This window comes from Aeromonas sp. R2-1 (genome assembly GCF_040908425.1).
Lineage (GTDB): Bacteria > Pseudomonadota > Gammaproteobacteria > Enterobacterales > Aeromonadaceae > Aeromonas > Aeromonas caviae.
In genome coordinates, this window is sequence record NZ_JBFODR010000054.1 from 21,693 (window position 1) to 74,413 (window position 52,721).

The following is a 52,721-nucleotide window of genomic DNA, read 5'->3' on the forward strand; positions in this document are numbered from 1 at the left end:
CAGTTTTTCACCTTTTCCTGCCTGGCCGCATCATGTTATGTGAGCGATAACAAACGTTTTACTTTCGAAATAAATCATAATGGCCCCTCACACAACAGACGCGGGCACGATCCCGGACACAGTGGACAGGAGTCGTTATGGGATGGAATCTGGGCACAATCAAGGGGCGCTATACCGCCGTTTTTCTGGGCTTCATGGCGCTGGTGTGCGCCCTGACGGTGATCGGCATCCAGATCTGGATCACCCCCGCCCTGCAAAAAGCGGGGGAGGAGAACGTGGCGCTGCGGGTCGGCGAGATAGCGACCGACATCCGTGACCAGCTCAACGGGGTGCAGACCCAGTCGCGCAGCATCACCCAGCTGGTGGCACAACTGCCGAGCGAGCAGATAGATGCCCAGCTCCCGGCCCTCATCGACCAGTACGGCAACGGCATGGTCTTCGGTGGCGGCATCTGGCCCCTGCCGGACAAGCGGGAGGCGGGACGCGCCAAGTTCAGCACCTTCTTCCACAGGGATGCGTCCAACGCCCTCATTCCCAACACCTACTGGAACTCGGCAGAGGCGCCCAACTATTTCGATCAGCCCTGGCACAAGGCCGGTCAGCAGGCGCCCCGTGGCGTCTGTGCCTGGGCCGCCGCCTACAAGGATGGCGCGAGCCAGCAGCCGAGAACCAACTGCGCCATGGGGATCTACCAGGATGGCGCCCTCTACGGGGTGTCGACCATAGACGTCACCCTGGGCTTCTTCAACGACCTGGTGGCCAAGAAAGAGCAGGAGATCGGCGGTCAGGTGATGATCATCGAGGCTGACGGCAAGATCCTGAGCCGCAACGCCCGTCTGACCGGGGATGTGGTGCTCGGCAACCTCTCCGCCCACGCTGACTATCCCTTCGCCCTCGCCATCAGCGGCCTGCTGGGCCAGGATGCGAGCAAGGGGCAGCTGCGCACCACCTTCCAGGATCAGGGTGAAGAACAGACCCTGCTGATGGAGGCCATCGAAGGGACCCCCTGGTTGCTGGCCGCCGCCCTGCCTACCCGCACCCTGACCCAGGACAGCCGGGATGTGCTCGCCACCCTGGCGAGCATCCAGCTCCCCCTGGCGGGGCTGCTGTTCGTGCTCATGGTGCTGGCCATCAGCCAGCTTGGCAGCCGCCTGCAGACCCTCAAGCTCAACATCGACGCCCTCAGCGCCGGCGACGCCGATCTGACCGCCCGCATCCAGGTCAAAGGGCATGACGAGCTGGACAACATCGCCCTGTCGGTCAACCGCTTCATCGCCTTCCTGCAACAGATGATGGTGCAGGTGACCGCCGCCACCGACCTCATCACCCGCGAGCTGGCCCAGCTCGATCAGCAGACCGGGCAGGCCAGGCGGATCCTGGGAGAACACGCCAGCGAAACCGATCAGGTCGTCACCGCCCTCAACGAACTCAGCTCCACCGCCGACAGCGTTGCCCGCCACGCCAACGACTCCGCCAGCTTCACCGAGGCCGCCAACGGTCAGGCGGCAAGCTCCCGCAAGGTGGTGGGATCGGCCTCCGCCAGCGTGGTGGCCCTCATCGACGAGGTGGATCTCGCCGCCGCCAAGGTGCTGGAGATGCAGGAAGATGCCCAGCAGATCGGCAGCGTGCTCGGGGTGATCGGCGGCATCGCCGCCCAGACCAACCTGCTGGCGCTCAACGCCGCCATCGAGGCGGCCCGGGCCGGTGAACAGGGCCGGGGCTTCGCGGTGGTGGCCGACGAGGTGCGCGCCCTCGCGGCACGCACCCAGAACAGCACCGCCGAAGTGGGCAGCATGTTGTCACGGCTCACCCAGGGGGTCGCCGAGGCCGTGCTCGCCATGGAGCAGACCAAGCGCAGCTGCCAGGCGGCGGCCGACACCACGGGGCAGGTCACCGGCGGCCTCGACACCATGGCCGACGCCGTGGTGCAGATCCACGATCTCAGCAGCCAGATCGCCACCGCTGCCGAGGAGCAGAGCCGGGTGACCGAGGAGATCAACCGCAACATGGTGAGCATTCGCGACATGCTGAACCTCCTGGTGGAGAACGGCGGCAACACGGAGCAGAGCGCCGCCACCCTGCTGGGGTCCAACCGCCAGTTGCTGGCTCTGGTACACCGCTTCAAGGTGTGAGCCTGAACACCAGACAGCAAAAAGGGGCCCTCGGGCCCCTTTTTCATTCACTTTTCCAGGACTCAGGCCTTGTTGGCCAGGTTCAGGGTCTTCACGGTCTCGCCTTCGAACTTGATGACCACGTTCTTCTGGGCCACTTCGGAGTCTTTCAGCAGGGACTTGGTGGTCTCGGCCAGCAGCGGGGAGGCCTTGTTCAGAGCGTCCAGGTCATAGGTCCACACTTCCAGACCGGCGTCGGTCTTGGTGCTGGCCGGGGCGCCCAGCTTGTCCTTGATGGCCTGCTTGTTGGAGCCGCCTTCCTTGATGTCCAGGGCCTTCTTGATCGCTTCGTTGGAAGCGGTGTCCATGGCGTTGCCAGCCATCTCTTTGGCGGTGCTGGTGACGCTGCTGGTCACGGTGTCGGTCAGGGAATCCATCAGGCCGGCGTGGGCAACCAGAGGCAGGGCGGTCAGGGCAATCAGCAAGGACTTTTTCATGAAGATACATCTCGCAAGAATGAAAAGAGCGCGCATGAAACCAGCGGGATGAATTGGAGTCAAGAAAATCCCTTGGTCAAGCCGTATTCGGGGGGGAACAGCCCCGTAGCGGCTCCGACCAGTGCCCTTGTCAGCCGCTGAGCTGGTCCTTGCCCGCCAGCTTGGCCCGGTAGAGCGCCCTGTCGACCCGTGCCATCAGGTGGGACACCTGCTCGTCGGGGTCGGACTCCACCAACCCGAAACTCAAGGTCACGGGCTCGATCCCCTTGACCCTGGCATGGCTCAGGCGCTGCCTCAGCTTCTCGGCCACCACCCGGGCGTCGGGCAACCGGGTATTGGGAAGCACCAGCATGAACTCGTCACCCCCCCAGCGGGCCAGCAGATCGATCTCGCGGATGCAGCCCCGAGTCAGCTGCACGATATCGATCAGAGTCTGGTCCCCCACCCCGTGGCCATGGCGATCATTGATCTGCTTGAAGTCGTCCACGTCCATGGCGATCACGGCAAAGGGCTCCTTGAAGCGCTTGGCGCGCTCATGCTCCAGCCGCACCGCCTGCTCCAGCCGATAGCGGCTGGCCGCGCCGGTCAGGGAGTCCGTCTCCGCCAAGCGGCGGTTTTCCTCCACCTGGAACTGCAATGCCTGGTTGAGCCGCTCCAGTTCGGCGGTACGCTGCGCCACCTGCTGCTCCAGGGTGCGGTTTTGCAGCTCCAGCCTGGCGTAGAGTTCCCGCTGGGCGTGGATGTTGCGGTGTGCCCCCACCATCCTGGCGACACTGCCGTCCGGGTTGCGTGCGACGATGCGGCCACAATCCGCCACCCAGAGGTAGTCACCGTTACGGCAACGGCAGCGGTATTCGGCCCGGTAGTCCGCCGCCCGCCCACTCAGGCAGGCATCGAAGCTCTCCATGACCTGCGCCAGATCGTCCGGGTGGATCAGGTTCTCCCAGGTGAAGACGGTGTTGTCGAGGGAGTGGGGCTCATACCCCAGCATCTGATACCAGCCGGGATAGCGATGGACATAGCCGGTGTTGGCATTCCAGTCCCAGAGACCGTCGCTCACGACCTCCAGCATGCCGCTCATCACGGCCTCGTCGAGGGCCGGTTGCCTTGTCATCTCATTGTCATGCAGCATGAAAACCTTCCTTGTTCTGCTACTCGGCGCCACGGATCCGCTTGTTGACCTGGCGGGAAAACCGGGCCTGCCGGTCGAGCCTTCAAGGGGGCGACTGGCCTCGACACCCCGTCATGACGGGTTATCGGCCAGGTTGCCCTCTTGTTGAACAACAGTAGCAGCCCGCACACTTTCGAGTCTTGCGCGCCGTCACGCTCCCTTCCGTTCTTCTGCCGGCCAGATTGCACCACGGCGGTGCACACCTTTGGCGCAGCCCTGCCCATATTGGGCAAGCCTCGCTGACCAGGGCTGCGATTAATAAGTAACTATATGAATAAAAAGAAAAATACTTTTCTGGCGCAATATTTGCCTTTATCTGGGTGAACCACAAGGATTGGGGATATTGCATGAAATTAATCACCGCCATCATCAAGCCGTTCAAACTCGACGACGTGCGCGAAGCCATCGCCAACCTCGGCGTCGAGGGGCTGACGGTTTCCGAGGTCAAGGGGTTTGGCCGCCAGAAGGGGCACACCGAGCTGTACCGGGGTGCCGAATACCAGGTGGATTTCCTGCCCAAGGTAAAGCTGGAGATCGCCACCCTGGCCGACAACGTCGAGCAGATCATCGAAGCCATCAGCAAGGCCGCCCACACCGGCAAGATAGGTGACGGCAAGATCTTCGTTTATGACCTGCAGGCCGCCGTGCGCATCCGCACCGGCGAGACCGACGCAGACGCCCTTTGATACGACTGGAACTGAGGAATACGACATGGAAGAGTTGATCACATCCGTCAGCGAGCTGCGCTATGCACTCGACACCTTCTACCTGCTGATCTCCGGCGTGCTGGTCATGTGGATGGCCGCCGGGTTCGCCATGCTCGAAGCCGGCCTGGTCCGCGCCAAGAACACCACCGAGATCCTGACCAAGAACATCCTGCTCTATGCCATCGCCTGCATCATGTTCCTGCTGGTCGGCTACAACATCATGTACGTGGACAACAGCGCCGGCGGCTGGCTGCCGAGCTTTGGCAGCCTGATGGGCAGCCAGGCGGACGACGCGGGCCACTCCCTGCACTCCGACTTCTTCTTCCAGGTGGTGTTCGTCGCCACCGCCACCTCCATCATCTCAGGTGCGGTGGCAGAGCGGATGAAGCTCTGGTCCTTCCTGCTGTTCTGCGTGGTGATGACCGGCTTCATCTACCCCGTGGAAGGCTACTGGAGCTGGGGTGGCGGCTTCCTGAAAGAGGCGGGCTTCTCCGACTTCGCAGGCTCCGGCATCGTCCACATGGCGGGCGCTGCCGCTGCCCTGGCCGCCGTGCTGCTGCTCGGCCCCCGTCGCGGCAAATATGGCAAGCAAGGGGAGATCTACCCCATCCCCGGCTCCAACCTGCCGCTCGCGACCCTGGGCACCCTGATCCTCTGGATGGGCTGGTTCGGCTTCAACGGTGGCTCCCAACTGGCGCTCTCCAGCGCCGCTGACGCCACCGCCATCGGCACCGTGTTCGTCAACACCAACGCCGCCGCGGCCGCCGGTGTGGTCGGCGCCCTGCTGGTCAGCAAGCTCACCTGGGGCAAGGCGGATCTCACCATGATCCTCAACGGCGCCCTCGGTGGTCTGGTCGCCATCACCGCCGACCCGGCCTCCCCCAGCCCGCTGTTCGCCAGCCTGATCGGCGCCCTGGCTGGTGCCCTGGTGGTCTACGCCATCGTCGCCTTCGATCGCCTGAAGATCGATGATCCGGTCGGTGCCATCTCGGTACACGGCGTCTGCGGCCTGTTCGGCCTGATGGTGGTGCCCTTCTCCAACACGAGCGCCACCTTCGGTGCCCAGTTGCTGGGTGCTGCCACCATCTTCGGCTGGGTCTTTGTCGTCTCCCTCGTGGTCTGGAGCCTGCTCAAGGCCACCATGGGCCTGCGGGTCAGCGAAGAGGAAGAGATGATGGGTGTAGATGTCCACGAGTGCGGCATCGATGCCTACCCCGAGTTCGTCAGCGTCAAATCCAGCATCTAAGCACGCCATCTGCTTGCGGGGCCCGGGGGACACCTCGGGCCCCGTTATTTTTGGCGGCTCGGCGCCCCTGAAGGCAGGAGGACGGTTCGAGTGATGCCACTCTGCCACGCAGCCGGTGAACCACCTGCTTTGCCCCCTCCCCTTTGCAAGGGGAGGGTCGGGATGTGCCGTACCGATTGATGGATGGGGCCATAACCCCCTCCCCGCCTCCCCCTTGGCAGGGGGAGGAGCAACCAAGCGGCCCCTGTCTGGACGAATCAAATAATCGAGGTAGCAGCTACGTAGGTTCGATTAGCGAAGCGTAATCGGACAGCGTATTTGCTCCCCTCTCCCGTTTATTAGAAAAGGAGGAGAAGGGCTGGGGATGAGGGGGCGGAAAAAAGAAAATACGCGGTAAACGTTGGGCTTCGCTACGCTCAGCCACAACCTACAAAATCGGTAGGTTGGTGCTGAACCTGCGAAACTCAACATACGAGATGATCAACAGTTAAATACTCAGGCCATGTCTCGACTCATCCGATAGTGGATTTTTTAAGGCTTCTTGGTATGCCGCCTCGCATTTTCGCCAGAACGCATAATGAGATGCACGCAGCTCCATTTCGACGTTTGCGTCAAAGTGAACCGAAAATATATATCGCACTGAGCCCAGGCTTATTGAACTTTGAAAGCTTGTGGGGATTTGTGTTTTTGAATCGAAATGAACAATAAGCCCTCCGTGCGCTGCGAATTTATACTCTCCGAGTTTATGGCGATATGCCTCATAGGTCGGGTCTGCATCAATTCTTAGAAAAATAATGTTTCGCCTAGACTGCCCTATGGCGAAATCGCAAGCTTCTAATGGACGGGGGCCACATGATTCAGCAACATGGCAACATAATAGTTTGGAAAAGTATCTAAATACATTGAAGTACTCCTCTGAGCCAGAGGTATATTGTGGCAAGCTGAATACTAACGAAGGATCACGACCCTCTGACAAAAATGAGAAGACCAAAGCATGAAACCGGTCGAATTCATGGTCAGCAGCTTGTGTACGAGTTCCATTACACAAGGAACACATCCGAGCAGAGAAGTGGAAGGCTCGGGACTTCGGGCCTTGTGCCAAACGAGGAATGCTTTCGCCATCGAATTTTCCGATAAACATAACATCCTTCCCGAAAATTTTTCGCAAAGCAGAAGCTTTTATTTTGTGCTCTCCAGTGAGAGATTTACCCGACCCGCACAGACAACAATTTTCTGCTTGGTACGGTTCAAAAAATTTCCCCATCAAAAGGCTCCAAAGATACTCGTAATTGGCGGATTATACTCTGTAGTGCAACACCTACTTTAAAATCAGGCCTCCTTGAGTTACTCGCAAAAGTTCACCTGAGGTTGTTTAAATACCAGACATATACGGGACCTTGAAGTTGAACCGCTTTTTGAAGGCTGAAAATACCGCCACCGTCACTAGGCTAAAATTACTGCTCTATGTATTATCCCGACCTCCCCGCCAATTTAGAATAATGTTCGGTCTTTTTCCATATCCCTCGAGTCATCAGGGCTCCCGCATCGGTGTTCAAATGCTGGTTAACTCCAAGTAGTCCATCGGTTTACCGAGCGGAGCATAGCCGTAGACCCGAAATACATTCCCGATCCGCTCTCCGGGCACCCGCACCTGTAGCAACACCTCCTGCACGGCTGAGGTCTGCTCAGGCGACGTGGTTTCTATTTCCAGCCACTCGATATGCTCGTAGCCACCCACTTTAAAGTGATAGAACCATTCCCCATCCCAATCAGATAGATACCGGCTGTGCAGGTCCCGCACACGCCACCTGGGAGAGAGAGCTCCCAGCGCATACATACCGAGCCGGATTTCTTCCCACCTAGTGGCATTCATCAATCGCACCAGTCCCATCATGCCCTCATCCAATCCAGATTCACTGACGCAGTCGCCACAGATATCCGTCATTCCTATGGCTGACTGGCGTGTGTATATGCCCTTTAATAAAAAGCGAGCAATCATTAGCAAGGCATTATCGGCTAGTAAAACCCCTCACCGCCGCCATCAATCACTCCCCCAACCTCTGTGCCAACCCCGAATACCGCTCGGTCTTTTTCCGTACCGCCTGAGCCAGCAGGGCACGATCGCCGTAGAGATCGAGGCGGGCCTTGGCGCGGGTGATGCCGGTGTAGACCAGCTCACGAGTCAGGAGCGGGCTGGGGCTGTCGGGCAGCACCAGCACGGTATGGGCAAACTCCGACCCCTGGGATTTGTGGATGGTCATGGCGTAGACCGTCTCATGGGGGGGCAACCGGCTGGGTAGCAGGGCCCGCAGGGTGCCGTCCGGCTGCTCGAACCACACCTTGAGGCGGCCGGAGTCATCGGGCAGGCAGAGCCCCATGTCGCCGTTGTAGAGGCCGACCCCGTGGTCGTTGCGCACCACCATCACCGGGCGGCCCGCATACCAGTCGCCGTCACGCTGGATCAGCCCTGCCTTGGCGAGGGCCAGTTCGAGCCGCTCGTTGAGCCCCGTCACCCCGAAGGGGCCGTCCCGCAGGGCGCAGAGGATCTGGAAGCCGTTGAACGCCTTGAACACCGCCGCCGGATCCTCGCCGGCCCGGGCCGCCTTGAGGTAGCTGCCATAACCGGCGACCCCCTGGGCAATCAGGGCGTTGTAGGCCTCCCCCGCCCAGGGGTGCAGGCGGATGTCGCCAAATCCTGCGCTCCAGACCGCCTCCACCGCCGCCCCGTCGCCGCTGTTGCAGGCCCGCGCCAACTGGCCGATGCCCGAATGCTGGTCAAAGCGCCAGCTCTTGGAGAGCAAACAGAGGCTGTCGCGCACGCTGGCCCCCGCTGGCGTGCCTTGCAGGCGATAACCGGTCTGGCGGGAGAGCCAATCCGCCTGCGCGGGGCTGATGCCCTGTTCGATAAAGCTGCAGATATCCCCGAGCACGGCCCCCGCCTCCACCGAGGCGAGCTGATCCTTGTCGCCGAGCAGGATGAGGCGGGCGTGGCGGGGCAGCGCATCCAGCAGGCGCGACATCATGGGCAGGTCCACCATGGAAGCCTCGTCCACCACCAGCAGGTCGAGGTGCAGCGGGTTGCCTCTGTGATGGCGGAACTGGCTGCGCCCGGGGATCACCCCGAGCAGCCGGTGCAGGGTGCCCGCCTCGGTGGGGATGGCCTGTACCCACTCGGGGGGCAGATCCAGGGCCTGCAGGGCAGCGCCGATACTCTCGGTCAGACGCGCCGCCGCCTTGCCAGTGGGGGCCACCAGCCGGATCGCCGGTGCCTTGCCCCCTTGCAGGCCGGTCTCCACCAGGATGGCGAGGAGCTTGGCCACCGTGGTGGTCTTGCCGGTGCCGGGGCCGCCGGAGATGACCGCGAAGGGGCGCGCCGCCGCCGTGGCCGCCGCCAGCTTCTGGCCGTTGCAGCAGAGCGCCTCGGGCACCAGGGTATCCAGCCGCTCCAGCTCGCTGGCCGCCTGGGCGCTCTTTAGCAGGGTCTCCACGGCGGGCCACTCCACCTCGTGGGGGAAGACCAGATCCAGGTACTTCTCCACAAAGTGGCGGACGGAGAAGTCCGGTGCGAGGCGGGCCTTGAGCAGGGCCCCGAACACCAGGCCGTAGTCGCGGGCAAAGAGGCGTGACAGGGCCGGGGCAATCTCCGGCCATTCGGCCCGTTCACTCAAGGCGCTAAGGTGGCGGGCCACCCCCAGCTCAAAGTCGTGGTAGCGGGTGAGGTAGAGGCGATCCCCCCAGAGTCGCAGGGGCCAGCGGGGGCTCTCCCCCTCCTCCTGTTCGCTCCCCACCAGGGGGCTGGCCGCAAAGAGGGCGGGCCAGCTCGCGGGATCCGCGAGATCCGCCAGCAGATCCCGGCTCTGATCCGGATCCAGCCCGAAGGGGCGCGAGGATCCCTGCCCGTCACCGCCCTGAGCAAGCATCGCCAGCGGCAGGCAGACATGGCCGCGCCCCAGCTCATGGCAGGCGAGCGCGGCCCCCAGCACCAGCTCGGGGCTGCCGCCAAGGTCGGCCACCAGCCTGGCAAATTGCAGGTCAAGCTGGCGGATGCGCCCCGCCAGCGCCAAGGCTTTCAGCCGCTCTATCATGGTTTCGCCCTTCATCTCGCCCCTCATGCCTCTGCCTTGTTCGATTTTTCTAAACGATGATCGTCAGACGTCACACCTTTACTAAACAACTCGTCCAGCCCCTGCACCAGTTCCCGGCTGGGCCGGGCATGGAAAATGCCCCCCTGGGGCATGCCGCGCAGGAAGAGATAGAAGACCCCGCCAAAATGCCGGTCGAAATCGTAGCCCGGCAGCCGCAAGGCGAGCAGCCGATGCAGGGCCAGCGAATAGAGCTGGTATTGCAGATCGTAGCGATGCTCGCGCATGGCCCGCTCCAGGGCCGGGCGGCCGTAATCGGCGGGGCTCATACCAAGGTGGTTCGATTTGTAGTCGAGCAGATACCAGCGCCCCTGCCACTCGAACACCAGGTCGATGAAGCCCTTGAGCATCCCCTGCACGGTGGCAAAACCGAGCGGCTTGCCGCCCCGCGACAGGGGGTCGTGCTGCTGGCAGAGTGCGGTGAGCGCCGGTGCCGTCACCCGCCCCATGGGCAGGAAGAACTCCAGCTCCACCTGTTTGCGCTCGGGGGCCAGATCCCGCAGCCGCACCGGATCCCCAAGGCCGGTCTCAAGGGGGGTATCCAGCACCGCCTCCACCTGCTGTTGCAGCACGGGGGCCCAGCCTTCGTCGAACCCCTCCTGGGTCAGTAGGGCGGCGATGTGCTGTGCCAGCGACTCGCCCTTCGCGTGCTCGAAGTCGATGGTCTCGAACAGGCTGTGGAGCAGGGTGCCGGGACGCGCCCCCTTGGGGAAGGTGAAGATGGAAGGGGCAGGCGCCTCCTCTTCCTGCACGGTGACGGCAGCCTCGGTGGCCACCTCGTCGTCGAAGCCGGGGTTGGCCAGCACCCCCTTGCCGTGGCCGTTGCCCTGGGCCGCGAGCCCGGAGTAGGAGCTGATCCACCAGTCCCGCTCAAGCTGCCCCTGGAACGCGCGCACGGTGGGCTCCCCCGGCTTCTCCGCTTCGGCGGGCAGCGGGGCCGGGCGGGTGAGCGAGGGCTCACCGACGGCCACCCCCGGCAGGGCCTGGGCCAGGTCGGTGAGGGCGGTCGCCAGTGTCCCGGCGTCCCCCTCCTCCCCCTTTTGCAGCAGGTAGCCGATGGCGGTGCGGTGCAGGTCGGTCTTCTCCGACTTGCCCGCCCCGGAGCGCACCGGCGCCAGCCCGAGCCAGGTGGCATAGACCCCCCGGGTCAGGGCCACGTAGAGCAGGCGCAAGTCTTCGGCGAGGCGCTCCTTGTCGGCCTCGGCCAGGGACTCCTCGGCGCCGGTGAGATCGAGCACGGTGCGATTGCCCGCCTCCCCCGTTTCGTGGAACAGGGGGGTGTCGGCGGCGCGGTGGCTGCAAATGAACGGCAGGAAGACCAGCGGGTACTCCAGCCCCTTGGATTTGTGGATGGTGACGATCTGCACCAGCTTGCGCTCGGACTCCAGGCGAAGTATCTGCTCCCCGTCCTGGCCGTTGGGCTGGCTCACCGCCTCCCCGAGCCAGCGCAGCAGGGCGTACTCCCCGTCCAGCTCGCCGCTCGCCTGTTGCAGCAGCTCGCCGAGATGGAGGAAGTTGGTCAGCCGCCGCTCCCCGTAGGGGCTCGCCAGCAGGGAGGCGGCGAGGTTGCGCCCGTGCATCAGGGCCCGCAGCATGGCCAGCACCCCGTGGCGATGCCAGACCGCGCGGTATCCCATGAACTCCTGCACCGCGCTCTCCCAGGCCCGCTCGTCCGAGGCCAGCGCGTCCAGGGCCCTGGCATCGAGATCGAACAGGCCGGTGGCGAGCGCCGCCCTAAGGCTTCGCTCATCGCTCGGGTTCTGGCAGGCATGCAGGATCAGCAGGATCTCCCGCGCCTCCACCTGGGCCAGCACGCTCTCGCGGTTCGACAGATAGACGGAGGCGATGGCAAGGCGCGCCAGCTCCTGCTGCACCAGCTTGCCCTCGGCGCCGGTGCGCACCAGCACGGCGATATCCCCGGCCCTGACCGGCTCGCTGCCGAGCATCGCCTTGCCCTCCCGGGCCAGCGTGAGCAGGCGATGGATCTCCGCCGCCGTGGCGCGGGCCATCCTGCTCTGGTACTCCCCCTTGTTGAAGGTGGGCTGACCGGTGAGCTGCCAGCAGTGCAGCACGGGGGCGCTCTGCCCCTCGATCAGCAGTGCCCGGCTCTTGCCCTGCGCCTCCACCGGCAGGAAGGGGATGTCCGCCTCGTAGATGAAGGGATCCTTCGCCCGCTCGAACAGGCCGTTGACCGCCGCCACCAGGGCGCGGCTTGAGCGCCAGTTGCGCCCCAGGGTGTAGTGGGCGCTCACATTTCGCCGCGCCTGGATGTAGGTGAAGATGTCCGCGCCACGAAAGCCGTAGATGGCCTGCTTGGGGTCGCCGATCATCAGGAGCGCCGTGTCCTGGTGACCGCCGTAAAGGCGATGGAAGATGCGGTACTGCTGGGGGTCGGTATCCTGGAATTCATCGATCATGGCGACCCGGTAGGTGGTGCGGATGCGCTCGCACAGCCGCTCCCCCAGGCCCGAGCCGAGCGCCCCGTCGAGATCCCGCAGCAGATCGTCGAAGGAGAGCTGATGGGCCTGGCGCTTGCTCTCCTGCATCCGGCTGCGCACCACCCTGGCCGCCCGCTGCAAGACGAGATCCCGGATGCCGGGTCGGCTCGCCAGCAGGGCGTCTATCTCGCCAAAGAGCGGCAGGGTGGGCACCGTTCCCCCCTTCTTGAGGTTCTCCTCCAGCGCCTGCTGGCCGAAGCGCTCCAGCTCCTTGGGGAGGACGTAGCCGCTGGTCTCGTCCTGCGCCCAGTCGCCAATCTTGGCAAGCCAGCCCTCATAGTTCTTGCCGGTGTAACGGCTGATCTGCCCCTCGGTCTGGCGGCGGATCTCGTCCGTCTGCGCCAGCCACCCGGCTTTCACCGCCCCGATGCGGGCCATGGCGACGCTGTGCCGCGCCGCCAGGGTCTCGTCCCCCGCCACCGGGCGGATCTCCAGCTCGTCGTTGTCGAGCCAGCTCCCCATCTCCCGCAGCAGGGCGGCGGGGCTCGGCCAGAGCCTTCGCACCGCCCGGGCCAGGGGCTGATCCACCGGATAGAACTCGGCGCGCCAGTAGTCACTCACCGCCTGCAGCCGGAGCCGGCTGTCGTCGGTCAAAAATTCGGTTTCAAAGAGGGCGCCCGACTCGAAAGCGTTCTGCCTGAGCATCCGCTGGCAGAAGCCGTGGATGGTGAAGACCGCCGCCTCGTCCATCTGCCGCTCGGCGGCCAGCAGGCGACGGGCCGCCAGGTCGTGATCCTCCACCTCCGCCAGCAGTTGGGCCAGCAGGGTGTCCGTGCTGTGGCCGCGCATAAAGGCGAGACGCGCCTCGTGGATGCGGGCGCGGATCCGCCCCCTCAGTTCGGCGGTGGCCGCCTCGGTAAAGGTCACCACCAGGATCTCGGTCACCGACAGGGGCCGCTCGTGGGCACAGGGCTGACCGGCGTCTCCCCCCTCCTCGCCTGCTTGTTCGATAACCGGGCCGTGGCCCAGCAAGAGGCGCAGATAGAGGCCCGCGATGGTATAGGTCTTGCCGGTCCCGGCGGAGGCCTCGATCAGCCGCTCGCCATAGAGGGGAAAACGCAGGGGATTAAGCGGGTTAGCCATTATTGCAACTCCTCCAGCGCCTGATGGAGCGGGGTCAGGTGTTCACGGGCCAGCCCCTGCAACTGGGCCAGCACCTCGTCATCGAGTTCCGGGAAGCAGCGGGCGACATAGACATCCTGCCCCTCTCCCGTCACCATGTAGCCGCCGTTGAAGCGGGCAAGTGCCGCCTTGTCGGCCTCCTCCGGCTTTGCCGGATCCTTCTCGATCGCCCTGAGCCACTCCCAGGCGGTGCTCGGGAAGAAGGGCAGCGGCCGCTTCATCCCCTGGGTCCAGAGGGCCACCAGGGCCGCCAACCTGGGCCGCGCCTCGTCCGCCGCAAGCCTTGGCAGCCGCAGACTCTGTTTGGCATCGAACAGCAGGGTGTCGCCGGGGGCGCTGCTCAATGAGAGGCAAAGGTGCTGGATCCAGGCCAGCAGCAGATCCTTGCCGTTGAAGCTGCCGGGTTTGACCACCAGCGCTCGTCCCTTCTGGGTGTCTATCCAGCCCTGAAGCTGCCCCTGGGCCAGGGCGATGTCGATCTCCACCGCCTGTTTGTCCCCCGTCCAGGGGCGCAGCCGCGCCGCCAGCTTGCCCATATCGCCGTCGATCTCCTCCAGCAGCAGGCTGCCGAACCACCCTTGCGGCAGCAGGCCGGAGAGTTGCAGCCGGTGGCGACGGGCCTCGCTCTCCCCCTCGGTCAGATGGGCATCCAGCAGCAGCGCCTTGAGCTGATAGTGCTGCAGGCCGTCCAGCTCGAAGGGCTCGCTGTCTTCGATGGTCGCCTCCTCCAGCTCGAACCACACCTTGAGGCGGCGGTTGAGGAAGTACCTGGCGGGCTGGCGATAGAAGCGCAGCAGCTCCGCCAGCTCCAGCCCCTGCTCCCTGCCCCACTCCGCGGGCAGGGGCAGATCGCCGCTCTGGAAGTTGGCGGCACCCCGCTCCGGGCTCAGGGCCGGCAGCCAGTCGGCGGCATAGGTGAAGAGACCGGAGCCGGGTTCGGGGTAAAAGTAGGCCGGGCTGTAGGGGGTGAGGGGGTGCGCCACGATCAGGTGTTCGAGCAGCCGCCGGCCCGAGGTGTCGTCGTCGAGATCTTCATCCCCCGCCAGCACGAAGCCCTGGCGCACATAGTCGATGAGCTCCGCCAGCAGCACGGAGGGCACCTTCTCGCTGTTGTCCTGGGCGCTGAACCCCTGATAGCTGATGTAGAGCCCCTGCTGGGCACTGAGGAGCGCCTCGAGGAAGAGGTAGCGGTCGTCATCCCGGCGGGATCGGTCCCCGCGCCGCGAGGCCACCGCCATCAGATCGAAGCCCATGGGAGGCAGGGTGCGCGGGTAGACGCCGTCGTTCATGCCGAGCAGGCAGACCTGGCGGAAGGGGATGGAGCGCATCGGCATCAGGGTGCAGAAATTGACCTGACCGGCGAGGAAGCGCTGGCTGGAGCGGGACTCCCCCAGCACGCTGCCGAGGTAGTCCTGCAACAGGTCGGCACTGATGGCCTGCTCGAAGCGGGCCTCGCCGAGCTGGGCCTGCCAGTCGGTGAGCTGGCTGCGGATGAGCTGGAGCTGGCGCTCTTCATCCTCGTCGGCGAGATAGAAGCGCTCCAGCAGCGCCAGCAGGCAGGCGTGCCACTCGGCCAGCGGCTGCGCCTGTTGCAGCCGGGGCAGAAACTCCGCCAGGGAGTCGACGAACCAGGCGAGCTTGCCGAGGATCAGCCCCTGCTGCCCCTCGATGTCCGCATAGGGCAGGATCCCCGCCACCGGCTCCCCGTCCCCCATGGCAAAGCCCAGCAGCATGCGCCTCAGGCCGAACAGCCAGCTGTTGCCGGACAGACGCGGCAGCGCGAAGCGCTCGGGATAGTCGTCATCCAGCCCCCAGCGGATGCCGGTCTCCTGCACCCAGCGCCGCAGCACGTTGAACTCGTCGTCGTCCAGCTCGAAGCGGCGCAGCACGGCGGGCACCTCCAGGATGGCGAGCAGCTCCCCCGCCCCGAAGCGGGCGTTCGGCAGCCTGAGCAGGGCGAGGAAACTTTGCAGCAGCGGGCTCTCCTGGCTCGCCGCCCGATCGGAGATCGCAAAGGGGATCTGGCCGCGGGCCCCGCCCCGCCCCTTGCCGCCCTCCTTGCCAAAGACGGCCTGGATGTAGGGGCCGTAGCTGTTGACGTCCGGCATCATCACCACCACGTCTTTGGGGGTGAGGGTGGGATCCTGCTCGAACAGGGCCAGCAGCCGGTCGTGCAGCACCTCGAGCTCCCGCATGGGGCCGTGGCAGGCGTGGATCTGCAAAGTGCCGTCATCCAGGCTGACAGGGCTCTTGTGGTGGCTGGCATCGAGACTGAACTCGCCGGCCCCCCGTTCCGCCAGCTCCAGCACGTCTTTCTGGATGGCCCGCAGCAAGTTGACCTTGCCCTCATCGTCGCGATCCTCGATGTCGACGAAGGCCTCGATCTGCGGCACCTCCAGCTCCATCAGCTGGTGCAGGTAGTCGCGCCCCAGCTTGCCCATGGAGGCGAGCAAGGGGTTGGCGGGACCCTGCAGGGTCTCGAGATCCGTGCCGGGCTTGAGCTTGTTTTCGAGGCGCGCCAGGGTCTTGCGATCGAGCAAGTCCCCCCAGTAGTAGCGGCAGGGGTTGGTCACAAAGAGGTGCACCTCCACCTCGGGGCGGCTGCCGAGGGCCAGCAGGGCCTCCACGTAGCGGGGCGGCAGGGCCGAGATGCCGAACACGAAGACCCGTTGCGGCAGCCTGCCCGGCAGATCCCGGGTGCGCTCCAGCTCGTGGATGAAGGCCTCGTAGAGGTTGGCGCGGTGGTAGCCGCTGGGGCTGAGGGCCAGGGTGCGGGCCACCAGCTCGCGCCAGAGCTCGGGCTGCCAATCCTGACCGCTCACCCCGGCCAGCTCCTGGCTCAATCCTTCCCCCTCTTCCCAGCGGGCGATCCAGTCCGGCCGGTAGACCAGATACTGGTCGAACAGATCCGCCACCTTCTGGCAGAGCTGCCAGAGCCGCACCTGCTCCGGCGCCGCCCCGTCACTGCCCCCCAGATAGGCCGCGAGGGGCGCAAAGGCGGGTCTGCCGAGCAGAGTGGGCAGAATGGTCATCAGGTGCCAGCTCATGGCCCCCTTGTTGTAGGGGCTCTGGCGGGGCACGTCCGCCAGCACCCGGGTAAACATCTCCCAGATGAAACTCGCGGGCAGGGGAAAGTCGATGTTGGCGGCGATGCCGAACGCCTTGGCCAGCTCCAGCTTGAGCCACTGGGCCATGCCGGGACTCTGCACCAGGATCTGCTCCCGCTCGAAGGGGTGGGAGAGCGGAGCCTGCCGGATGCGGCTCACCAGCAGCTCCTTGAGCAGATCCAGCTGATTGGAGTGGTAGAGGGTAAACATGGACGACTCCCGCCAATTTCATGAAGAGGGGGTGCGCGGGGGGACACTCTCTGGCATTCCCGTCACGGCACGCGAATCGGGATTGTCGGGGATCGGGGGATAAGATGCAAAAGGCACTTGTGGCCTCCGGACTGCGCGCCGTCACACCGATGACATCCCCGGGAAGCGGGCACAAAAAAGCCGGTGCAGGGCACCGGCCAAAAGGCGTTGGAAAACTTGAAACGTCAGGGTATTACCAGTGCTTGCCGAGGCGGGCATCCAGGCTGAAAGCCCCTGCACCGGCCGCCGCCAGGGCCAGGAAACCACCGGCCACGGAGACGTTCTTCATGAACATCAGCATCTGCATCTGCTCGGCAGGCTGATAGTGGAAGATGAAGGCGGCCATCAGGGTGAAACCGGCCAGCAGCACGGAGAGGCTGCGGGTAAACAGGCCCAGCATGATGGCAAGACCGCCACCCAGCTCCAGCAGGATCACCAGGGGCAGCATGAACCCGGGCACGCCCATGGCTTCCATGTAACCCTGGGTACCGGCGTAACCGCCGATCTTGCCCCAACCAGCCATCACGAACATCAGCGCCAGCAGTACACGACCCACCAGCAGTGCCACATCTTTCATCTTGTCCATCGTCATATTCCTTTGCTTACCATCATGGTATTTACAGTGTAAAAGCTAATTGTTAACTCATTCATTTCGCCAAGATTTTTCTATCAAGGCAGGTCAAACAGCAGGGCTTCACTCCCCCTGGAGGCGGTGAGCACCCAGCTCGACTCATCGCGGCTGAGCAGCCCGTCGCCGGGTCGGGCAGCCAGACCGTTGCCGGTCAGCTCCCCTGAAATCATGTGCAGGTAACCATGACGCCCTTGCAATGCCCACTCGAGGGTCTCCCCTTCTGCGAGCTGCAGACGCCACACTCTGGCCTGCTGGCGGATCCTGAAGGATCCCGCCTCGCCGTCCGGTGACGCCACCAGCGTCATCCCGGGCTTGTTTTCAATCTTCTTCTGCTGATAACCCGGGGTCGTGCCGTGTTCATTCGGCTCGATCCAGATTTGCAGCAGGGAGAGCGGCTCGGTCTGCGAGGGGTTGTACTCGCTGTGCCGGATACCGGACCCTGCGCTCATCAGCTGGAAATCCCCCGCCGGGATCTGCTCGGCGTGGCCGAGGCTGTCCTTGTGCTCTATGGTGCCTTGCAGCACGCAGGTGAGGATCTCCATGTTGGCGTGAGGGTGGGTCGCGAAACCGCCACCCGGCGCCACCCGATCCTGATTGATGACCCGCAGGGCAGAGTGTCCCATCCATTCCGGGTCATAGTAGTGACCGAAGGAGAAGCTGTGACGGGCATCCAGCCAGCCAAAGTTGGCCTTGCCCCGTGCTTCTGCGGCTCTCAATTTCATCATGGTGTGCTCCTCACTGACCAAGTTGGTTCATTAACGCTGGCGACCGTCACCCAGACCGAAGGGGATGCGGTAGCTGCTGCTTTCGTTGCCCAGGCTCACCGTCAGGTTGCCCTGGGTGCGGCTCGGGATGGCGACCTGCTGGGTGCCCATCAGGTTGGCGTGGACGGAAGCCAGCAGATCACCGGACTCGTCGCGCACCTCCAGCATGGGGTTGGCCTTGCCGTCCATCGCGGCGGTGGCGCTCCAGTTGACGAACAGCACGCCCGGGGCGGCATTGAAGTCAGCGGGAACGGCAGCCTGGGCGGCACCTGCGGTCATCAGGCCTGCAACGGCCAGCATCTTGATTACGTTTTTCATGTTCATTCACTCTCTTGGGTTTTATGTCATTGCCAAGGCCCCTTGGGCCCGAATCAATGCATCCATGCAAGAGATCATTCAAATACTATGTTGTTCTTTTGCTGACATCAGACATCGTGTTTGGGGATGTCTCAGCCCGGAACTACCTTTTATTTGGCTGCCAGGCGTTCCTGCCTAAGCGTTGATTGAATATTAAAGTGACTTCCCCTAACTTGTTAGCGAGATAATCTGGTAAACACATTCAAAAAAATTGAAGGTTGGATATGGCCAAGGAATCGAACAAGGAGCGGGCGCTGACCCTGGAGGCGATCCGGGTGCTGGACGCCATCGACCGTCGTGGCAGCTTCGCGGCGGCGGCCGACGAGCTGGGCAAGGTGCCTTCGGCGCTGAGCTACACGGTACAAAAGCTGGAAGACGAGCTGGACGCCATGCTGTTCGACCGCAGCGGCCACAGGACCAAGTTCACCCCGGCGGGCCGCATGCTGCTGGAGCGGGGCCGGGTGCTGCTGGAGGCGGCCGAGCACCTGGTGGGGGAGACCCGGGCCCTCTCCCGTGGCTGGGAGACCGACATCACCATCGCCGTCGATGCCTTGATGCCGGTACAGGCTCTCTACCCCCTGGTGGATCGGCTGGCCGAACAGACCGATACCCGGCTGAGGTTTCGCGCCGAGGTGCTGGCGGGCAGTTGGGAGTGCCTGGAGGATGGCCGCGCCGACCTGCTCATCTCCTCCCTCAATGCCGATATCGCCATGACCGGCATCAAGCACCAGGTGCTCAGGGAGGAGGTGATGCTCTACGTCGCCCATCCCGATCACCCCCTGCATCAGGAACCCGAGCCCCTGGCGGACGAGACCCTGCGCCGCTATCGCGCCATCGCGGTGGCCGACACGGCACTGCGCAAGCCGGTGCTCACCTACCGCCTGCTCGACAAGCAGCCGCGCCTGACCGTCAGCACCATGGGGGAGAAGCGGGACGCCCTGCTGGCGGGGCTCGGCATCGGCACCATGCCGCAACGCTGGATTGAGGAGGACATCAAGGCGGGCAGACTCAAGGTGATCAGTCCCGAATATCGCCACCAGATCCAGGTCGTGCTGGCCTGGCGGCGGGACACCATGGGCAAGGCCAAGAGCTGGCTGGTGCGGGAGATCCCCAAGCTGTTTGCCGGTCAGGGGGAATAAAGGACTGCCTTCCGGGGTCGGTGGCGCAGGAAGTACCAAAACTGCGCCCCATTCTTGACGACGGGCTCAGATTCGGAGAAAAGAAAAAAAGCGGACCTCTTGCGAGTTCCGCTCAATGCCAGGAAAGAATAAAACCTTGCGGTTAAAAAAACCCTTAAATTGGAAGCAAACAATCGTTTTCTCAACCAGGAAGGTATTGAATCCGATTCGTGTTGAATTATGTGCGATGTAATATGCATCACCAGCAAAATGTTGAAAGGTTGAAGGATATGCACCACCGAGTGTCACTTTCTGCCACCTTGCACCACAACTGGTCAGGCCATTTCCGCCATTATCACCGGGTTACCCTCCTCTGGTTTTTCTAGGTGTCAAAATTTGAGCCCGATACAGACAAACCACTCAATTTCTGACACGACTAAAAATGCAGATAAAGGAATAGTTGCATGACCTACAGCCAGACACTGGCCAATCACATCCTCGACACCCTGAAGAAAACCCTGACCGACAAGGGGATCCGCTATCAGACCCTGGCAGAAGCCATGGGAGTTTCCATCGCCACCGTGAAGCGCATGATGAACAAGCCCTCCCTGCCGTTCGACACCCTGCTGGAGATCTGCCATCTGGTGGGACTCTCCTTCGAAGAGCTGCTGGACCGGACCCAGGATGCCCAGAGCCGCCGGGCCGTCTTTACCCAGGAGCAGGATGAGGCGTTTCACAAGGAGCCGGGGCTCTATGCCTTTCTCGCCAACATCTTCTGGCGCGACAAGACCCTCATCGATCTCAAGCGGGAGTACGGCCTGACCGATGCCTCCTGCTACCTCTATCTGCGCAAGCTGGAGAAACTCGGCATCCTGCAGCTTGGCATCGACAACAGCTACCACTTCCTCATCAGCGAGCGCATCAGCTTCGAGCAGCACAGCCGTTTCGCCCGCCAGCAGGCGCGCCAGGCCATGTCGGTGCTGGGAGACTATCTGGTGGAGAACATGCACAGGCCCAACAACTACATGGCGCTGTGCCAGCTCCATCTGGGGGAGAGCGAGGCCATGGCGCTGATCGATCGCATGAAGGAGTACTGGCATCAGGAGCTCAAGCTCAACCGCCCCGCCATCGGCCAGCGGGAGGGCAGCAAGACCTACACCATGTCACTGCAACTGGCGGACTGCGGCTACCAGAGCTTCGACGATCTGATCCCCAACATCGACAACTGATCCCGGTGGATCCTGCGGGATCCGCCCCGTCAGGGCGCCAGAACGCCGCTACTCTGCCAGTTGCACCTGCCGCGCGCCGATGGCGAGCGGTTGCAGTGCCCGGGTATCCAGGCAGATGCGGATGGCATCCGGTCGCCAGTGCTCGATGTCGCAATCCACCAGCTTCCCCTCCTCGTCATGATTGACCCGCACCAAGCGCAGCACGGCGCTCCCCTGGGCCAGGTTGAGGGCGCGGGCTATCTCTCCCCGGGCCGCCGAGGGGGTGATCTCGAGGCTCGCCCAGCCCTGGCCTATGCCATAACGCTGCCGGTAAAGCTCGGTGAGGGAGCTGGCCAGAGGAGCGCTGGCGATGCCGGGGAAACGGCTCGCCAGCAGGTGATGGCTGACGTGCAGCACCGGGCGACCGTCGATCAGCCGCTGGCGGCGGATCTCGTAGAGCGGCGTAAAGGGTTCCAGACCCATCCAGCGGCACAACTCGCTGCTGGCAAGCTGGTTGCCATGGGCCAGCACCCGGGTCTCGGCGGTGCGCTGCTGCTCGCCAATCCACTGGTGAAAGTGGGTGTGGATGGCAGGATCGTAGGTGAGGCGAGGCGGCGCCACGAACCAGCCGCGCCGCTCGGCCCGGTAGATGAGGCCGTCCGCCTCGAGGCTGGAGAGTGCCTCCTTGATGGTGATGCGGGTGGTGGCGAATCGCTCGCTCAGGGCCCGTTCGGCGGGCAGCTGCTGCCCCGCCGCCAGGTGTCCGCTGCCGATATAGCGGCGCAGGGTCCGGCAAATCTGTTCGCACTTGGAGGGTGTGCGGCCATCGGCCATCCCCTGTTCACTCAATCGCTCTGTCACTGTCACGTCCCTGTCGGTCATTCGGATTTGCACACCACTGGAGTAGACCAGAGATTGTCGACCCCGAGTTGTAACCGCCCCTGATGACAGCGCCATGACAGGGCGATTGTCACGAAACTGCCATCAAAGCGCCCCGCCACCGTCATATTTCCCCTCTAGCATCCCTCTCGAACCTTAACTGACCTAGTCCAAAGGGATGGGATGATGAAAAGCGTGATCGCAAGTGCACTGGCCCTGGTGGCCATCAGTCAACCGCTGTTTGCCGCCGAGAACATCGCGGATCTCGAAAAAGCCGCCCGCGGCGAAGGCCAGCTCCAGAGCGTCGGCATGCCGGACAGCTGGGCCAACTGGAAGGATACCTGGCAGCAGCTCGGCAGCATCTACGGCATCAAGCATCAGGATACCGACATGAGCTCCGCCCAGGAGATCGCCAAGTTCGCCGCCGAGAAGGCCAATGCCACCGCCGACATCGGCGACGTGGGCGGCGCCTTCGGCCCGGTGGCGGTCAAGCAGGGGGTCACCCAGCCCTACAAGCCCTCCACCTGGGCCGACATTCCCAACTGGGCCAAGGATGCGGATGGCCACTGGATGCTGGCCTATACCGGCACCATCGCCTTCCTGATCAACAAGGATCTGGTCAAGGCCGCCCCCACCAGCTGGCAATCCCTGCTGGGTGGCGACTACAAGGTGACCCTGGGTGACGTGGGCGTCGCCTCCCAGGCCAACAACGGCGTGCTGGCGGCGGCCTATGCCACCGGCGGCAGCGAGAAGAATCTGAAACCCGCCCTGGATCTGTTCGGCAAGCTGGCCAAGCAGGGCCGCCTGTCGCTGAACGACCCGACCATCGCCAACATCGAGAAAGGCGAAGTGGAAGTGGGGGTGCTGTGGGACTTCAACGCCCTCAACTACCGCGACCAGATCGACCCCAAGAAGTTTGATGTGGTGATCCCGAGCGACGGCTCCGTCATCGCCGGCTACACCACCATCATCAACAAGTGGGCCAAGAACCCCAACGCCGCCAAGTTGGCGCGGGAATACATCCTCTCCGATGCAGGTCAAATCAACCTGGCCCGTGGCTACGCCCGCCCCATCCGCAGCAACGTGACCCTGCCGGATGACGTCAAGGCCAAGCTGCTGCCGGCCGAGCAGTATGCCAACGCCAAGCCGGTGCAGGATCACGCCGCCTGGGAGCAGAGCTCCAAGGCCCTGCCGCGCCAGTGGCAGGAAACCGTCATGATCAATATGCAGTAAGGAGTGGCCAGTGCAACACAAGGTGATAGTGGTACTTGTGGATGGCCTGGCAGCAGAGGTAGCCCATTGCATGGGCTACCTCTGTGGCATGGTGGAGGCAGAGCGCGGCCTGCATACGACCCTGAGTGCCGCCCTGCCCTCCCTCTCCCGCCCTCTCTACGAGTGCATCCTGACCGGCGTGCCGCCGGTGGCGAGCGGCATCACCCACAACGGGGTGACGCGCCTGAGCCAACACGACTCCATCTTCCATCTGGCCCGGGCCGCGGGTAAACGCACCGCAGCGGCGGCCTACCACTGGGTGAGCGAGCTCTACAACCAGAGCCCCTGGCTGGCGGCCCGCGATCGCTTCACTCACGATGAGCAACTGCCCATCCAGCACGGCTGCTTCTACTGGGATGACGGCTACCCCGACAGCCATCTGCTGATGGACGGCGAGTGGTTGCGCAGCCAGTACGACCCCGATTTTCTGCTGATCCACCCCATGGGAGTGGACGATGCGGGCCACCAGTTTGGCCTCGATTCCCGCCAGTACCGCAATCAGGCGCGCCGCATGGACAGCCTGCTGGCCGACCTGCTGCCCCAGTGGCTGGCAGAGGGGTATCAGGTGGTGATCACCTCGGATCACGGCATGAACAACGATCTCAGCCATGGCGGCACCCTGGCCGAGGAGCGCACTGTGCCACTCTGGCTCTTTGGCGACGCCTTCGTCGAGCGCTGGCCGGATGGGGTGGCGATCGCCCAGACCCAGCTCTGCGCCCTGATGGCGGATCTGCTGGGAGTTCCCCACGACAAGCCGGCAGCCCCCCCGCTGCTCAAGGCGGCCTTTATGCGCGAGGTGCACTGATGATGCCTGCCACCACCGAGATCCTCGCGGATCAACAGGTGAAGCCACGCCGGGTGCGCCGCCACTGGCTGCCGGCCCTGGTGCTGCTGCCCTTTGTCCTCTTGATGATCCTGTTCCAGCTCGCCCCCATGGTGTGGGTGCTGGTGGGCAGCGCCCAGACCCCCGATGGCTGGGGTCTCGACCACTACCGGGAGATTTTGAGCTCCCCCTTCTATCTGCAATCCTTCGGCAACTCGCTGCGCATCGCCGGCATCGCCAGCCTGGCGGGGCTCGCCATCGGCACCCTCGGGGCCGCGGCCCTGCGCCACAGCGGCGAGCGGGTCAAGCGGCTGCTGCTGGCCTTCGTCACCATGACGGGCAACTTCAGCGGCGTGCCGCTGGCGTTCGCCTTCATCATCGTGCTCGGCATCAATGGCGCGGTGACCCTGCTGCTCAAATCCTGGGGCCTCATCGATGGCTTCAACCTCTATTCGGGCAGCGGCCTTATCCTGATTTACACCTACTTCCAGATCCCGCTTGCCCTGCTGCTGCTCTACCCGGCGTTCGACGCCCTGCAGGATGAGTGGCCCCAGGCCGCCGCCCTGCTTGGCGCCAGCAAGGGGCAGTATGTGTGGCACGTGGCGCTGCCGGTGCTGACGCCCGCCTTGCTCGGCACCCTGATCATCCTGTTTGCCAACGCGGTGGGAGCCTATGCCTCCGCCTACGCCCTCACCACCGGCAACTTCAACCTGGTGACCATCCGGGTGGCCAGTCTGGTCTCCGGCGACATCTTCCTCGAGCCGAATCTCGCGGCGGCGCTGGCGGTGATCCTGATGGTGCTGCTGGGGGTGGTGACAGCCGCCAACCAGTGGCTGCTGAAAAAGAGCTATGTGAACAAGGGGCAATCCCATGCATGATTTGACGCCGCGCTGGCCCAGATGGGTGCTGGGGGCGCTGGTCGCCACCCTGCTGCTGCCGCTGCTGGCAACCTTTCTCTACTCCATCTCCACCCGCTGGGGGGCGACCCTGCTGCCGGATGGCTTCACCCTCGACTGGTATCTCAAGCTCTGGGGCGACCCGCGCTTTCTGGCGGCCTTTGGCCGCAGCCTCCTGGTCTGTTTCGCCACCCTGCTGCTGGGGACCCTGGTGCTGGTGCCCACCGTGCTGGTGGTAGCCTACTACTTCCCTAGGCTGGATCCCTGGATGAACCTCTTGATCCTGCTCCCCTTCGCGGTGCCGCCAGTGGTCTCTTCGGTGGGGCTGTTGCAGATCTACGCTGACGGCGTGCTGCCGATTATCGGCACGCCGTGGATCCTGATCGGGACCTGGTTCACAGTGGTCCTCCCCTTTATGTACCGGGCGCTGGCCAACAGCCTGCAAGGGGTGCCGCTCAAGGATCTGATGGATGCAGCCCATCTGCTGGGGGCGAGCAGCGCCCGCGCCTTCCTGCTGGTGGTGATCCCCTGCCTGCGCAAGGGGCTGCTGGCGGCGCTGTTTCTCTCGCTCTCCTTCCTGCTCGGCGAGTTCGTGTTTGCCAACATGCTGGTGGGCACCCGTTACGAGACCCTGCAGGTCTACCTCTACAACATGCGTGCCACCTCGGGCCACTTCACCAGCGCCCTGGTGATGAGCTACTTCCTGCTGACCCTGCTGCTCACCTGGGCGGCCAACAGATTTCATCGGTGAATCAACATGTTCCATCTAGAAGTGAATCAACTGCACAAATCCTACGGCGACACCAAGGTGTTCGAGGGGATTGAATTCGGCATCCGCAAGGGGGAGCTGGTGACCCTGCTCGGCCCCTCCGGCTGCGGCAAATCCACCCTGCTGCGGGCGCTGGCCGGGCTCACCCCGGTGGATGGCGGTCAGGTGCGGGTGGCCGGTGAGGACATTACCTGGCAGGCACCCCAGAAGCGGGGCATCGGCATGGTGTTCCAGAGCTATGCGCTGTTTCCCAACATGACGGTGTGGGACAACGTCGCCTTCGGCCTCAAGATGAAGCCCCAGCCGGGGCGGGATCTTGCCGCCAGCGTGCAAGAGACGCTGGCCCTGGTGGAGCTGACCGGCTTCGAGCGCCGCTATCCGGCCGAGCTCTCCGGCGGCCAGCGCCAGCGGGTGGCGCTGGCCCGGGCCCTGGTGGTGCAACCCCGGATCCTCTTGCTGGATGAGCCGCTCTCGGCGCTGGATGCCCGCATCCGCCGCAGCCTGCGCCAGCAGATCCGCGCGATCCAGCAGCGCCTCGAGCTCACCACCATCTTCGTGACCCACGATCAGGAGGAGGCGCTGACCCTGTCGGATCGGATCTTCCTGATGAACAAGGGGTCCATCGTCCAGAGCGGCACGCCAGAGCAGATCTACACCCGCCCCGCCAGCGAGTTCGTGGCGGGCTTTATCGGCAACTACAACCTGCTGGGTGGCGAGCAGGCCAAATCCCTGTTCGGCCCGCGCTTTCGCGGCAAGCTGGCGCTGCGACCGGAGTCCATCACCCTGCTGCCCACCGGGGCGACCAGCCACGAGCCCAGCCTGCCCGGCATCGTTCGCCAGCAGCAGCTACTCGGCAACGTCATCCGCTATCAGGTGGAGTGCGAGGCGGGGCTGTTGACGGTGGATTGCCTCAACCGCCGTGCCGGCGATCTGCTGCCGGTAGGCAGCGCCGTGACCCTGGTGGTGGCCCGGGATCAACTCTGTGAGGTAGCATAACGCCATGAATCCCATTCATTTTTCAGCCAGTACCCCGATGCTGGCAGCCAACCCGAGGAGCAGCCATGGCCCTGGCACTGTTTGATCTGGACGAGACCCTGATAGCGGGGGATTCCGCCAGCCTCTGGCTGGAGTACATGGTGGCCCAGGAGCTGGCCCCGGCGGGCATGGTGGCCGAGGAGCAAGCCATGATGTCCCTCTACCATCAGGGCAAGATGGACATGCACCAGTACATGGCCTTCACCCTGCAACCGCTGGCAGGCAGGACGCGCCAGTGGCTCGACTCCCTCTGCACCCGCTTTGCCGAGCAGGTACTGCGGGAGCGTATCTATCCGGAGGGGCTGGCCCGCATCGAGTGGCACCGCCAGCGTGGCGACGAGCTGGTGCTCATCTCCGCCTCCGGCGAGCATCTGGTGGCCCCCATGGCGCAGATGCTGGGGATGGATCACTGCGTGGCCATCCTGCTCGACGAGGAAGCCGGCATGCTGACCGGCCAGACCCGCGGCACCCTGAGTTTTCGCGAGGGCAAGGTGGCCCGCATCAACCAGCTCTTTGCCGGAAAGGAACACCTCTGGCAGGGGAGCTTTGGCTACAGCGACTCCCACAACGATCTGCCCATGCTGCAGGCGGTGAGCCATCCTCATGCGGTCAATCCGGCCCCCGCCCTGCGCCAGTGCGCCGAGGAGCTGGGCTGGCCCCTCTGGACCTGGCAGTTGCACCCTTGATCCGCGCAATGAAGAAGAGGCCCTCAGGCCTCTTCTTTGCTCAACATGCCATCCCCTGAGGGCGAGTCGTCCCGGGGAGCCAGGGGATCCACCATGTAGATGCGATTCTTGCCGTCCCCCTTGGCGCGATAGACCTCGGCATCGACCATGGTCAGCAGGCTCCTGGCCCCGAGCCCGGGGGCACTCGCCACCAGGCCGCCGCTGAAGGTGATCCCAAGACCGGGTTCACGCCAGTGCAGGGAGGCCACCCCAATCCTGTACTGCTCCAGCAGCATCTGGCAGAAGTGGATGTCCGGATTGGCAAACAGCACCACCAGCTCTTCCCCGCCATAGCGGCATACCCAGCCATGATCCCCCAGCAGCTTGGCGCCAAAGCTGGCCACCCGCTTGAGCACCACATCCCCGGTCTGGTGACCATAGGTGTCATTGATCCGCTTGAAACCGTCCAGATCGATCATGGCCAGGCAGAAGCGGTCCTGATCGAGCAGCAGCCGATTCAACCGCTCGTCGAAGAAGCGCCGGTTGTAAAGGCCGGTCAGCTTGTCGAGGTTCGCCTGCTGGCGCACCTCGTGATAATCCTTGCTCACCTCCGCCAGCTCGGCATAGACGTGCCTGAGCTCGCGCATCCCCCCCTGGTGCACCTCGTCAGGCTGGGTCCGGCTGGCCCGGATCACGGTGGAGATCTCGTCCAGCATCCGCCTGAAATAACGGGACCAGATCAGTGCCAGCACCATGTAGAGCACGCTGGCCAGCACGATGATCCCGAGCACGTTGAGGGAGGCGCTCGCCACCACCGCCTGGATGCTGGAGGCGGGCAACACGCTGATCAGCACCCAGTTGTGGTCCGGCAGGCGGCTGTAGGCCACGAACTGGCGAGACGCCTGATCCAGGAAGATGCCGTCCTCCCCGCTGAAGCGGGAGAGCCAGGTCGGGTGGGTCATGGGCTTGAGCAGTTGTGAGGGATCGGGGTGGGCCAACACCTTGCCCGACTGGTTGACGATCATCTGGTAACCGCTGTTCCACTGCCGGTTCAGCTGGGCGGAGAAGGGGGCCAGGATGGCATCCACCGCGAAGACCCCCCGCACCTTGCCCTCCTTGTCGGTGATGGCCCGCGCCAGGGCGATCACCAGCGTGCCGTTGGTGTAGTCGTAGTAGGGTTCGGTCCAGACCATCTTGCCCACATGCTGGCTGGCCAGCTGATACCAGGGGCGCACCCTGGGATCGAAGTCCGCATCCGCCTGCCATTCGGGGTAGATCAGCATCTGGCGCTCGGCGGTGCCCACATAGATGTAGATGAGATCCGCCATCACCCCCTTGTAGAGGCGCCACTCCCTGAGATAGGAGTCGGTGTTGCGCAGGCGGGGGCCGCTGATGTCCTCCACCTTGACCTGGTCGTAGATGAGGGAGAACTGACGCTCCATCTCGTTCAGGTAGGGCTCGATGAAGACGTGGCGCAACTGGTGATTGGTGGCGAGCAGGCGCTGTTGCAGCTCTCGCTGCAGGCTGCGCTCCATGTGCAGGTAGTAGATGGCGCCCAGCATCAGGACGGGAATGAAGAGCAGAAGCAGGCCCAGGCGCATCCGTGCCACCAGGGACCAGGTCTTTTTGGAGACTGCTCGCTTATCCAACCCTGACTCCATGCTATCCCCTGACATCGTGTAGTGTCAGAATATCAGCCCCACCTGATGGCGTCCAAAGGGAAGCGCATCAGGTGGCCAACGAGAAGGAACTGGCCTGGATGTTGAAACCGGAACTGCTGACTGCCCTCCATTACTGCGCCGTGATCACCCTGACCGCTGCCATCACCTCGGAGTATTTCCTGTTCCGGCGCGGCATGTCCATCGAGCAGGTGCGCAAGCTGCTGCTGGCTGACAGCCTGGCCGCCCTGGCCCTGCTGCTCATCTTCATCACGGGCGTGCTGCTGGTGGTCGCCCATCCCCAGCCACCGGCCATCCTGTTTGCCAATCCGGGTTACCGCACCAAGCTGCTGATGTTCTTCGCCATGGCCATCAGCTTTGGCTACCCCAGCCGGCTGTTCCACCACTGGCGCCGATCCTTGCGCCAGGGACGGGCTCCCCTTGTCTCCACCCAGCAGCAGTTCTGGGTGATCTGGATCCTTAGGGGCAACCTGCTGCTGCTCGCCCTGCTACCCCTGCTCGCCAAGCTGGCCAGCCGCTGATCCTGCCCTCGCCCGGCAACAAATGGCTGACGACAAACGCCCCTTCTCGCAGGTATCGTAATGGCGGGGCCCGAGTGCCGCCGAGACTCTTTCTCAGGGATGATTCCGTATGCGTTCAAACATGATGTTATTGATGGCCGCCGCCATCTGGGGGCTGGGCTTCGTCGCCCAGCGTCTGGGGATGGATCACATGGGGCCCTTCACCTTCAACGGTCTGCGCTTCCTGCTGGGCGCCCTCTCCCTGCTGCCGCTCTTGTGGTGGCTCAAATCACGCCAGCCGCCCCAGCCTGCCGGTGATCACCGCCTGCTGCTGACCGGGGGCCTCATCGCCGGCACCGTGCTCTTCTCCGCCGCCTCCCTGCAACAGGTGGGGCTGCTCTACACCACGGCCGCCAAGGCGGGCTTCATCACCGGCCTCTACATCATTCTGGTCCCCGTCATCGGCCTGGCCCTGCGCCACAAGACCGGGGCCAACACCTGGGTAGGCGCCCTCATCGCCATGGCCGGGCTCTACTACCTCAGCGTCACCGAGGAGTTCACCATCGGCTACGGCGATCTGCTGCAAGTGATCGGGGCCCTGTTCTGGGCCGTGCACCTGCTGGTGCTGGATCACTACTCGAACCGGGTCGCCCCCATTCGCCTTGCCGGGGTGCAGTTCGTGGTGTGCGGCCTGCTCAGCCTGGCCACGGCCTTCGTCATCGAGACCCCGACGGCGAGTGGTGCCGTCGCGGGCTGGCAGGCGCTGCTCTACGCCGGTCTGGTCTCGGTCGGCATCGGCTATACCCTGCAGGTGGTGGGGCAGCGCGGTGCCCATCCGGCCCACGCCGCCATCATCCTCAGCCTGGAGACGGTGTTCGCCGCCATCGGCGGTGTCCTGCTGCTGGGGGAACATCTGGACGAACGGGCCGTGGTCGGCTGCGCCCTGATGCTGGCGGGGATGCTCATCTCCCAGATCCGCCTGCGCTGGTGGTGGAAGTCCCGCCGCAACAAGGTGCCCAGCCAGCCCTGATATCTGCGGTGGTCATTGACTCCAAATCAAACGAGGCGCCCTTGGGCGCCTCGTTTGATTGCCGCCTGGCTAGCGCACGCTGGAGCAGAAGCTCACGTCATCGCGCAGGGGGTCATTGCTCACGCTGTGATAGAGCTCGAAGCAGGGGCCGTCCCCAAAGGCGAGCCCGGCCGCGACGATATCGCCGATGTGCTCCTGCCAGCGCTCCCCGTACTGGCTGCGATCCGTGATGAGATAGCGGGACTGGGCGTAGCGCCCGGCGGGGATGAGCTGAATTTCCACCTCCCCCGTCCCCAGGGTGCCCACCGGCACGCTGATGCCGATGTCGGTGCGGCACTGGGCCGGCGGCGTCACCTCGGGGTTGTCGTGGTAGATGAAGATCCACTCTCCCCCTTCCAGGCCACGGGGCGCGGCCCACTGGTGAAGGCGATGGCAGACGGCGTCATACCCTTCGCCATAGGGGCCGGTCACGCGGATATAGGCCAGGGTGCGGGCGTCCATCTCGACGGTGTTCATGGTGTTGCTCCTTGCTGATGAGTGGCCTTCAGCATAAGGGAGTGCCCCTTGCCATGCGTGTCCTTCCTTGCGATCCAGGTGTCCGTTCTTGCCCTTGTCGCGGCGAAACTCCCCCGGGGTGCAACCATAGTGACGACGAAACGCCTTGGCGAAAGCCTGGGAGCTGCCAAGCCCCGCCCCCAGAGCGATGGCGGTGACGCTGGCATCGGTGTAGCAGAGCTGCCAGGCCGCCCGCTGCATCCGCAGGCGGCGGCACATCTCGCCAGGGGCCTCCCCCACCACGGCGGTGAACACCCGGTGGAAGTGGTAGAGGGAGAGGCAGGCGCGACTCGCCAGCGCCTCGATGGAGAGATCCGGATCCTGCTCCAGTGCCCGCAGCACCGGCGTCAGGCGCTCGCGATAGTCGATCATCGGCGCACCCTGGCCATGTAGAGGGCATCCACCAGCACCCCATGACGCAGGCCGTAATCCCGGGCTACGCCCTCCTCCACGAAGCCCGCCTTGCGATAGAGGGCCAGGGCCGCCTGATTGTCGGCCCAGACCGTCAGCTCCACCCGCGTCAAGCCGAGCCAGTTGTCCGCCAGATCCAGCGCAGCCTGCATCAGGGCGGTGCCCACCCCGCGCCCGGCCCAGTCATCGTGTACCGCCATGCCGATGCTCGCCACGTGGCGGCGACGGGGGGCCGGCTCCACCATCAGGACCAACGCGCCCGCCACCTCCCCCTCCCACTCCGCCAGCAGGCTGTAGATGCCATCCCGCGGGGTCAGCTTCTGCTCCCACTGCTGCAGGGAGGGGAAGGGAAGTTGCAGGGTGCCCGCCTGGGCATGGGGCATGGCGTGAAGATCCCGCAGGGCAGCGGCATCTTCCGGCCCGGCGCGGCGAATGGTGATGGACATGAGACCTCCTGATTGGCTGAATCCCATCTTGCCGCAAGGCTGGCGTCTGTTTCCACCCCCATCAGCGAAACCAATCAAAGGGTTAGGCACACTCCATTGGAGCCGCGCCCCCACTTCACCTAGTCTGGCGACTCATCACAAGGAGACCTGCCATGACCGACAAGACCCTGCGCAGCGCCAACGGCGCCCCCGTCGTCGACAACAACAACAGCCTCACCGCCGGCCCCCGCGGCCCCGTCCTGATGCAAGACATCTGGTTGATGGAGAAACTCGCCCACTTCGACCGCGAGCGCATTCCCGAGCGGGTGGTGCATGCCAAGGGCTCGGGCGCCTACGGCACCTTCACCGTGACCCACGACATCAGCGCCTTCAGCAAGGCCGACCTGTTCAACGCCGTCGGCAAGCAGACCCCGGTGTTCCTGCGCTTCTCCACCGTGGCCGGCGAGAAGGGGGCCGCCGATGCCGAGCGGGACGTGCGCGGCTTCGCCCTCAAGTTTTACACCGAGCAGGGCAACTGGGATCTGGTGGGCAACAACACCCCGGTGTTCTTCATTCGCGATCCCCTGAAATTCCCCGACTTCATCCACACCCAGAAGCGGGATCCCCGCACCAACCTGCGCAGCGCCACCGCCGCCTGGGACTTCTGGTCCCGCCATCCGGAATCCCTGCATCAGGTCACCATACTGTTCAGCGATCGCGGCATCCCCAGGAGCCTGCGCGAGATGAACGGCTACGGCAGCCACACCTTCAGCTTCATCAACGACGCCAACGAGCGCTTCTGGGTCAAGTTCCACTTCAAGACCGAGCAGGGCCACCGCTTCTACACCGATGAAGAGGCCGCCACCGCCGTCGGTCAGGACAGAGAGACCAGCCAGGCAGATCTGTTCAACGCCATCGAGCAGGGCGACTTCCCGCGCTGGAAGGTCTATGTGCAGGTGATGCCAGAGGCCGAGGCCCAGACCTACAAGATCCACCCGTTCGACCTCACCAAGGTGTGGCCGCACAGCGACTACCCGCTCATCCCGGTGGGCGTGCTGGAGCTCAACCAGAACCCGGACAACTACTTCGCCCACGTGGAGCAGGCCGCCTTCACCCCGGCCAACGTGGTGCCCGGCATCGGCTTCTCGCCGGATCGCATGTTGCAGGGTCGCCTGTTCTCCTACGGTGACACCCAGCGCTACCGCCTCGGCATCAACCACGGCCTGCTGCCGGTCAACGCCCCGCGCTGCCCGTTCCACCACGGTGCCCACCGCGACGGCGCCATGCGGGCCGACAGCAACGGTGGCGCCAGCCCCAACTACCAGCCAAACCGCTTCGGCACCCAGCAGCCGAGCGAGCAGCACGAACCGGCCCTGAGTCTGGAAGGGGCTGCCCTGCACTACGATTTTCGTGACTACGACAGCGACTACTACAGCCAGCCGGGGGATCTCTTCCGCCTGATGGACGAGGGGCAGCGTGCCCGGCTCGCCGCCAACCTGGCCCGCTCCATCATCAATGTGGAGGATGACGCCATCGTCGCGGCCCAGCTCAGGCACTTCGAGCAGGCCGACCCCGAGTACGCCAAGCGGGTCGAGCTGGCCCTGGCCGCCCTGCAACGCTGAGTCGCAGGCAGCCAACCTCTGCAAAAGCAAAACGGGGGCCCGATGGCCCCCGTTCTCGCATGACGGTCTTTGATGAATGAAAAACGCAGCCCGAGGCTCCGATTTCAATGCCGTATCCATCCCGGCCGCAGCGCCCTCGCGCGCTTCCCTCCCTTGCCAACAAGGGTTTTACCGCCAGCTTACGGCGGCAACGACGTTGTGCACTGGCAGAGCGGCACCATTATCCACCTGTGGTAATAAACCTGCCTGCGGTAATGCACTTTTAGTCACCAATAAAAACGGAGCCAGAGGCTCCGTTTTTCCATGCCGTATCCATCCCGGACGCAGCGCCCTCGCGCTTCCCTCCCTTGCCAACAAGGGTTTTACCGCCAGCTTACGGCGGCAACGACGTTGTGCACTGGCAGAGCGGCACCATTATCCACCTGTGGTAATAAACCTGCCTGCGGTAATGCACTTTTAGTCACCAATAAAAACGGAGCCCGAGGCTCCGTCTTTCCATGCCGTATCCATCCCGGACGCAGCGCCCTCGCGCGCTTCCCGCTCCCTTGCCAACAAGGGTTGGTACCGCCAGCTCACGACGGCAACGACGTTGTGCACTGGCAGAGCGGCACCATTGTCCACCTGTGGTAATAAACCTGCCTGCGGTAATACACGTTTAGTCACCAATAAAAACGGAGCCCGAGGCTCCGTTGTTCAATGCGGTATCAATCCCGGACGGAACGCGCTTCGCGCTCTTCCCGCTCCCTTGCCAACAAGCGTTTGTACCACCAGCTACTGCGACGACGTTGTGCATTGGAAGAGCGACGAGCCATTGCTTAGATCCCAGTCAAGAGAAGAAAGAGCCGCATTATGCGATAGAGATCACGCCCGTGTCTGTAGCTGGATCAAGAAAAGGCTCACTGGCCCACCCGGATCGTCCGCTGGTTGCCCTCCGGTTCACCACTCTGTGACGGCGTCGTCACCTCTCGCCAGATCAGGGGACCATTGGTCTCCATCGCCTGTTGCGGCGCGCACTCCAGCCAGAGCCCCCCCTGCTGGATACGGGCCCCCTGGGAGTATTTCTGATCCTGATACCAGCACACCCGCTCGGGCAGCGAACCAAGGGGCAGCACCAGCTCGGTGCCCACCGAGTGGCTGAGGGTGTTGGACGCCGGGGCGGCCAACGCGGGGAAGAGCCAGCCAAGGGCCAGCAGACAACCTGCACAACGGATCATGGGAATTCCTGTCACGGGGGAGTGAAAGTGTAAAGCGACCAGCAGAGCCCTCGACTTGACCAATAAATGTCGGCTCATCTGGCATTCCGGAAGCAATATGATAGCCTGCCTGCGCCCGCCAAGGCCTGTCAGGGTTCTGCCGTGGGCCCCCACCGGCATCGCCGGGATGCGGTAATGAATAACCCTTAATAATCAGATAATTAACTGGATATGTTGTCAATGCGTATCATGCCGTTGCTCAAGGCTGCCTGCCTGAGCCTGATGTTGTCCGCCTGTGTCGCCCCCCTGCTGATGATGAGCCCCACCAGCCAGCTGATGTGGGCCCTGCTCAAGCCGCTGGTCGGTTTCGATCCGAACGAGGCCAACCTGTTCGAGCAGCCGCTGATCAAGGACAGAATGACCGCCATGCTGGGGCCCAACTACGAGAGCACCATGCAACTGCTCAAGACCGCCGACGAGCTGCAACAGGAGGGACCGCTCTTTTACGTGGTCTCCCGCTACGCCCCCGTGCCGGACGTAGCCAAGCAGGCCGGCATGGTCTGGAACGCCGACACCAACCAGCTCGCCGTCATGGTGCAAAAAGGTGACGGGGCGACCCAGGTCTTCGGGGAAAACCTGACGGCCGCCACCCCGACCTGGCCCAGCGCCATGCAGGGCTGGCAGTCCCAGGCCACCCCGGCCGCCACGGCCCTGACCGGTGCCGGTCAGGGGCTCACGGGCGCGGGCAGTTCTCTGCTGGGCACCATGATGGGGGGCCTGCAACAGAGCGCCAGCAAGGCCCTGTCCGACTCCACCAGACAGGTGATCGGCAGTGCCGCCACCACGGCGCAGCAACAAGCGACCAAGGCGGCGAGCGACTCGGCCAAACAGGCCGCCAGCAGCGCAGCCACCATCAGTACCGCCACCACGGCGCAGCAACAAGCCGCCAAGGCGGTAAGTGACAGCGCCAAGCAGGCTGCCAGCAGTGCCGCCGCCATCAGTGCCGCCACCACGGCGCAGCAGCAAGCCGCCAAGGCGGTGAGCGACACCGCCAAGCAGGCCGCCAGCAGCGCAGCGACCATCAGCGCCGCAACCACGGCGCAGCAGCAAGCCACCAAGGCAGTGAGCGACAGCGCCAAGCAGGCCGTCAGCAGCGCCGCAACCATCAGTGCCGCGACCATCAGTACCGCGACCAGTGCACAGCAGCAAGCGGCCAAGGCGGTGCAGCAACAGGGCGAGAAGCGGGAAGCGACTTCCGGCACCCTGAGCGATCAGGCCAGGGCGGATGCCGAAGCGGAGCTGGAAAAACTGCTTAACTGACTTTTTTAAGCGTCATGCCACCATAAAAACAGGCCATCACATGATGGCCTGTTGTTTATCTGACCCGTGGCAGGGGAAGATCAGAAATGGCGGTCCTGCTCGGTAGGCTTGGCACCCTTCTCTTCGCTGTGCTCGATGGCGGTGCGGATAAGGTCGACGCCGGCCCGGATGATCAGCACCCCCATGTTGACCAGCTTGACGCAGACCCACATGAAGGTGATGAGCAGGATCAACTTGAGCACCGTCTGGAATGCCTCCAGGAAGTTCTGCTCCAGCTGGGCGGTGAGCCCGTTGGCGCTGCTCATCAGCCAGGTGTACACCTCGCGCACGAAGGGGATCCGGCTCGGCATCTCCAGCACGTCCAGCGCCGCAGGCAGGGCCTGGAAGATGACGATGCTGCCAAACAGTATCAGGATGACGCCGATGGCAATCCCCAGAAAGAAACCGAACTGTCGCATGAAGAGCCCCACAATGTAGTGAATGAGAAGAACAATAGCCGCCAATACTAGGGACTGCCCGCGCAGACGGCAATCCTTGCGTCCCCCACAGGGTCGGTGCCCCCTGCAAGCCATTGCCCGGCCGTCTGATTTCTGTGACCCTTGTCCCCACTCCTTGCCCCTGGGTGTCATCATGTTTCGAGTCGTCTTCTGCCTGCTGCTGTTGCTGGGCGGTGCCCTGCCCGCCTCCCGCGCCGAATCCCCTCCCTCTGCGGCCGCCTGCGTGATCCGCCACCAGCAAGGGATCCTGCTGGTGCAGGACAGGCTCTCCTCGCGCTACAGCCTGAGCGGCGGTTACATCGACAGGGGGGAGACCCCGGAGCAGGCGGCCCTGCGCGAGCTGTTCGAGGAGACCGGCCTGCAGGGTCGCGTCACCGGCGAGCTGGGGCGCTGGCAACGGGCCAGGGTGTTCGCCTGCCAGACCCTGGAACCCCTGCGGGTCCAGCGAGGGACGGGGTTTGTCTCCCTGCTCCAGGCCCCGGATCTCGGTGGCGAGATCCTGAACGCCAGGCTGATCGCGGCCGCCGACCTGCCCCCTGACCAGCGTCGCTTCCCGGCGCAGCTCGACTGGATAGCCCCGAGGCTGGCCGAGGTGCCCGAGAGCCAGGTGCTGTGGGTGACGGATTTCAGCGACGCGGCCAGTGCGCTGCACCGCGCCGAGCTGCCGCTGATCCAGCGCCTGCAACAATGGCTAGGGCCGGATGCGCTCTGGCCCAGGGCGGGCAATCTGCTGGGCTCGGCCCCCTTCCAGCTGGCGCTGCTGCCCTTGCTGCTGCCCCTGCTCGGCTGGTCCAGGCTGCGCCACCTGCTGTTTGCCATGGTGCTGCTCACCCTGGTGGTGAACCTGCTCAAGGCGGGCATCGGCTGGCCCAGGCCCTTCCACCTGCAACCCGAGCTGGCCCGCCAGAGTGCCCAGGGCTTCGGCATGCCGAGCGGCCACGCCGCCTCGACCCTGCTCTACTGGGGCCTGCTGCTTGGCTGGCTGCCGGCACTGCGGGTTTGGCAGGGGGCCCTGCTGGCCCTGTTGCTGGCCGGCGTGGCCGGGCTGGCCCGGGTCTGGCTGGGGGTCCACTTCCTCTCGGATGTGGTGGCCGGCCTTGCCCTGGGGGCCCTGCTGCTGGCACTGCGCGCCCCGCTGGCGAAGCTGGCGGCACGCCCGTTCCCCTGGGCCGGGCTGCTCATCGCCAGCGCCCTCTCGGCCTGGCTCACCCAGTCCACCGCCCTGGCCGGGCTTGCCATGTTCACCCTGGGGCTGGTATCGGGTAATCTGCTATCACTCGAACGGAGCCCCACCCCCGCCCTGCCCGCCGCGCTGCTGACCCTGGCAGGGGGACTGGTCGTGGCAGGGCTCCTGTTCCTGGTGCCCGCGCTCACCAGCAGCTCTCTGCTGATCCTCGCGGGACAAGGGTGGCTCTTTGGCTGCCTGGGGTTCTGGCTCAGCGCCGGGCTCTGGTGGTCGTTGTCCGCTATCCGTCACGGTGCCCGAACCGGGCGCTCAACCCCTCGTTAAGGGAATGCCATGAATATGAAAAAAGTGGATTTGGCCAAGATCACCCTGGGCTTGCTGTTCCTCAGCCTGCTCATCATCTCGTGCTTCATGGTCTTGCGCCCCTTCCTGCCCGCCCTGGTGTGGTCGACCATGATCACCATCGCCACCTGGCCCCTGATGCAGATGGCCCAGCGCCTGCTGTGGGGCAAGCGCACCCTGGCGGCGTTGCTGATGACCAGCATCTTGCTGCTCATCTTTGTCATTCCCCTCTTCATGACGCTGGCCAACGTGGCGGAGAAGGCCCCCATGCTCATCGAGCTGGGCACCGAGCTCAGCCAATCCCCGCCCCCCGAGCTGCTCTGGTTGCAACAAGTGCCCCTGGTGGGCGACAAACTCTACGACTTCTGGCAGCAGATCCTGGCGAGCGGCGGCCAGGTGCTGTTCACCAAGCTGGCCCCCTACTTCGGCCAGACCGCCCGCTGGCTGGCGGCCCAGGCGGGCAACCTCGGCCTGCTGTTCGTCCACTTCCTGCTGACCGTGGCCATCTGCGGCCTGCTCTACCACTCGGGGGAGAAGGCGGCAGAAGGCATTCGCCGCTTCGCCCACCGTCTGGCGGGCCAGCGCGGTGACAATGCGGTGGTGCTCGCCTCCCAGGCCATCCGTGCCGTCGCCATGGGGGTGGTGGTGACCGCCCTGGTGCAATCCTCGGTGGCGGGCCTGGGCCTGCTCATCGCCGGCATTCCCTATGTCATGGTGCTGGTGGTGCTGATGTTCCTGCTGATCGTCGCCCAGATAGGCCCCTTCCCGGTGCTGCTGGCCAGCGTCGGCTACCTCTACTGGAGCGGGGACACCACCTGGGGCACCTTCCTGCTGGTCTGGTCCCTGCTGGCGGGCACCATGGACAACTTCCTGCGCCCCTTCCTCATCAAGCGCGGGGCCGACCTCCCCCTCATCCTCATTCTGGTGGGGGTCATCGGCGGCTTGCTGGCCATGGGGATCATCGGTCTCTTCATCGGCCCCGTGGTGCTGGCGGTGGGCTACACCCTGCTGGATGCCTGGATCAAGGAAGATGACCAACCGGCGAGCGCTCTGGTGGAGCCGCCCAAGGCGCCGTGACGATTCATTCATCCCCGATGCAAAGAGCCGCCCCAGGGCGGCTCTTTTGTTTATTACCGTCCCATGCAGGTTCGATGAGCGAAGCGTAATCGGACGATCGAGATGCCGTTGTCCGGTGTGTCCATGAATCAGCGGCATCTGTCTGCAGGGAAATATGGATGGCTGTTATAGCGGGAGAATTGATTTACGCGAACGTCCGATTACCCCTTACGGCTAATCGAGCCAACGGCTGGTCGCGGCGTTTAGAACCAAAGTTCGAACCGTAACGCCAACACACGAACCAGGGTTCGAATCACTCCTTCCCCTCCCCTGTTCCCTGCCGAAGGCGCCCGCCACAATGCCTGCACCATTGGAGGAGAACACAAGATGAACGAACTGAGAGCAACACGGGCCCTCATCAGCGGCGGCGCCAGCGGCATTGGACTGGCCATCGCCGAGGCCCTGGCCAGCCAGGGGGTGGAGCTGATCCTGGCTTCCCGCCGCCTGGGGCTGCTGGAGCAGGAAGCGGCCAGACTGGAGGCGCGATACGGGGTGCGAGTCATGGCACTGGCGCTGGATGTGTGCGACGGCGATCAGGTGCGGGACGGCCATGCCCGGATCCGGGAGCGGCTCGGCCCCGTCGATCTGCTCATCAACAACAGCGGGGTCGGCAGCGACCACCTGGTGCAGGATCTGCCGGAATCGGAGTGGGACAGGGTGATGGATACCTGTGCCAAGGGCACCTTCCTGCTGACCCGGGCCTGCCTGCCGGACATGCTGGCAAACCGCCACGGCACCGTCATCAACATCGCCTCCCAGGCCGCCAGGCACGGCTATGCCAGGGCCAGTGTCTACTGCGCCGCCAAGTTTGCGGTGCTGGGGTTCGCCCGGGCACTGCGGGAAGAGGTGCAACACCAGGGCGTCCGGGTCCACACCCTCTGCCCAGGCCTGGTGCAGGTGCCGCCCCCGGCTTGCGCCGCTGATCGCAAGCCCGGCTGGCTGCAGGTGGAGGATCTGGCCGAGGCCGTGCTCTACACCCTGCGCCAACCCCCTCACGTCCAGCTCGACGAGATCGGCATGACGGGGATCTGAGCGAGGCGCCATGGAACGCCAGCAAGAACAAGGGGCGCCGAGGCGCCCCTTGTCCTGCATCACACCGCCAGAGGCGGCCTGCGCGTAAGATCAGGCAGGTTGATGGAGGGTGATGCAGTGGATGCCGCCGCCACCGGCCGCCACCGGGTCTATGTCTATCTGCACTATCTTGCGCCCCGGATAGAGGCGGGCCAGCAGATCCCGGCAATGGCGGTCGGCCCTGGCATCCCCGAACTGGGGAGCGATGACGGCGCCGTTGATGGGCAGGTAGTTGATGTAACCGGCGGCAAAGTCCGGGCTGCGGCTGAACTTGTTGTCCCGCCCGCCCAGGGGCGGCGGCAGCTGATGCAGCTCCAGCTTGTTGCCGTCGGCGTCCGTCGCCTGCTGCAGGATGGCGAGGTGCTGGCGGGTCACCTTGTAGTCGTAGGAGTCGGGATCGTTGTCCATGTTGATCACCACCACCCCGGGGCGCACGAAGCGGGCGTAGAAGTCCACGTGGGCATCCGTGATGTCGCGGCCCTTGATCCCCGGCAGCCAGATGATCTTGCGCAGCCCCAGGTTGGCCTTGAGCTCCGCCTCCACCTGCGCCTTGGTGAGGCCGGGGTTGCGGTTGCTGTTGATCCAGCTGCTCTCGGTCATGATGGCGGTGCCGTTGCCATCCACCTCGATGCCGCCCCCCTCACCGATGAGCTCGCTCTGCAGGTAATAGGCATCGGTCTGCCGGCCCACCAGGGCGGCGACCCTGGCGTCATGGCTGTGCTCCTGCTTGTCACCCCAGCCGTTGAAGTTGAAGTCCACCAGCCCGAGCCCTCCCTGCTCGTCCTGCACGAAGACGCCGCCGGTATCCCGCAGCCAGATGTCATCCATCTCGGCGTGGACGAAGTGGGTGTTGCGCTCGCCGCACAACTGGCGCGCCAGCGCCTCGTCATCCTCATGGCAGAGCACGTTGACCCGGGTGTAGGGCACCATGGCCTGCACCAGCCGCCCTATGGTGGCCTGCACCTCCTTGTAGTTGCGACCCCAGATCTCGCTGGTGGCACCGAAGGCCACCCAGACCTGGGCCTGGGGGGAGGACTCCTCCGGCATGTGGTAGCGGCCGGCGGCACTGGTCTCGCCGGCGGCGAAGGCCGAGCGGGCGCCGGGCAGGCTGCCAAACCCGGCGATGGCGCCGAGGGCGACGAGTTGTTTCAATACGTGGCGTCGGGAAAACATCTTTCTACTCCTAGGGTTCAGAGGCTGCTCTTGAAGCGAGTCCAGGCTCGCATGCGGGCACGCATCTGGGATTGAGCTATATCCTGGCCCGGAATGAGCCGCTGGTAGCTGGCCTCGTCCAGGTAGATATCCGGGTTGGCCGTCATGGAGGCATCCACCATGGGCTTGGCCTTGGCACTGGCGGTCGGATAGCCGGTGCTGTTGGTGATGGCCGCCATGTTGGCGGGGCGCATCACGAAGTTGATAAAGGCATAGGCATAGTCAGGATGGGGGGCATCCGCCGGGATCGCCATGGTGTCCATCCAGATGGTGCTCCCCTCCTTCGGCAATCGATATTCGAAGTCGACCCCCTTGCCCGCCTCGGCGGCGGCGCGCCTGGCCTGGGTCATGTCACCGCTGTAGCCCAGGGAGAGGCAGAGATCCCCGTTCACCAGCTGGGTCACCGGCTGGGACTGGAACTTGCGGATATAGGGCTTGATCCCCTTGAGCAGGGCCAGGGCCGCCTCCAGATCGTCCGCCTTGCCGCTGCGGGGATCCCGCCCAAGATAGTGCAGCACCACCGCCAGCACCTCGTCCGGGGAGTCGATGACCGAGATGCCGCAATCTGCAAATTTCGCCGCCAGCTCGGGCTTGAACAGCATGTCCAGGCTGCTGACCGGGGCATCCGGCATCCTCTGCCGGATGGCGTCCGCATTGTAGGTGAGCCCTATGGTGCCCCAGGTGTAGGGCACCACGGCCTCCTTCGCATGGGGATAGGCCTGCTGCAACCGCGCCAGGCCGGGGTCTATGTCCCCCAGGTGTTGCAGCTTGCCCTTGTCGAGGGGCTGCAGGCTGCCCGCCCGCATCAGCCGCTCCGCCACCGTGTCCCCCGGGAAGATGAGGTCATACCCGCTGCGACCCGCCATCAGCTTGGCCTCCAGGGTCTCGCTGCTGTCCATCACGTCGTAGATGACCCGGATCCCGGTCTCCCGGGTGAATTCGCTCAGGGTATCGGGGGCGAAATAATCGGACCAGTTGTAGAGGCGCAGCACCTTCTCCTCTGTCGCCTCCCCCGCCCCTTCTGCGGCCTGGGCCCCCAGACCCAGCAGCAGGGCCAGCCCCATGGCTATCTTGGTCAAGGCGCTCATGATGGACGCCCTCCCCGCTGGCCCTGCCCATCCAGGCTCAGCAAGGCGCCATACATCTCGGGGCGGCGATCCCGGTAGATGCCCCAGGCCAGCCGCTCCTCGGCCATGGCGGCGAGATCCAGCTCCCGCACCAGCACGCCCGGGGTATCCCTGTCCGCCTCGGCCAGCAGAGCCCCCTTGTGATCCGTGATGAAGGAGGAGCCATAGAAGCGCATCTGCAACGCGGGATCCCGGGTCGCCACCTCGTGGCCCACCCGGTTGGCGGCGATCACCGGCATGATGTTGGCGGCGGCATGGCCGCGCTGGGTCAGCTGCCAGTGATCCCGGGAACCGAGCCCCTCTGCCCCCGGCTCCGAGCCGATGGCGGTGGGATAGAGCAGCAGCTCGGCCCCCTGCAGCGCCATGGCGCGGGCCGCCTCCGGGAACCACTGATCCCAGCAGATGCCGACCCCGATGCGGCCAGCGGCCGTGTCCCAGACCCGAAACCCCGTATCCCCCGGGCTGAAATACTCCTTCTCCTGATAGCCGATGGCGTTCGGGATATGGGTCTTGCGATAGACCCCGAGCAGGCGACCATCCGCATCCGCCATCGCCAGGGAGTTGAAGCAGGCGTTGCCCGCGCGTTCGAACCAGCTGATGGGCAACACCACCCCCAGCTCCCGCGCCAGGGCCGAGAAGCGGCGCAGCACCCGGCTCTGCTCGAACGACTCCGCCAGAGCCAGATGGCCGTGGTATTGCTCGATGCAGAAATAGGGGGTGGCGAAAAGCTCCTGCAACAGCACCAGGTTGGCCCCCCTGGCGGCGGCGTCCCGTACCAGGCTCTCCGCTGTGTCCAGATTGCGCTCCAGCTCCCAGCTGCAAGCGAATTGTGTGGTGGCGACAACGATCTTGCTCATCCGGATACCCTCCCTGACACGCGTTCCCCCTGACAGGCAAACTGCATGGTTGCGACGACCTTGTTCATGAATCTCTCCTCCCTGATCCCGTCATGAGGCCTCGCAGACGCCTGACGAGGCCGCTCCAAACGCTTACCCCTGCACCGGCCAGGCCGGCTGCTGCTGGGTGATGCAGTGAATGCCGCCCCCGCCGTGGGCCAACTGGTTGATGCGCACCGGTACCAGCTGCCTGTTCGGGAAGGCGCGCCTCAGCACCTCCCCCGCCGCCTCGTCCGCACCTACGCCGTAGGCGGGCATGATGATGGCGCCGTTGGCGATGTAGAAGTTGGTGTAGGAGGCGCAGAACACCTCCGCCTCGGCGTCCACCGCCTCGCTCGCCTCGAACAGCTCGAGGCACTCGAAGGAGCGACCTCTCGCATCGGTGGCCAGGGCCAGGGCTCGGCGGTTCTCCCGCACCACGCGGCCATAGGTGGAGTGCCCGTCCAGGGTGGCGTCCACCAGCAGGTGGCCGGGGCGGCTGAAGGCGCAGACCCCGTCCACATGACCGTCCGTCATGTCGCCGGTGACGTGGTCCGGATCCCCCGGCAGCCAGATGGTCTTCTCGATGCCGAGCAGGCGGCTGAAGATCCGTTCGATCTCCACTTTGGTCATGCCGGGGTTGCGGTTGCTGTTGAGCAGCACCGACTCCGTGGTGATCAGGGTGCCCTCCCCATCCACATGGATGGCGCCCCCTTCGTTGGCGAGGAAGCTGCCGATGCACTCCAGCTCCAGGCTGTTGAGCACGCGCCGCGCCAGCCCCTCGTCCAGACCGTGGGCCGACTTGCCGCCCCAGGCGTTGAAACGCCAGCTGATCCCGGCGGTGCCAAGCTCGGGATGGCAGATGAAGGTGGGGCCGGAGTCACGGCACCAGCTGTCATCCACCGGCAGGGGAATGAAGCGCACCCCGTCGCCGCACAGGGCGCGAGCCTCCGCCTGTGCGGCGGGATCCACCACCAGGTTCACCGGTTCGAAGCGGGCGATGGCATTGACCACCCGGGCGAAGTCCTGCTGGACCTGGGGCAGGGTTACGCCCCAGCCGTTTTCCCACAGCGCCTTGTTGTGCGGCCAGACCATCCAGGTCGCCGCGTGCCGGCACCACTCCGCTGGCATGAACCAGCCCACAGCCCTCATTCCCTGCTCGCGCATCTCAGCCTCTCTGATTAGGTACTATTAAGGTTATTGACGATGGGAATAGACTATTCTCCCCGTTGATGGGTAACAAACGATCGATTTTCGATAAAAGTGATAAGTGGAGCTAATCAATGATGTTCAAACACTGGCCCCCTCTCAACGTGCTGCGCGGCTTCGAGGCGGCGGCCAGGCTCGGCAGCTTTCATCAGGCGGCCCAGGAGCTGCACCTCACCCAGTCTGCCATCAGTCAGCAGATCCGCTCGCTGGAGGAGCTGCTTGGCCAGCCTCTGTTTCACCGCCAGGGACGTTCCGTCGCCCTGACCGACGCGGGCCAGGATCTGCTGGAGACAACCCAGCAGGTGCTGCTGCAACTGGCGGTGGGAATACAGCGCCTCGAGCAGTACCGCAAGCCGAACCAGCTTGTGCTCAACACCAGCACCACCATCGCCCGCCTCTGGCTGCTGCCCCGGCTGGCCGACCTTCACCGTCAGCATCCGGGCATCGATCTCTGGCTGTTCACCAGCGACGACACGCCGAACATGGCCGAGCAGACCATCGACATTTCGCTGCGCTGGGGGCTGGCTCCCCAGGCGGAATGCCGCCATCAGCCGCTGCTGGCGGATCGGCTGCTGCCGGTGGCGAGCCCGGCCGTGCTGGCACAGCCCGCGCAGGAGCGCACCACCCTGCACGGGGAGCGGGAGATGGACTGGCACCACTGGACCCTCAAGGGCGGCGACGATCTGCACCTGCAGACCCAGGGGCTCAACTTCTCCGATCCCGGCTTGTTGCAGGATGCGGCCAGCGCCGGGCTCGGGGTGGCGCTGGCGAGCGAGCTGCTCTCTCGCGACGCACGCCGACAGGGGTGGCTGCTGCCCCTCTCGTCCCACCGGGTGGCCGGGCCGAACTGGAACATGCTGATCCATCAGGAGAGCGAAGGCAGCCCCCAGTGCCGGGCGGTGAGCCAATGGCTCCAGCAGCAGTTTGCCGCAGAGGCTGCCACCCGGGACCAGGACGCGACACTCTGAGAGCGGTCACTGAATCGGGGCGGCAAGGGTGATTAAATGGCCCCTTCCCTTTTGCCGGATATCGCCGTGACCATGCCATCCGTTCCCCAGCCCCTCTCGTCCTGGCCCGAGCACCTGCAGGCCTCCTGGCTGCGCTGTGCCCACCAGACCAGCGCGTCCCTCTGGCATCCTCCCCACTGCGCCAGAGGGCAGACCCTGGAGAGCCTGCGCCAGCGCAAACGGGACCTGCTCACTACCGGCGAGATGGCGCTGGAGGATCTCTACGAGTTCATGGAGGGGCGCCCCTGCGCCCTGCTGCTCACCGACGAGAGCGGTTGCCTGCTGGCCCGGACCGGCCACCCCGATACCCTGCAGGCGCTGGCGGCACTCGGTTTTGGCCCAGGCGCGTTTTTCAGCGAGGGACGCATCGGCACCAATGCCGTCAACCTGGCGGCCCTGGAGGGGGTGCCGCTCTGCGTCAGCGGCCCCCAGCACTTCAACCAGCGTCTCCACCCCTGGCACTGCTGTGCCAGCCCTGTCTACAACAGCACCGGTCGCCAGGTGGCGATCGTGGCCCTGATCTGCCGGGTGGAAGAGGCCGCGCCGGGGGATCTCGCGCTCACCGTCAGCGCCGGCCGCGAGCTGGCCAATCTGCTGCAGATGGAGCGCCTGATGCAGGAGTCCCAGCACCATTTGAGCGAGCTCTATGCCCTGCTGGATGGCATGGAAGACGGCGTGCTGGCCTGGGATCCCCAGGGGCGGCTGCGCTACCTCAACGCCCTGGCGGCCAGTCGGCTGCAACTCGACCCGGCTGTCTGCCTGGGCCATCCCCTCGATCACCATCTGCTGTTGCCCCAGCGCCTGCGTCTGGCCATCGCGGAGATGACCCCCCTGAGCCATGTGGAGGTGACGCTGGAGCGGCGGGAGACCCGGGGCGAGGCCTTCATCGACGCCCTGGTGAGCCTCAAGCCCCTGCCGGGGCCGGACGGGGTCAGCTTCATCGTCCTGCTCCATCCCACCGATCGGCTGCGCGCCATTCATCAACTGCGCCAGACGGTGCCCGAGCTCTCCGCCCTGGTGGGGGAGTCGAGCGCCATGCGCAAACTGCTGCGCCACGCCCGCCAGGCGGCCAGGGGACAGGGCCCCGTCCTGCTGCGGGGGGAGGAGGAGGTGGGCAAGGCCCAACTGGCGGAGGCCATCCACTTTGGCAGCGAGCGAGCCGCCGGCCCCCTGGTCATCTTCAACTGCCAGGCATGGCCGAGGGAGCGGATGGCGCTGGAACTCATGGGGTCCGACGAGGCGGGGCAGGAGCGGGCAGGCAAGTTCGAGCTGGCTCACGGTGGCACGCTAGTGCTGGAGCAGGTGGAGTGCCTGCCCGCCCCCATGCAGGCCGCCCTGCTGCAACTGCTCAAGACGGGGCGCATCCAGCGCTTCGACTCCGCCCGCATCCTGCCCCTCAGGGTGAGGATCATCGCGACCAGCAGCGCCCCGCTGGAGCAGCGGGTGCAGGAGGGGGAATTCGGGCGCCAGCTGCTCTATGCGCTGCAAGGGTGCGAACTCTGGCTGCCGAGCCTGCGGGAGCGCAGCGCTGATCTGCCTGGCCTCATCCGCCAGCACCTGACGGTGCAGGGGGGCGAATCGGGGCGCCAGTTCACCCCTGACGCCCTCGACTGCCTGCTGGCCTACCCCTGGCCCGGCAACCTGGGGGAGCTGCGCAGCGCCATCGAGTACGCCCTGCTGCATTGCAGTGAGGCACAGATCCCGCCCCGGGCGCTCCCGGCCGCCATCCGCCAGGGTCATTGCCTGCTGGCGGACGAGGTGGTGGGACAGCCGCTGCTCACCCTGGCGGAGCTGGAGCATCAGGCAATCCTGCGGGCCGCCCGTGCCAGCAAGGGCCAGGTCAGCCAGATGGCGCGCCAGCTCGGGATCAGCCGCACCACCCTCTGGCGGCGGCTCAAACTGCTCGACATCGATCCCGCCGACTACCACCACTGACCAGAACGCCCCTCAAAAAAGCGGGCCCCGTCTTGACGGGGCCCGGATGGGGGAATGTTTCAGTCGCCGAAGCGATCCCGCGCCAGTTGATGGAAGCAGCTCAGCGCCGCCCCGGCATCCTCCCCTCGCGCCAGCAGGATGAGCCTGTCCCCCTGGCGCACATCGAGCATGGCGAGCCGGCTCAGGCTGCGGGGATTCGCCTCTTTCTCCCCCTTTTGCAGCCTGAGTTCAGCGGCAAAGGGCTTGAGTGCCGCCACCAGCCGGGCGGCGGGGCGCACATGCAGGCCGTGGGGATTCTCCACCACCACCTCGCAGCGCAGCCAGCCGTCGTCGGCAACGGGGGCTGCCTCCGTGGTGACCTGCGCCGCACTGGCAGGCAGCATTCCCTGTTTCGGGCCCAGGGCGCCAAGCGCCTCGGCGGCGACCTCGTCCAGCGTCAGGCCTGCGCCAGCGGCCACCACGGCGGCCAGAGTGCCCTCGACCAGCGGGGCGGGGCTGAGCCGCACCCGGGCGCTCAGCTCGGAGGGCAGCAGCTCGAGGGCGGTCTCCGCGCTCAGCAGAGCGCTGCCCAAGTCCATCAGCACCAGCACCCCGCTGCCGTCATCCGCCTCTTCCATCGCACTCATCACGGCGATGGCGTCGGTGCCGATGGGATGGGCGGGGTCATCGACCCCGGCCGCCAGCAACAGTTTCGCCGGGCTGCCCAGCTGATCGGCCAGGGCTTTCAAACCGGCCGCAAGCATGGCGCTGTGAGAGACCACTACGATGCCGATCATGTTTACAACCTCGCTCTGTCACGCAGGGCGGTCAGCAGCAGCAGGGTCGAGGTGGCCCCCGCATCCTGATGGCCGATGCTGCGCTCACCAAGATAGCTGGCGCGCCCCTTGCGGGCCTGCATCTGGATGGTGGCCTCGGTGCCAGCTGCGGCGGCAGCCACCGCCTTGTCCAGCGCCTCGGGGAGCGGCAGGCCCTGTTGTTCCGCCTGCTGCAGGGCAGCCAGAGCGGGCCACCAGGCGTCGCACATGGTCTTGTCACCCGGCTCGGCGCGGCCACGGGAGACGATCCCCTCCACCCCGTCGCTCAGCATCTTGCCGAGCTGGCCGAGGGTCAGGCTCTGGCAGGCATCGCTGCTGGCTGCCGCCCGGATGAAGAAGGTGCCGTAGAGGGGTCCGCTGGCGCCGCCGACCGAGGAGAGCAACGTCATGCCGGTGGTTTTGAGCACCTGGCCGATGTCCTTGTCCGCCACCGCGGGCAGCTTCTCCGCCACCTTGGCGAAGCCACGCTGCATGTTGAGGCCGTGGTCGCCGTCGCCGATGTCGGTATCCAGCGCGGTGAGGTAGTCACGCTGCTCGGTGAAGATGTGCTCGCAGTCGAGCAGCCAGTTGACGATCTGATGCTTGCTTAACATGAATATTCCTCAGCAGCCGCGACGCAGGGCCGGGGTGTGAACGGGGGCATCCCACAGAGTCATCAGCTCGTCATCCACCTTGAGCAGGGTGATGGAGATGCCGGTCATGTCGAGGGAGGTACAGTAGGGGCCGATGAGGTTGCGCACCAGATGAATGCCCGCCTCTTCGCACAGGGTGGCGAGGCGACCATAGACGCCGTAGAGCTCGGAGACAGGGGTGCCACCGAGGCTGTTGACCAGGACGATGACCCTGTCACCCCCATTGAGCGGCTCGATAAAGGTGTGCTCCTCCTGCCAGCTGCCGGAGGCACGATCCCAGTGGCGCAGGGTGCGGCCATAGGGGCTGTTGTCGGTCAGCTCCTTGAACATGTCGTCCACCAGGGCGTTCAGGTCGGTGAAGGGACGGCGCTCGATGCCCGGCTCGCCGTGGATGCCGACGCCGAACTCCACCTCGTTGTCAGCCAGGGTGAAGGAGGGCTTGCCGGCAGCAGGCACGGTGCAGGCGTGCATGGCCACGCCTATGGTGCGGCTCTGGTTGTTGATCCGGCGGGCCAGCGCCTCGCAGCGCGCCAGATCGTAGCCCGCCTCGGCGGCGGCACCGACCAGCTTCTCGCACAGCACTGTCGTGGCAACCCCGCGGCGGCCAGCGGTGTAGAGGCTGTCCTTCACCGCCACGTCGTCATCGATGAGGGCGAACCCCACCTTGACCCCGTCACCGTGCAGCAGCTCGACCGCGGTCTCGAAGTTGAGCACGTCGCCTGTGTAGTTCTTCACCAGAAACAGCACGCCGGCGCCGCCGTCGACGGCCTGACCGCACTCGTACATCTGATCCGGGGTCGGGGACGTGAAGATCTCGCCGGGGCAGGCACCATCCAGCATTCCTTTGCCCACCAGGCCACCGTGCATGGGCTCGTGGCCGCTGCCGCCACCGGAGACCAGCGCCACCTTGCCCGTCACGGGGGAATCGGCGCGGGTGATGTAGTGGGGTTCGATTCGCACCTTGAGCTCGGGGTGGGCAGCGGCCATCCCCATCAGTTGTTCACGGACCACGGCATCGACAGCGTTGATCAGCTTCTTCATGGCTCACTCCTTGGCTTGCCACCACACGGGTGGACAGATGGTTGATGCAGCCAGTCTAGCGAGCCATAGGGGGATAAAAATGACAGGGGTTTCGGTTCGGATCTGAAACAACAAACAAAGCCTGACGTTTCAATCTGAAACGAGCGGATGGGGAAGATCCGGGAAAGTGTTAGCCGCCTCACAGCCATGAAAAAGGGCCCCGCAGGGCCCTTCTCGATAGCGTGAGGATTAGATGGCCCAGCCACCGGCGTAGAAGATCACCAGGGCTACGGCGATGATGACGGTGCCGATGTTGAGCTTCTTCCACTCGGCGGCAAACAGGCGGCCGACCACCAGGGCCACGAAGCCTAACATGATGCCGGTGACGATGTTGCAGGTGAGCACGATGAAGACGGCGCACAGCATGCCGGAGAGGGCATCGACCGAGTCGTTGAAGTCCAGCTTGGTGACGTTGCCCAGCATCAGCAGGCCCACATACATCAGGGCCGGTGCGGTGGCGTAGGCCGGTACCAGATAGCTCAGCGGGGAGAGGAAGATCATCAGCAGGAAGAGCACGCCGACCAGAGTGGCGGTCAGACCTGTCTTGCCGCCGGCAGCGGTCCCTGCGGCGGATTCGATGTAGACGGCTGCAGGAGCACCACCTACCACGCCCGCCACCATACTGCTGACGGAGTCCGCAGTCAGGGCCTTGCCACCGCTGATGATGTGACCACGCTCGTTGATGAGGCCAGCCTGACCGGCCACGGCACGGATGGTGCCGGTGGCGTCAAACACGGCGGTCATCACCAGCGCCAACACGGTCGGAATCACCACCGGATTGAGGGCGCCCAGCAGATCCATGCTGCCCACCAGGGAGCCATTCTCGCCACTCAGGCTCGGCATGGCGAAGAAGCCCTGCCAGGTCACTTTCGGATCGAAGATGAGGCCGAGGATGGAGATGGCGATGATCACCATCAGGATGCCGCCCGGCACCTTGCGGCGCTCCAGGCCGAAGATGGCAGCCAGACCCAGCACCGTCATGATGACCGGGAAGGCAGTGATCTCGCCGAGCTGCACCGGCAGGCCCGCTCCTTCATTCTTGATCACCATGCCGACCCCGTTGGTGGCGATCAGCAGCAGGAACAGGCCGATACCGATGCCGGTACCGTGGGCGATGCCGGAGGGAAGGTTGTCCAGGATCCACTGGCGCACGCCGGTGACGCTGATCAGGGTGAACAGCACCCCCATCAGGAAGATGGCGCCAAGGGCGACCGGAATGCTCAGCCCCTGACCCAGCACCAGGCTGAAGGCGGTAAAGGCGGTGAGAGAGATGGCACAACCGATGGCCATCGGCAGCTTGGCCCAGAGCCCCATCAGCAGGGAGCCGAAGGCGGCGATCAGACAGGTCGCCACAAACACCGGGCCCTGCTCAAAACCGGCTGCGCCCAGCATGTTCGGCACGACGATGATGCTGTAGACCATCGCCAGGAAGGTGGTCAACCCGGCCAGCAGCTCCTGTCGCACCGTGCTGCCACGCTGGCTGATGGAGAAATAGGAATCCAGAAACCCGCCATTGCCGGCGCGGGCCGTCGTTTGTTGCGTTGCCATAGTTCATCCTGAAAGTGTGAAGGAAATCGTTTGCTTGCTGGCGCGCAAAATAGCAAGAATTTGGCGAGATTGCAGCGGATAAGCCTCCATTTCCCCGAAGTTTTTCATAAAAGGGCTCGTTGGAGGCCTCATTTTCCATGAGAGCGGCCCATCCCAAGCTTCTACACTCTTAGCTAGCCACGTTCCCATCTACCGGAGAGAAGCCCATGCACACAGGCAACCTGCTTGGCCAGATCCCCTCCCCCCTGCCCAGTGAAGTGTTCGCGGATCTGGTCAGTACCAACAATGTTCGTATCGAGCGCATTCTCTCCCAGGGGCAGCAGACCCCTACCGGAGAGTGGTTCGATCAGGATGAACACGAATGGGTATTGCTGGTGCAGGGAGAGGCCATCCTGGTCTTCATCACACCGGATACCGGGGTACAGGAACGCGTCCATCTGGGGCCGGGGGATTACATCAACATCCCGGCGCACCTTCAGCACAGGGTGGAGTGGACCCATCCGACCGAGACAACCGTCTGGCTCTGCGTCTATTACTAGCAAGCTCACGGCTCAAGAAGGCAATGCTTCTCGAAGAGGAGACCGTGGAGACGAAAAGAAGCCCAGTCTGTCGACTGGGCTTCTTGTTAGTGGCATAACGGACGCAGAGACGGACAAAGTCCAACTCAAGTACAAGGGACAACAGAGCGGGACAAAGTTGCCAGTGGCAAATCGCAGCCCTGGTGGTTGCCTCTTGTTTCCTGAGCTCTTATCCCGACGCCAGAAAGCAAAAAGGCCTTCCCATCAGGGAAGGCCTTTCAATTTAGTGGCGGAGCGGACGGGACTCGAACCCGCGACCCCCGGCGTGACAGGCCGGTATTCTAACCGACTGAACTACCGCTCCGCATTCGGTTAGCTTTCGCTAAATCATTTGCCGCTTCTTAATGAGGTGTCATCCTCGCAGCCAGTCATGTGATTCTTCACATCACCGTTTAATTGGGTGCCTGGCAGTGTCCTACTCTCGCATGGCGAATGCCACACTACCATCGGCGCTACAGCGTTTCACTTCTGAGTTCGGCATGGGGTCAG

Annotated in this window: 45 protein-coding genes and 1 tRNA gene; 21 read left to right on the forward strand and 25 right to left on the reverse strand. The window is 64.5% G+C overall.

Translation table 11 applies throughout. The features are described from left to right. Window positions 1-137 precede the first annotated feature (137 nt). Window positions 138-2,132 carry a methyl-accepting chemotaxis protein gene (locus AB5Y80_RS19630; protein ID WP_368173419.1) on the forward strand — a complete coding sequence of 665 codons (1,995 nt, stop codon included), beginning with the start codon at window positions 138-140 and terminating at the stop codon, window positions 2,130-2,132. 62 nt (window positions 2,133-2,194) lie between these two features. Here the strand turns inward: AB5Y80_RS19630 and AB5Y80_RS19635 are convergent, their stop codons facing one another. Continuing rightward, a complete protein-coding gene (locus AB5Y80_RS19635) occupies window positions 2,195-2,608 on the reverse strand; it encodes a hypothetical protein (RefSeq protein ID WP_010675902.1) in 414 nt (137 codons plus the stop codon). A 130-nt stretch (window positions 2,609-2,738) separates the two neighbouring features. Then, window positions 2,739-3,740 (reverse strand): sensor domain-containing diguanylate cyclase, encoded by a 1,002-nt coding sequence (locus tag AB5Y80_RS19640; protein ID WP_048209682.1) that lies wholly within the window; start codon window positions 3,738-3,740, stop codon window positions 2,739-2,741. Between the two features lie 386 nt (window positions 3,741-4,126). Here AB5Y80_RS19640 and glnK point away from each other — a divergent pair, with 386 nt between their 5' ends. Together glnK and AB5Y80_RS19650 are read left to right on the forward strand one after the other, a co-directional pair. Further along, the gene (gene glnK, locus AB5Y80_RS19645) at window positions 4,127-4,465 is read left to right on the forward strand and encodes a P-II family nitrogen regulator (RefSeq protein WP_010675904.1); all 339 of its coding nucleotides are present in this window, start codon (window positions 4,127-4,129) and stop codon (window positions 4,463-4,465) included. Between the two features lie 25 nt (window positions 4,466-4,490). Beyond that, a complete protein-coding gene (locus AB5Y80_RS19650) occupies window positions 4,491-5,732 on the forward strand; it encodes an ammonium transporter (protein WP_042864817.1) in 1,242 nt (413 codons plus the stop codon). Between the two features lie 487 nt (window positions 5,733-6,219). Here the strand turns inward: AB5Y80_RS19650 and AB5Y80_RS19655 are convergent, their stop codons facing one another. From AB5Y80_RS19655 to AB5Y80_RS19690, 8 genes are all read right to left on the reverse strand, one after another. Continuing rightward, on the reverse strand, window positions 6,220-6,996 hold the full coding sequence (locus AB5Y80_RS19655; RefSeq protein WP_168968635.1) for a hypothetical protein: 777 nt from the start codon (window positions 6,994-6,996) through the stop codon (window positions 6,220-6,222). A gap of 288 nt (window positions 6,997-7,284) precedes the next feature. Continuing rightward, window positions 7,285-7,626 (reverse strand): DUF6678 family protein, encoded by a 342-nt coding sequence (locus tag AB5Y80_RS19660; RefSeq protein WP_368173420.1) that lies wholly within the window; start codon window positions 7,624-7,626, stop codon window positions 7,285-7,287. 151 nt (window positions 7,627-7,777) lie between these two features. After that, window positions 7,778-9,832, reverse strand: coding sequence for an exodeoxyribonuclease V subunit alpha (gene recD / locus AB5Y80_RS19665; RefSeq protein ID WP_368173421.1), 2,055 nt, complete (start codon window positions 9,830-9,832; stop codon window positions 7,778-7,780). A gap of 8 nt (window positions 9,833-9,840) precedes the next feature. Continuing rightward, window positions 9,841-13,455 (reverse strand): exodeoxyribonuclease V subunit beta, encoded by a 3,615-nt coding sequence (recB, locus tag AB5Y80_RS19670; RefSeq protein WP_368173422.1) that lies wholly within the window; start codon window positions 13,453-13,455, stop codon window positions 9,841-9,843. Further along, a complete protein-coding gene (gene recC / locus AB5Y80_RS19675) occupies window positions 13,455-16,811 on the reverse strand; it encodes an exodeoxyribonuclease V subunit gamma (RefSeq protein ID WP_368173423.1) in 3,357 nt (1,118 codons plus the stop codon). The genes recB and recC overlap by 1 nt, the downstream gene beginning before the upstream one ends. Before the next feature lie 232 nt (window positions 16,812-17,043). Next, entirely contained in the window at window positions 17,044-17,436 is a 393-nt protein-coding gene (locus AB5Y80_RS19680; protein WP_010675909.1) for a DoxX family protein, read from the reverse strand. Between the two features lie 83 nt (window positions 17,437-17,519). After that, the gene (locus tag AB5Y80_RS19685) at window positions 17,520-18,206 is read right to left on the reverse strand and encodes a pirin family protein (protein WP_010675910.1); all 687 of its coding nucleotides are present in this window, start codon (window positions 18,204-18,206) and stop codon (window positions 17,520-17,522) included. Between the two features lie 30 nt (window positions 18,207-18,236). After that, window positions 18,237-18,569 carry a hypothetical protein gene (locus tag AB5Y80_RS19690; RefSeq protein ID WP_039040128.1) on the reverse strand — a complete coding sequence of 111 codons (333 nt, stop codon included), beginning with the start codon at window positions 18,567-18,569 and terminating at the stop codon, window positions 18,237-18,239. A gap of 257 nt (window positions 18,570-18,826) precedes the next feature. Between AB5Y80_RS19690 and AB5Y80_RS19695 the strand changes: the two genes are divergently transcribed. Both AB5Y80_RS19695 and AB5Y80_RS19700 read left to right on the forward strand, forming a co-directional pair. Next, window positions 18,827-19,741 carry a LysR family transcriptional regulator gene (locus AB5Y80_RS19695; protein WP_010675912.1) on the forward strand — a complete coding sequence of 305 codons (915 nt, stop codon included), beginning with the start codon at window positions 18,827-18,829 and terminating at the stop codon, window positions 19,739-19,741. Window positions 19,742-20,184: 443 nt separating this feature from the next. Continuing rightward, complete coding sequence (locus tag AB5Y80_RS19700; protein ID WP_010675913.1) at window positions 20,185-20,949, forward strand: helix-turn-helix transcriptional regulator; 765 nt, start codon at window positions 20,185-20,187, stop codon at window positions 20,947-20,949. Between the two features lie 48 nt (window positions 20,950-20,997). Here AB5Y80_RS19700 and AB5Y80_RS19705 read toward each other — a convergent pair whose 3' ends face one another. Beyond that, complete coding sequence (locus AB5Y80_RS19705) at window positions 20,998-21,810, reverse strand: UTRA domain-containing protein (RefSeq protein ID WP_319859422.1); 813 nt, start codon at window positions 21,808-21,810, stop codon at window positions 20,998-21,000. A 183-nt stretch (window positions 21,811-21,993) separates the two neighbouring features. On the opposite strand from AB5Y80_RS19705, the gene AB5Y80_RS19710 reads away from it, so the two are divergent. The 6 genes from AB5Y80_RS19710 (at window position 21,994) to AB5Y80_RS19735 (ending at window position 27,288) form a co-directional block, all read left to right on the forward strand. Further along, window positions 21,994-23,040 (forward strand): ABC transporter substrate-binding protein, encoded by a 1,047-nt coding sequence (locus AB5Y80_RS19710; RefSeq protein ID WP_010675915.1) that lies wholly within the window; start codon window positions 21,994-21,996, stop codon window positions 23,038-23,040. A 10-nt stretch (window positions 23,041-23,050) separates the two neighbouring features. Next, window positions 23,051-23,884 carry an alkaline phosphatase family protein gene (locus AB5Y80_RS19715; protein WP_219142987.1) on the forward strand — a complete coding sequence of 278 codons (834 nt, stop codon included), beginning with the start codon at window positions 23,051-23,053 and terminating at the stop codon, window positions 23,882-23,884. Further along, complete coding sequence (locus tag AB5Y80_RS19720; RefSeq protein ID WP_368173424.1) at window positions 23,884-24,780, forward strand: ABC transporter permease; 897 nt, start codon at window positions 23,884-23,886, stop codon at window positions 24,778-24,780. Before AB5Y80_RS19715 ends, AB5Y80_RS19720 begins: the two co-directional genes overlap by 1 nt. After that, the gene (locus tag AB5Y80_RS19725) at window positions 24,773-25,549 is read left to right on the forward strand and encodes an ABC transporter permease (RefSeq protein WP_039040132.1); all 777 of its coding nucleotides are present in this window, start codon (window positions 24,773-24,775) and stop codon (window positions 25,547-25,549) included. Before AB5Y80_RS19720 ends, AB5Y80_RS19725 begins: the two co-directional genes overlap by 8 nt. A 6-nt stretch (window positions 25,550-25,555) precedes the next feature. After that, window positions 25,556-26,563: an ABC transporter ATP-binding protein gene (locus AB5Y80_RS19730; protein WP_368173425.1), complete on the forward strand. Its 1,008-nt coding sequence runs from the start codon at window positions 25,556-25,558 to the stop codon at window positions 26,561-26,563. Between the two features lie 65 nt (window positions 26,564-26,628). Next, window positions 26,629-27,288, forward strand: a complete 660-nt coding sequence (locus AB5Y80_RS19735) for an HAD family phosphatase (RefSeq protein WP_041211889.1) — start codon at window positions 26,629-26,631, stop codon at window positions 27,286-27,288. Between the two features lie 23 nt (window positions 27,289-27,311). Here AB5Y80_RS19735 and AB5Y80_RS19740 read toward each other — a convergent pair whose 3' ends face one another. After that, a complete protein-coding gene (locus AB5Y80_RS19740) occupies window positions 27,312-28,916 on the reverse strand; it encodes a sensor domain-containing diguanylate cyclase (RefSeq protein WP_010675921.1) in 1,605 nt (534 codons plus the stop codon). Between the two features lie 110 nt (window positions 28,917-29,026). Here AB5Y80_RS19740 and AB5Y80_RS19745 point away from each other — a divergent pair, with 110 nt between their 5' ends. Both AB5Y80_RS19745 and AB5Y80_RS19750 read left to right on the forward strand, forming a co-directional pair. Next, window positions 29,027-29,467, forward strand: coding sequence for a DUF2214 family protein (locus AB5Y80_RS19745; RefSeq protein WP_368173426.1), 441 nt, complete (start codon window positions 29,027-29,029; stop codon window positions 29,465-29,467). A gap of 109 nt (window positions 29,468-29,576) precedes the next feature. Further along, window positions 29,577-30,476, forward strand: coding sequence for a DMT family transporter (locus AB5Y80_RS19750; RefSeq protein WP_042864813.1), 900 nt, complete (start codon window positions 29,577-29,579; stop codon window positions 30,474-30,476). A 69-nt stretch (window positions 30,477-30,545) separates the two neighbouring features. On the opposite strand, the gene AB5Y80_RS19755 is transcribed toward AB5Y80_RS19750, so the two are convergent. Both AB5Y80_RS19755 and AB5Y80_RS19760 read right to left on the reverse strand, forming a co-directional pair. Next, entirely contained in the window at window positions 30,546-31,403 is an 858-nt protein-coding gene (locus AB5Y80_RS19755) for a GyrI-like domain-containing protein (RefSeq protein ID WP_194860107.1), read from the reverse strand. Next, window positions 31,400-31,888 carry a GNAT family N-acetyltransferase gene (locus AB5Y80_RS19760; protein WP_010675925.1) on the reverse strand — a complete coding sequence of 163 codons (489 nt, stop codon included), beginning with the start codon at window positions 31,886-31,888 and terminating at the stop codon, window positions 31,400-31,402. The genes AB5Y80_RS19755 and AB5Y80_RS19760 overlap by 4 nt, the downstream gene beginning before the upstream one ends. Before the next feature lie 152 nt (window positions 31,889-32,040). On the opposite strand from AB5Y80_RS19760, the gene AB5Y80_RS19765 reads away from it, so the two are divergent. Further along, window positions 32,041-33,489, forward strand: coding sequence for a catalase (locus AB5Y80_RS19765; RefSeq protein WP_368173427.1), 1,449 nt, complete (start codon window positions 32,041-32,043; stop codon window positions 33,487-33,489). A gap of 896 nt (window positions 33,490-34,385) precedes the next feature. Here AB5Y80_RS19765 and AB5Y80_RS19770 read toward each other — a convergent pair. Next, on the reverse strand, window positions 34,386-34,703 hold the full coding sequence (locus tag AB5Y80_RS19770; RefSeq protein ID WP_010675928.1) for a YnjH family protein: 318 nt from the start codon (window positions 34,701-34,703) through the stop codon (window positions 34,386-34,388). A gap of 219 nt (window positions 34,704-34,922) precedes the next feature. Here AB5Y80_RS19770 and AB5Y80_RS19775 point away from each other — a divergent pair, with 219 nt between their 5' ends. Beyond that, complete coding sequence (locus tag AB5Y80_RS19775) at window positions 34,923-36,002, forward strand: hypothetical protein (protein WP_368173428.1); 1,080 nt, start codon at window positions 34,923-34,925, stop codon at window positions 36,000-36,002. A gap of 80 nt (window positions 36,003-36,082) precedes the next feature. Here AB5Y80_RS19775 and AB5Y80_RS19780 read toward each other — a convergent pair whose 3' ends face one another. Next, window positions 36,083-36,460: a hypothetical protein gene (locus tag AB5Y80_RS19780; RefSeq protein WP_010675931.1), complete on the reverse strand. Its 378-nt coding sequence runs from the start codon at window positions 36,458-36,460 to the stop codon at window positions 36,083-36,085. A gap of 172 nt (window positions 36,461-36,632) precedes the next feature. Between AB5Y80_RS19780 and AB5Y80_RS19785 the strand changes: the two genes are divergently transcribed. The 3 genes from AB5Y80_RS19785 to AB5Y80_RS19795 all read left to right on the forward strand — a co-directional run bounded on the left by AB5Y80_RS19785 (window position 36,633) and on the right by AB5Y80_RS19795 (window position 40,175). Beyond that, window positions 36,633-38,009 carry a bifunctional NUDIX hydrolase/phosphatase PAP2 family protein gene (locus AB5Y80_RS19785; RefSeq protein ID WP_368173429.1) on the forward strand — a complete coding sequence of 459 codons (1,377 nt, stop codon included), beginning with the start codon at window positions 36,633-36,635 and terminating at the stop codon, window positions 38,007-38,009. Between the two features lie 9 nt (window positions 38,010-38,018). Further along, window positions 38,019-39,104: an AI-2E family transporter YdiK gene (gene ydiK, locus AB5Y80_RS19790; protein ID WP_164884708.1), complete on the forward strand. Its 1,086-nt coding sequence runs from the start codon at window positions 38,019-38,021 to the stop codon at window positions 39,102-39,104. 366 nt (window positions 39,105-39,470) lie between these two features. Beyond that, on the forward strand, window positions 39,471-40,175 hold the full coding sequence (locus AB5Y80_RS19795; RefSeq protein ID WP_124244301.1) for an SDR family oxidoreductase: 705 nt from the start codon (window positions 39,471-39,473) through the stop codon (window positions 40,173-40,175). Window positions 40,176-40,265: 90 nt separating this feature from the next. Here AB5Y80_RS19795 and AB5Y80_RS19800 read toward each other — a convergent pair whose 3' ends face one another. The 4 genes from AB5Y80_RS19800 to AB5Y80_RS19815 all read right to left on the reverse strand — a co-directional run bounded on the left by AB5Y80_RS19800 (window position 40,266) and on the right by AB5Y80_RS19815 (window position 44,595). Then, window positions 40,266-41,387 carry an agmatine/peptidylarginine deiminase gene (locus AB5Y80_RS19800; RefSeq protein WP_368173430.1) on the reverse strand — a complete coding sequence of 374 codons (1,122 nt, stop codon included), beginning with the start codon at window positions 41,385-41,387 and terminating at the stop codon, window positions 40,266-40,268. Between the two features lie 17 nt (window positions 41,388-41,404). Further along, complete coding sequence (locus AB5Y80_RS19805) at window positions 41,405-42,514, reverse strand: extracellular solute-binding protein (protein WP_368173431.1); 1,110 nt, start codon at window positions 42,512-42,514, stop codon at window positions 41,405-41,407. Next, window positions 42,511-43,410 carry an N-carbamoylputrescine amidase gene (gene aguB, locus AB5Y80_RS19810; RefSeq protein ID WP_368173432.1) on the reverse strand — a complete coding sequence of 300 codons (900 nt, stop codon included), beginning with the start codon at window positions 43,408-43,410 and terminating at the stop codon, window positions 42,511-42,513. Before aguB ends, AB5Y80_RS19805 begins: the two co-directional genes overlap by 4 nt. Before the next feature lie 132 nt (window positions 43,411-43,542). Continuing rightward, window positions 43,543-44,595 (reverse strand): agmatine/peptidylarginine deiminase, encoded by a 1,053-nt coding sequence (locus AB5Y80_RS19815; protein WP_042880411.1) that lies wholly within the window; start codon window positions 44,593-44,595, stop codon window positions 43,543-43,545. A 116-nt stretch (window positions 44,596-44,711) separates the two neighbouring features. Between AB5Y80_RS19815 and AB5Y80_RS19820 the strand changes: the two genes are divergently transcribed. Then, window positions 44,712-45,605 carry a LysR family transcriptional regulator gene (locus tag AB5Y80_RS19820; RefSeq protein ID WP_368173433.1) on the forward strand — a complete coding sequence of 298 codons (894 nt, stop codon included), beginning with the start codon at window positions 44,712-44,714 and terminating at the stop codon, window positions 45,603-45,605. A 72-nt stretch (window positions 45,606-45,677) separates the two neighbouring features. Continuing rightward, window positions 45,678-47,579 carry a dihydroxyacetone kinase operon transcriptional regulator DhaR gene (dhaR, locus tag AB5Y80_RS19825; RefSeq protein WP_368173435.1) on the forward strand — a complete coding sequence of 634 codons (1,902 nt, stop codon included), beginning with the start codon at window positions 45,678-45,680 and terminating at the stop codon, window positions 47,577-47,579. A gap of 59 nt (window positions 47,580-47,638) precedes the next feature. Here the strand turns inward: dhaR and dhaM are convergent, their stop codons facing one another. From dhaM to AB5Y80_RS19845, 4 genes are all read right to left on the reverse strand, one after another. Then, window positions 47,639-48,355, reverse strand: coding sequence for a dihydroxyacetone kinase phosphoryl donor subunit DhaM (gene dhaM, locus AB5Y80_RS19830; protein WP_368173434.1), 717 nt, complete (start codon window positions 48,353-48,355; stop codon window positions 47,639-47,641). A gap of 2 nt (window positions 48,356-48,357) precedes the next feature. Further along, on the reverse strand, window positions 48,358-48,987 hold the full coding sequence (dhaL, locus tag AB5Y80_RS19835) for a dihydroxyacetone kinase subunit DhaL (protein ID WP_005306235.1): 630 nt from the start codon (window positions 48,985-48,987) through the stop codon (window positions 48,358-48,360). Window positions 48,988-48,996: 9 nt separating this feature from the next. Then, the gene (gene dhaK / locus AB5Y80_RS19840; protein WP_202044933.1) at window positions 48,997-50,067 is read right to left on the reverse strand and encodes a dihydroxyacetone kinase subunit DhaK; all 1,071 of its coding nucleotides are present in this window, start codon (window positions 50,065-50,067) and stop codon (window positions 48,997-48,999) included. A gap of 228 nt (window positions 50,068-50,295) precedes the next feature. Beyond that, complete coding sequence (locus AB5Y80_RS19845) at window positions 50,296-51,654, reverse strand: NCS2 family permease (RefSeq protein WP_010675944.1); 1,359 nt, start codon at window positions 51,652-51,654, stop codon at window positions 50,296-50,298. A gap of 206 nt (window positions 51,655-51,860) precedes the next feature. On the opposite strand from AB5Y80_RS19845, the gene AB5Y80_RS19850 reads away from it, so the two are divergent. Continuing rightward, entirely contained in the window at window positions 51,861-52,193 is a 333-nt protein-coding gene (locus tag AB5Y80_RS19850) for a cupin domain-containing protein (protein WP_010675945.1), read from the forward strand. A gap of 266 nt (window positions 52,194-52,459) precedes the next feature. Here the strand turns inward: AB5Y80_RS19850 and AB5Y80_RS19855 are convergent. Beyond that, window positions 52,460-52,536: transfer RNA gene (locus AB5Y80_RS19855), tRNA-Asp, on the reverse strand. Between the last annotated feature and the right edge of the window lie 185 nt (window positions 52,537-52,721).

What these genes read in the sequence shown, in the direction of transcription:
- AB5Y80_RS19690 (WP_039040128.1), bottom strand. Translation starts at nt 18,569, where the DNA reads ATGAACATGAAAAACGTAATCAAGATGCTGGCCGTTGCAGGCCTGATG.
- AB5Y80_RS19720 (WP_368173424.1), top strand. Translation starts at nt 23,884, where the DNA reads ATGATGCCTGCCACCACCGAGATCCTCGCGGATCAACAGGTGAAGCCA.
- AB5Y80_RS19765 (WP_368173427.1), top strand. Translation starts at nt 32,041, where the DNA reads ATGACCGACAAGACCCTGCGCAGCGCCAACGGCGCCCCCGTCGTCGAC.
- AB5Y80_RS19815 (WP_042880411.1), bottom strand. Translation starts at nt 44,595, where the DNA reads ATGCGCGAGCAGGGAATGAGGGCTGTGGGCTGGTTCATGCCAGCGGAG.
- AB5Y80_RS19770 (WP_010675928.1), bottom strand. Translation starts at nt 34,703, where the DNA reads ATGATCCGTTGTGCAGGTTGTCTGCTGGCCCTTGGCTGGCTCTTCCCC.
- AB5Y80_RS19735 (WP_041211889.1), top strand. Translation starts at nt 26,629, where the DNA reads ATGGCCCTGGCACTGTTTGATCTGGACGAGACCCTGATAGCGGGGGAT.
- AB5Y80_RS19630 (WP_368173419.1), top strand. Translation starts at nt 138, where the DNA reads ATGGGATGGAATCTGGGCACAATCAAGGGGCGCTATACCGCCGTTTTT.
- AB5Y80_RS19705 (WP_319859422.1), bottom strand. Translation starts at nt 21,810, where the DNA reads ATGACCGACAGGGACGTGACAGTGACAGAGCGATTGAGTGAACAGGGG.
- AB5Y80_RS19760 (WP_010675925.1), bottom strand. Translation starts at nt 31,888, where the DNA reads ATGTCCATCACCATTCGCCGCGCCGGGCCGGAAGATGCCGCTGCCCTG.
- AB5Y80_RS19655 (WP_168968635.1), bottom strand. Translation starts at nt 6,996, where the DNA reads ATGGGGAAATTTTTTGAACCGTACCAAGCAGAAAATTGTTGTCTGTGC.
- glnK (WP_010675904.1), top strand. Translation starts at nt 4,127, where the DNA reads ATGAAATTAATCACCGCCATCATCAAGCCGTTCAAACTCGACGACGTG.
- AB5Y80_RS19680 (WP_010675909.1), bottom strand. Translation starts at nt 17,436, where the DNA reads ATGGACAAGATGAAAGATGTGGCACTGCTGGTGGGTCGTGTACTGCTG.
- dhaR (WP_368173435.1), top strand. Translation starts at nt 45,678, where the DNA reads ATGCCATCCGTTCCCCAGCCCCTCTCGTCCTGGCCCGAGCACCTGCAG.
- AB5Y80_RS19755 (WP_194860107.1), bottom strand. Translation starts at nt 31,403, where the DNA reads ATGATCGACTATCGCGAGCGCCTGACGCCGGTGCTGCGGGCACTGGAG.
- AB5Y80_RS19745 (WP_368173426.1), top strand. Translation starts at nt 29,027, where the DNA reads ATGTTGAAACCGGAACTGCTGACTGCCCTCCATTACTGCGCCGTGATC.
- dhaM (WP_368173434.1), bottom strand. Translation starts at nt 48,355, where the DNA reads ATGATCGGCATCGTAGTGGTCTCTCACAGCGCCATGCTTGCGGCCGGT.
- dhaK (WP_202044933.1), bottom strand. Translation starts at nt 50,067, where the DNA reads ATGAAGAAGCTGATCAACGCTGTCGATGCCGTGGTCCGTGAACAACTG.
- AB5Y80_RS19700 (WP_010675913.1), top strand. Translation starts at nt 20,185, where the DNA reads ATGACCTACAGCCAGACACTGGCCAATCACATCCTCGACACCCTGAAG.
- AB5Y80_RS19750 (WP_042864813.1), top strand. Translation starts at nt 29,577, where the DNA reads ATGCGTTCAAACATGATGTTATTGATGGCCGCCGCCATCTGGGGGCTG.
- AB5Y80_RS19650 (WP_042864817.1), top strand. Translation starts at nt 4,491, where the DNA reads ATGGAAGAGTTGATCACATCCGTCAGCGAGCTGCGCTATGCACTCGAC.
- AB5Y80_RS19800 (WP_368173430.1), bottom strand. Translation starts at nt 41,387, where the DNA reads ATGTTTTCCCGACGCCACGTATTGAAACAACTCGTCGCCCTCGGCGCC.
- recB (WP_368173422.1), bottom strand. Translation starts at nt 13,455, where the DNA reads ATGGCTAACCCGCTTAATCCCCTGCGTTTTCCCCTCTATGGCGAGCGG.
- AB5Y80_RS19725 (WP_039040132.1), top strand. Translation starts at nt 24,773, where the DNA reads ATGCATGATTTGACGCCGCGCTGGCCCAGATGGGTGCTGGGGGCGCTG.
- AB5Y80_RS19685 (WP_010675910.1), bottom strand. Translation starts at nt 18,206, where the DNA reads ATGATGAAATTGAGAGCCGCAGAAGCACGGGGCAAGGCCAACTTTGGC.
- recC (WP_368173423.1), bottom strand. Translation starts at nt 16,811, where the DNA reads ATGTTTACCCTCTACCACTCCAATCAGCTGGATCTGCTCAAGGAGCTG.
- AB5Y80_RS19660 (WP_368173420.1), bottom strand. Translation starts at nt 7,626, where the DNA reads ATGATGGGACTGGTGCGATTGATGAATGCCACTAGGTGGGAAGAAATC.
- AB5Y80_RS19795 (WP_124244301.1), top strand. Translation starts at nt 39,471, where the DNA reads ATGAACGAACTGAGAGCAACACGGGCCCTCATCAGCGGCGGCGCCAGC.
- AB5Y80_RS19850 (WP_010675945.1), top strand. Translation starts at nt 51,861, where the DNA reads ATGCACACAGGCAACCTGCTTGGCCAGATCCCCTCCCCCCTGCCCAGT.
- AB5Y80_RS19775 (WP_368173428.1), top strand. Translation starts at nt 34,923, where the DNA reads ATGCGTATCATGCCGTTGCTCAAGGCTGCCTGCCTGAGCCTGATGTTG.
- AB5Y80_RS19785 (WP_368173429.1), top strand. Translation starts at nt 36,633, where the DNA reads ATGTTTCGAGTCGTCTTCTGCCTGCTGCTGTTGCTGGGCGGTGCCCTG.
- AB5Y80_RS19820 (WP_368173433.1), top strand. Translation starts at nt 44,712, where the DNA reads ATGATGTTCAAACACTGGCCCCCTCTCAACGTGCTGCGCGGCTTCGAG.
- AB5Y80_RS19640 (WP_048209682.1), bottom strand. Translation starts at nt 3,740, where the DNA reads ATGCTGCATGACAATGAGATGACAAGGCAACCGGCCCTCGACGAGGCC.
- AB5Y80_RS19845 (WP_010675944.1), bottom strand. Translation starts at nt 51,654, where the DNA reads ATGGCAACGCAACAAACGACGGCCCGCGCCGGCAATGGCGGGTTTCTG.
- AB5Y80_RS19805 (WP_368173431.1), bottom strand. Translation starts at nt 42,514, where the DNA reads ATGAGCGCCTTGACCAAGATAGCCATGGGGCTGGCCCTGCTGCTGGGT.
- AB5Y80_RS19695 (WP_010675912.1), top strand. Translation starts at nt 18,827, where the DNA reads ATGGCCAAGGAATCGAACAAGGAGCGGGCGCTGACCCTGGAGGCGATC.
- aguB (WP_368173432.1), bottom strand. Translation starts at nt 43,410, where the DNA reads ATGAGCAAGATCGTTGTCGCCACCACACAATTCGCTTGCAGCTGGGAG.
- AB5Y80_RS19710 (WP_010675915.1), top strand. Translation starts at nt 21,994, where the DNA reads ATGAAAAGCGTGATCGCAAGTGCACTGGCCCTGGTGGCCATCAGTCAA.
- ydiK (WP_164884708.1), top strand. Translation starts at nt 38,019, where the DNA reads ATGAATATGAAAAAAGTGGATTTGGCCAAGATCACCCTGGGCTTGCTG.
- AB5Y80_RS19730 (WP_368173425.1), top strand. Translation starts at nt 25,556, where the DNA reads ATGTTCCATCTAGAAGTGAATCAACTGCACAAATCCTACGGCGACACC.
- AB5Y80_RS19635 (WP_010675902.1), bottom strand. Translation starts at nt 2,608, where the DNA reads ATGAAAAAGTCCTTGCTGATTGCCCTGACCGCCCTGCCTCTGGTTGCC.
- dhaL (WP_005306235.1), bottom strand. Translation starts at nt 48,987, where the DNA reads ATGTTAAGCAAGCATCAGATCGTCAACTGGCTGCTCGACTGCGAGCAC.
- AB5Y80_RS19780 (WP_010675931.1), bottom strand. Translation starts at nt 36,460, where the DNA reads ATGCGACAGTTCGGTTTCTTTCTGGGGATTGCCATCGGCGTCATCCTG.
- recD (WP_368173421.1), bottom strand. Translation starts at nt 9,832, where the DNA reads ATGAAGGGCGAAACCATGATAGAGCGGCTGAAAGCCTTGGCGCTGGCG.